General features: G+C 38.6%; 50 protein-coding genes and 1 pseudogene (2 of these 51 only partly in view). 40 read left to right on the plus strand and 11 right to left on the minus strand.

The annotated features are described in order from the left end of the window. The 5 genes from CJZ72_RS07255 to CJZ72_RS15245 all read left to right on the plus strand — a co-directional run. Position 1: a 1-nt sliver of an NAD(P)H-dependent oxidoreductase gene (locus CJZ72_RS07255; RefSeq protein WP_081134929.1), read on the plus strand. The gene continues 668 nt to the left of window position 1, outside the view; only 1 of the gene's 669 nt is visible here; the start codon falls outside the window, past its left edge; the stop codon is cut by the window's left edge — 1 of its three bases falls inside, at position 1. Positions 2 to 4: 3 nt separating this feature from the next. Further along, entirely contained in the window at positions 5 to 175 is a 171-nt protein-coding gene (locus tag CJZ72_RS14490; RefSeq protein ID WP_179135151.1) for a hypothetical protein, read from the plus strand. A 113-nt stretch (positions 176 to 288) separates the two neighbouring features. Further along, on the plus strand, positions 289 to 1191 hold the full coding sequence (locus CJZ72_RS07260) for a LysM peptidoglycan-binding domain-containing protein (protein ID WP_081134931.1): 903 nt from the start codon (positions 289 to 291) through the stop codon (positions 1189 to 1191). 340 nt (positions 1192 to 1531) lie between these two features. Beyond that, positions 1532 to 1723, plus strand: a complete 192-nt coding sequence (locus CJZ72_RS14715) for a hypothetical protein (protein WP_232509706.1) — start codon at positions 1532 to 1534, stop codon at positions 1721 to 1723. Between the two features lie 277 nt (positions 1724 to 2000). Then, entirely contained in the window at positions 2001 to 2087 is an 87-nt protein-coding gene (locus CJZ72_RS15245; RefSeq protein ID WP_227260122.1) for a putative holin-like toxin, read from the plus strand. A 542-nt stretch (positions 2088 to 2629) separates the two neighbouring features. Here the strand turns inward: CJZ72_RS15245 and CJZ72_RS07270 are convergent. Beyond that, the gene (locus tag CJZ72_RS07270; protein WP_081134933.1) at positions 2630 to 4006 is read right to left on the minus strand and encodes an amino acid permease; all 1377 of its coding nucleotides are present in this window, start codon (positions 4004 to 4006) and stop codon (positions 2630 to 2632) included. 249 nt (positions 4007 to 4255) lie between these two features. Here CJZ72_RS07270 and CJZ72_RS07275 point away from each other — a divergent pair, with 249 nt between their 5' ends. The 7 genes from CJZ72_RS07275 to CJZ72_RS07305 all read left to right on the plus strand — a co-directional run bounded on the left by CJZ72_RS07275 (position 4256) and on the right by CJZ72_RS07305 (position 11997). Continuing rightward, complete coding sequence (locus CJZ72_RS07275) at positions 4256 to 5002, plus strand: metal ABC transporter ATP-binding protein (RefSeq protein WP_081134935.1); 747 nt, start codon at positions 4256 to 4258, stop codon at positions 5000 to 5002. Further along, positions 4999 to 5838, plus strand: coding sequence for a metal ABC transporter permease (locus CJZ72_RS07280; protein ID WP_081134938.1), 840 nt, complete (start codon positions 4999 to 5001; stop codon positions 5836 to 5838). Before CJZ72_RS07275 ends, CJZ72_RS07280 begins: the two co-directional genes overlap by 4 nt. A gap of 46 nt (positions 5839 to 5884) precedes the next feature. Next, positions 5885 to 6835: a metal ABC transporter substrate-binding protein gene (locus CJZ72_RS07285; protein ID WP_081134940.1), complete on the plus strand. Its 951-nt coding sequence runs from the start codon at positions 5885 to 5887 to the stop codon at positions 6833 to 6835. A gap of 393 nt (positions 6836 to 7228) precedes the next feature. Beyond that, positions 7229 to 7975 (plus strand): hypothetical protein, encoded by a 747-nt coding sequence (locus tag CJZ72_RS07290; protein ID WP_081134943.1) that lies wholly within the window; start codon positions 7229 to 7231, stop codon positions 7973 to 7975. Positions 7976 to 8000: 25 nt separating this feature from the next. Further along, complete coding sequence (gene queG, locus CJZ72_RS07295) at positions 8001 to 9176, plus strand: tRNA epoxyqueuosine(34) reductase QueG (RefSeq protein ID WP_081134945.1); 1176 nt, start codon at positions 8001 to 8003, stop codon at positions 9174 to 9176. A gap of 378 nt (positions 9177 to 9554) precedes the next feature. Then, on the plus strand, positions 9555 to 10172 hold the full coding sequence (apf, locus tag CJZ72_RS07300) for an aggregation-promoting factor (protein ID WP_005879382.1): 618 nt from the start codon (positions 9555 to 9557) through the stop codon (positions 10170 to 10172). 187 nt (positions 10173 to 10359) lie between these two features. Continuing rightward, positions 10360 to 11997 (plus strand): phosphoenolpyruvate carboxykinase (ATP), encoded by a 1638-nt coding sequence (locus CJZ72_RS07305; protein WP_081135646.1) that lies wholly within the window; start codon positions 10360 to 10362, stop codon positions 11995 to 11997. Between the two features lie 95 nt (positions 11998 to 12092). On the opposite strand, the gene CJZ72_RS07310 is transcribed toward CJZ72_RS07305, so the two are convergent. Then, positions 12093 to 13202 carry an NAD(P)/FAD-dependent oxidoreductase gene (locus tag CJZ72_RS07310; RefSeq protein ID WP_081135644.1) on the minus strand — a complete coding sequence of 370 codons (1110 nt, stop codon included), beginning with the start codon at positions 13200 to 13202 and terminating at the stop codon, positions 12093 to 12095. Positions 13203 to 13381: 179 nt separating this feature from the next. Next, positions 13382 to 14755, minus strand: a complete 1374-nt coding sequence (locus tag CJZ72_RS07315; protein WP_081135642.1) for an MFS transporter — start codon at positions 14753 to 14755, stop codon at positions 13382 to 13384. A gap of 217 nt (positions 14756 to 14972) precedes the next feature. On the opposite strand from CJZ72_RS07315, the gene CJZ72_RS07320 reads away from it, so the two are divergent. The 5 genes from CJZ72_RS07320 (at position 14973) to CJZ72_RS07340 (ending at position 18387) form a co-directional block, all read left to right on the plus strand. After that, on the plus strand, positions 14973 to 15605 hold the full coding sequence (locus CJZ72_RS07320; protein WP_095443724.1) for a GyrI-like domain-containing protein: 633 nt from the start codon (positions 14973 to 14975) through the stop codon (positions 15603 to 15605). 84 nt (positions 15606 to 15689) lie between these two features. Further along, complete coding sequence (gene argR, locus CJZ72_RS07325; protein ID WP_081135640.1) at positions 15690 to 16145, plus strand: arginine repressor; 456 nt, start codon at positions 15690 to 15692, stop codon at positions 16143 to 16145. Positions 16146 to 16161: 16 nt separating this feature from the next. Further along, positions 16162 to 17679, plus strand: coding sequence for a phosphohexomutase domain-containing protein (locus CJZ72_RS07330; protein WP_081135637.1), 1518 nt, complete (start codon positions 16162 to 16164; stop codon positions 17677 to 17679). Positions 17680 to 17701: 22 nt separating this feature from the next. Beyond that, the gene (locus tag CJZ72_RS07335) at positions 17702 to 17908 is read left to right on the plus strand and encodes a hypothetical protein (RefSeq protein WP_005879368.1); all 207 of its coding nucleotides are present in this window, start codon (positions 17702 to 17704) and stop codon (positions 17906 to 17908) included. Positions 17909 to 17985: 77 nt separating this feature from the next. Beyond that, positions 17986 to 18387: an organic hydroperoxide resistance protein gene (locus CJZ72_RS07340; protein WP_005879366.1), complete on the plus strand. Its 402-nt coding sequence runs from the start codon at positions 17986 to 17988 to the stop codon at positions 18385 to 18387. Positions 18388 to 18450: 63 nt separating this feature from the next. Here CJZ72_RS07340 and CJZ72_RS07345 read toward each other — a convergent pair. Beyond that, a pseudogene (locus CJZ72_RS07345) lies at positions 18451 to 19281 on the minus strand (manganese catalase family protein). 620 nt (positions 19282 to 19901) lie between these two features. Between CJZ72_RS07345 and CJZ72_RS07350 the strand changes: the two are divergent. The 8 genes from CJZ72_RS07350 to CJZ72_RS07385 all read left to right on the plus strand — a co-directional run bounded on the left by CJZ72_RS07350 (position 19902) and on the right by CJZ72_RS07385 (position 32594). Next, positions 19902 to 24416: a VWA domain-containing protein gene (locus CJZ72_RS07350; RefSeq protein WP_095443725.1), complete on the plus strand. Its 4515-nt coding sequence runs from the start codon at positions 19902 to 19904 to the stop codon at positions 24414 to 24416. A gap of 2 nt (positions 24417 to 24418) precedes the next feature. Next, positions 24419 to 25729 (plus strand): pilin N-terminal domain-containing protein, encoded by a 1311-nt coding sequence (locus CJZ72_RS07355; RefSeq protein ID WP_081135632.1) that lies wholly within the window; start codon positions 24419 to 24421, stop codon positions 25727 to 25729. Further along, positions 25722 to 27413, plus strand: coding sequence for a SpaH/EbpB family LPXTG-anchored major pilin (locus CJZ72_RS07360; protein WP_081135629.1), 1692 nt, complete (start codon positions 25722 to 25724; stop codon positions 27411 to 27413). Before CJZ72_RS07355 ends, CJZ72_RS07360 begins: the two co-directional genes overlap by 8 nt. An 86-nt stretch (positions 27414 to 27499) precedes the next feature. Then, positions 27500 to 28378, plus strand: a complete 879-nt coding sequence (locus CJZ72_RS07365; protein ID WP_095443726.1) for a class C sortase — start codon at positions 27500 to 27502, stop codon at positions 28376 to 28378. Positions 28379 to 28510: 132 nt separating this feature from the next. Beyond that, entirely contained in the window at positions 28511 to 29185 is a 675-nt protein-coding gene (sapR, locus tag CJZ72_RS07370) for a two-component system response regulator SapR (protein WP_005879354.1), read from the plus strand. Positions 29186 to 29203: 18 nt separating this feature from the next. Continuing rightward, positions 29204 to 30229: a two-component system sensor histidine kinase SapS gene (gene sapS / locus CJZ72_RS07375; protein WP_005879352.1), complete on the plus strand. Its 1026-nt coding sequence runs from the start codon at positions 29204 to 29206 to the stop codon at positions 30227 to 30229. An 88-nt stretch (positions 30230 to 30317) separates the two neighbouring features. Then, positions 30318 to 31184 (plus strand): GRP family sugar transporter, encoded by an 867-nt coding sequence (locus CJZ72_RS07380; RefSeq protein WP_005879350.1) that lies wholly within the window; start codon positions 30318 to 30320, stop codon positions 31182 to 31184. A gap of 36 nt (positions 31185 to 31220) precedes the next feature. Next, positions 31221 to 32594: an APC family permease gene (locus CJZ72_RS07385; RefSeq protein ID WP_005879347.1), complete on the plus strand. Its 1374-nt coding sequence runs from the start codon at positions 31221 to 31223 to the stop codon at positions 32592 to 32594. 200 nt (positions 32595 to 32794) lie between these two features. Here CJZ72_RS07385 and CJZ72_RS07390 read toward each other — a convergent pair whose 3' ends face one another. Next, positions 32795 to 33994: a toxic anion resistance protein gene (locus tag CJZ72_RS07390; RefSeq protein WP_081135826.1), complete on the minus strand. Its 1200-nt coding sequence runs from the start codon at positions 33992 to 33994 to the stop codon at positions 32795 to 32797. 367 nt (positions 33995 to 34361) lie between these two features. Then, the gene (locus tag CJZ72_RS07395) at positions 34362 to 35024 is read right to left on the minus strand and encodes a 5-bromo-4-chloroindolyl phosphate hydrolysis family protein (RefSeq protein ID WP_081135829.1); all 663 of its coding nucleotides are present in this window, start codon (positions 35022 to 35024) and stop codon (positions 34362 to 34364) included. A 227-nt stretch (positions 35025 to 35251) separates the two neighbouring features. Here CJZ72_RS07395 and CJZ72_RS07400 point away from each other — a divergent pair, with 227 nt between their 5' ends. The 5 genes from CJZ72_RS07400 (at position 35252) to CJZ72_RS07420 (ending at position 37942) form a co-directional block, all read left to right on the plus strand. Further along, positions 35252 to 35824 (plus strand): NUDIX hydrolase, encoded by a 573-nt coding sequence (locus CJZ72_RS07400; RefSeq protein ID WP_081135832.1) that lies wholly within the window; start codon positions 35252 to 35254, stop codon positions 35822 to 35824. Continuing rightward, on the plus strand, positions 35824 to 36108 hold the full coding sequence (gene macP / locus CJZ72_RS07405) for a cell wall synthase accessory phosphoprotein MacP (RefSeq protein WP_081135834.1): 285 nt from the start codon (positions 35824 to 35826) through the stop codon (positions 36106 to 36108). Before CJZ72_RS07400 ends, macP begins: the two co-directional genes overlap by 1 nt. A gap of 15 nt (positions 36109 to 36123) precedes the next feature. Further along, on the plus strand, positions 36124 to 36816 hold the full coding sequence (locus tag CJZ72_RS07410) for a 5'-methylthioadenosine/adenosylhomocysteine nucleosidase (RefSeq protein WP_081135837.1): 693 nt from the start codon (positions 36124 to 36126) through the stop codon (positions 36814 to 36816). 12 nt (positions 36817 to 36828) lie between these two features. After that, the gene (locus tag CJZ72_RS07415) at positions 36829 to 37380 is read left to right on the plus strand and encodes a cysteine hydrolase family protein (protein WP_081135839.1); all 552 of its coding nucleotides are present in this window, start codon (positions 36829 to 36831) and stop codon (positions 37378 to 37380) included. Between the two features lie 325 nt (positions 37381 to 37705). Continuing rightward, complete coding sequence (locus CJZ72_RS07420) at positions 37706 to 37942, plus strand: hypothetical protein (RefSeq protein ID WP_095443727.1); 237 nt, start codon at positions 37706 to 37708, stop codon at positions 37940 to 37942. 21 nt (positions 37943 to 37963) lie between these two features. Here CJZ72_RS07420 and CJZ72_RS07425 read toward each other — a convergent pair whose 3' ends face one another. Next, on the minus strand, positions 37964 to 39184 hold the full coding sequence (locus tag CJZ72_RS07425; RefSeq protein WP_095443576.1) for an IS110 family RNA-guided transposase: 1221 nt from the start codon (positions 39182 to 39184) through the stop codon (positions 37964 to 37966). Positions 39185 to 39600: 416 nt separating this feature from the next. Between CJZ72_RS07425 and CJZ72_RS07430 the strand changes: the two genes are divergently transcribed. Then, a complete protein-coding gene (locus tag CJZ72_RS07430; protein WP_081134596.1) occupies positions 39601 to 42843 on the plus strand; it encodes a right-handed parallel beta-helix repeat-containing protein in 3243 nt (1080 codons plus the stop codon). A gap of 110 nt (positions 42844 to 42953) precedes the next feature. Here the strand turns inward: CJZ72_RS07430 and CJZ72_RS07435 are convergent, their stop codons facing one another. Then, complete coding sequence (locus CJZ72_RS07435; RefSeq protein ID WP_081134594.1) at positions 42954 to 44861, minus strand: M13 family metallopeptidase; 1908 nt, start codon at positions 44859 to 44861, stop codon at positions 42954 to 42956. Positions 44862 to 45048: 187 nt separating this feature from the next. Here CJZ72_RS07435 and CJZ72_RS07440 point away from each other — a divergent pair, with 187 nt between their 5' ends. From CJZ72_RS07440 to CJZ72_RS07450, 3 genes are all read left to right on the plus strand, one after another. Beyond that, positions 45049 to 45900, plus strand: coding sequence for a dihydrolipoamide dehydrogenase (locus CJZ72_RS07440; protein WP_081134592.1), 852 nt, complete (start codon positions 45049 to 45051; stop codon positions 45898 to 45900). Positions 45901 to 45978: 78 nt separating this feature from the next. After that, the gene (locus CJZ72_RS07445) at positions 45979 to 46953 is read left to right on the plus strand and encodes a ribose-phosphate diphosphokinase (protein WP_081134590.1); all 975 of its coding nucleotides are present in this window, start codon (positions 45979 to 45981) and stop codon (positions 46951 to 46953) included. Positions 46954 to 47094: 141 nt separating this feature from the next. Continuing rightward, on the plus strand, positions 47095 to 48228 hold the full coding sequence (locus tag CJZ72_RS07450) for a cysteine desulfurase family protein (protein WP_095443728.1): 1134 nt from the start codon (positions 47095 to 47097) through the stop codon (positions 48226 to 48228). Between the two features lie 353 nt (positions 48229 to 48581). Here CJZ72_RS07450 and CJZ72_RS14495 read toward each other — a convergent pair whose 3' ends face one another. Beyond that, positions 48582 to 48743, minus strand: coding sequence for a hypothetical protein (locus CJZ72_RS14495; RefSeq protein ID WP_095443729.1), 162 nt, complete (start codon positions 48741 to 48743; stop codon positions 48582 to 48584). A 15-nt stretch (positions 48744 to 48758) separates the two neighbouring features. Next, entirely contained in the window at positions 48759 to 49781 is a 1023-nt protein-coding gene (locus CJZ72_RS07460) for a lactonase family protein (RefSeq protein ID WP_081134586.1), read from the minus strand. 138 nt (positions 49782 to 49919) lie between these two features. On the opposite strand from CJZ72_RS07460, the gene CJZ72_RS07465 reads away from it, so the two are divergent. Both CJZ72_RS07465 and CJZ72_RS07470 read left to right on the plus strand, forming a co-directional pair. Next, positions 49920 to 50273, plus strand: coding sequence for a PTS glucitol/sorbitol transporter subunit IIA (locus CJZ72_RS07465; RefSeq protein ID WP_005879320.1), 354 nt, complete (start codon positions 49920 to 49922; stop codon positions 50271 to 50273). Positions 50274 to 50281: 8 nt separating this feature from the next. Beyond that, positions 50282 to 51439: an AI-2E family transporter gene (locus tag CJZ72_RS07470; RefSeq protein WP_081134584.1), complete on the plus strand. Its 1158-nt coding sequence runs from the start codon at positions 50282 to 50284 to the stop codon at positions 51437 to 51439. A gap of 124 nt (positions 51440 to 51563) precedes the next feature. On the opposite strand, the gene CJZ72_RS07475 is transcribed toward CJZ72_RS07470, so the two are convergent. Next, the gene (locus CJZ72_RS07475) at positions 51564 to 52184 is read right to left on the minus strand and encodes an NAD(P)H-dependent oxidoreductase (protein WP_081134582.1); all 621 of its coding nucleotides are present in this window, start codon (positions 52182 to 52184) and stop codon (positions 51564 to 51566) included. A 222-nt stretch (positions 52185 to 52406) separates the two neighbouring features. Here CJZ72_RS07475 and CJZ72_RS07480 point away from each other — a divergent pair, with 222 nt between their 5' ends. The 4 genes from CJZ72_RS07480 to CJZ72_RS07495 form a co-directional block, all read left to right on the plus strand. Continuing rightward, positions 52407 to 53051 carry a TetR/AcrR family transcriptional regulator gene (locus CJZ72_RS07480; protein ID WP_081134580.1) on the plus strand — a complete coding sequence of 215 codons (645 nt, stop codon included), beginning with the start codon at positions 52407 to 52409 and terminating at the stop codon, positions 53049 to 53051. Between the two features lie 15 nt (positions 53052 to 53066). Then, complete coding sequence (locus tag CJZ72_RS07485; protein ID WP_005879310.1) at positions 53067 to 54797, plus strand: ABC transporter ATP-binding protein; 1731 nt, start codon at positions 53067 to 53069, stop codon at positions 54795 to 54797. After that, positions 54790 to 56676: an ABC transporter ATP-binding protein gene (locus CJZ72_RS07490; protein ID WP_081134578.1), complete on the plus strand. Its 1887-nt coding sequence runs from the start codon at positions 54790 to 54792 to the stop codon at positions 56674 to 56676. The genes CJZ72_RS07485 and CJZ72_RS07490 overlap by 8 nt, the downstream gene beginning before the upstream one ends. 195 nt (positions 56677 to 56871) lie before the next feature. After that, positions 56872 to 57671: the 5' portion of a VOC family protein gene (locus CJZ72_RS07495; RefSeq protein ID WP_095444038.1), read on the plus strand. Its footprint extends 49 nt past the window's final position; only the first 800 of its 849 coding nucleotides appear in the window; its start codon is at positions 56872 to 56874; the stop codon falls past the right edge of the window.

Below are 57671 nucleotides of genomic sequence, written 5' to 3' on the forward strand. Positions count from 1 at the left end.
GATTATGACAGAAGAATGGGTGTTGAGCCAATTGGATGAATTAAGCAGAACAGCTGATTATCCAACAAAAGCATTATTGCATGAAACCAAACAATTGGTGCTTGAAATAACTGAACGGATGGAACAGTTGCAAGGAGAGATCGATGGGGAATCTTGGAACCATCAAAAATGGTGAATTTTTCATTTAAATAACACAGTTTAAAATGTTCATTACTCGGATAATTTGCTACAATGGACATATGCGAGAATTGATAACGCTATTTTATGAATAATGGGTGGTGGTACAAAATGAACGAAAAAAACGAACAAAGAGAAAATGTCCGTACGGCCCGTCGGCAACAACAAAAAAAAGAGTCCCGTATACGTATGCTGAAAGTAGGTTCTGCAATTGCAGTCGTTCTATTACTTGTGGGGGCTGTTACTGGGCTTTATCTCCACAATAAGAATGATACTAGTGCCAAAAGTACAACTATAAGTACAAGTAAAACAGCAAAGAAAAAAGAGTCAGCATCAACGGAAACATCGAAAACAAAAGAAACAATGAAGTCAACACAATCATCCGCTGAGGGGACACTTGAGGAACAGTTACAAACGATCCTTACAACTTATTCAAAAAAAATCGAAGATCAGACACCTGTTCTGATTGAAGAATACCAGACGGAGATCCAAAAGAATCAGGATGGGCTCACTGGACTATCCACTGTTGCAAACCAAAAAGCGAGTGAGTTACAAGCAATCTCTGACGAAGGAATCCGCAAACTACGTGAAAAGTATCAAACAGCGCATGCAAAAGATGGTGTGGATCTTGATACGATGATCAATCAACTTTCTGCAACGTACACTGCACAAGTTGCTAGAATATCAGATATTTATCTGCGTACGAGTGCTTCTTTGAAGGTTGAATCATCTACAAGTCAGGAAACAAGTGGAACTGAAACCAATACAACAGCACAAACAACGGAGTCAACAACAGAAAGCCAAATGTCCACTGATCAATATGCACAAGGAACTTCTTCTTCACAAAGTGCAGATCAAAGTGCTTCAGCGGCAACAACAGTTGTTCGAGAAGGCGAAGGACCAAACCAAATTGCGGAACGAACAGGGGTTCCAGTAGAAACGATTTTATCCTTGAATGGCATGACAATGGACGACTACTTTTTAAATCCGGGAGAAGTTTTGAAACTGAATTGATTAAACATACTAAAAATGAAGTCGAGACAAAAGCCGTTTAGGTTTGAGAAATTGGAGAGAAAAACGAACAATACGTTTTTTGTATTGCTCGTTTTTTTTGAAATTTCCGAAAAACCTGACTTTTAGACGCCGTTTATTTGAGAGAGGCTGGGACAAAAGTGTTTAACTCCGAGAAATAAGAAGAAATGGCGGAAGATTTATTTTTGATGTTTTCACTCCGAAGAAATATATAGACTTCGAAGCAGCGAGAACTTGGCAGCTGGAGGAAAATAATTTTTGGACGCAGGAAACATGCGTACACTTAACAGCACAAAAAAATTATTTCGGGACCAATACCTATTTGGAACAGCATTATTTGCTTTATCCAGATAAAATCAAAGAATTTTTCATTTGGGGAACAGTCTTTGAGCAGGAACAGCTCTTTATGGAATTAAGCACTATAGGCTTTGGAAGCAGTGAAGTTTTTGATGATATTCGCGGGATGAAAGCTACAGAGGAGTCAGAAACGATTTGTTTCGTTGTTGAAAAATAAAAAAAGAGGCAGTCTAAGTGTAAAATAAATTGCGGTAAGGGAGAGAAAAATAAAAAGAAGACCCTTATTCTAATTGTTAAGGTTAACGGACACTAATAAAAAGAGGATGGTCTTCATGTAAACTTACCGCAAAACTACATAATTTTTTTACTAATAAATCGAATTATAAAGTTATGGTATAATTGACAGGTAGAAAAGTGAAAAGATGGTGGCTAATCTCTTGAAGAAGGGGTGATGCCTATGGTTCATCGCTTTATCCCTAGAAAGGAGTAAGCAAGTGTCAACTTTTGAAGCAATTCAACTAATGATCGCGTTTGCGACATTGGTTTTGCTGATTATTGACCATAAAGGCCAAAAAAAATAACCATCTAATCACTTTGGCTAGAAGTTAGATGGTTAAAAATTATAAAACCTATGCCACCGTCTTTTTAACGGTTCTACATTGGGGCTATGTTCACGCATAGTCCCTTTTCTTTATATTAGCTTAAATTATTGGTTCTTACAAGTACAATGTACACGTACAAAAAAATTTATGAAAAGAAACGAATTTTTCTCTTAAATTAAGATAAAAATTTATTTCTTCAACTTTTTCTTTATCAGAGAAAATTTCTGTGATTTTAAGAGTGAGTAAATCTTGTAAAGCAAGACATTCGTCAGCAGTCAAATATCCCTTTTCAAGGGTTAGCGAGTCATACAAATACCTTTTTAAAGGTGGTCAAAAGTGGCAAAGGCAATATGGTTTGAACATGAAATGAGAAAGCCAGCGTCTTTAGGCGCTGGCCGGTGTTAAGGGGTAATAGCCCTAGTGCAAACCACCCTTTTGAAGGGGAGGTGATTTATAGAGTATATCGAGGGGATGGAAGCTGTGCTCTAAACGCGTGTAAAAACATCTGTTCAGTCCTCTTTCTAAGCTCTATTTGCTAGTCTGCGTTCTCGAATAAAATAATGGATCGCCATGTAAGCTAAGAAAACCAAGCCAATAAGTAAAGAGATTCTTGTTTCAGGATTGATAAACATAAAGACTAAAACAATGGCGAGAAATAACAAAGAAAGATAGTTCGTGTAAGGAGAAAATGGCATTTTGAACGGATGATCAGCCATTTCTTCAGGATGTGACTTTCTAAATTTGATCTCACTGATCAAAATAACGATCCAAGGAACCATACCTGGAAGGATACTCGAGCTATAAACAAAAACAAATAGATTTTCTGAATGATGTACGACCATCGGTAATAGATAATTTAGGATCAATCCAATGAAGATACCGCCAGAGATTGCGACAACTGGATAAAATGGAACACCGTGACTTGTAAGTTTCAAAAATTTCTTTGACATCTTGCCGTTGACAGCCAAAGCATAGATCATTCGGCTTGCACTGAAAATACCTGAATTACATCCAGATAATGCAGCAGTCAAAACAACGAAATTGATCAAACCAGCAGCAAAAGTAATGCCGATTTTAGAAAATGTTTGAACAAATGGTGACCCGATCTCACTTAATTGATTCCATGGATAAATACTTACAATGATAAAAATCGCACCAATATAAAAAATTAAGATTCGACCAAGTGTTGATTGCACTGCTTCTATGATCGTCTTTTTCGGTTCAGCTGCTTCTCCTGCTGTCATACCGATCAATTCGATTCCTTGATAAGAGGCAACAACGATCGACAAAGCAAAAAAGAATCCTTTTACACCACCAGTAAAGAAGCCACCATTTTTCCACAGATTTGAAACGCCTACAGCCACACCATGGTTTCCAAATCCAAATAGAATGACTCCCAGACCTGCGATGATCATCAAGATGATCGTTACTACTTTAATAATTGAAAACCAAAACTCTAATTCACCAAATGCCTTAACAGAGATTAGATTTGCAAGCATCAAAAAAAGGACAACAAGGATTCCTGGAATAACGGTTGGCAAGTTAGGCCACCAATAATTCATATATTCACCTACAGCGATGACTTCACTGATTCCAACTACGACAAACTGAAAAATGTTACTCCAAGCAGTTAGATAACCGGCAACAGGATGGATGTACTCACTAGCGTAATTTGCAAAGGACCCAGTTGAAGGATCGATATAAAGCATCTCGCCAAGCGCGCGCATGATCAAATACAAAAAGAATCCTGCAATTGCGTAAGCAATCATAACTGAAGGACCAGTCCAGCGAATGGTTGAGGAAGCACCCATAAACAATCCAACGCCAATAGTCCCACCTAGCGCAATCATCTGTATATGACGTGCGCTAAGACTTCGAGTTAATTTTTCTTCTTCCATACTAAAACTCCTTTCGATTTTTGAGTAAAACAAGCAAATACTAATAATTGCAACGCATATTTCAGATGAGAACAAGTATTAAATAAAATAAATTCGCTTATCGACTCTTGATGTGATTTTACAGAAACTTTGCGTAAAATGCGAGTGAATTTTAATTTTTTTTTTGGCTGAAAACTTGAAAATGCTTTCGTTTTAAGTTAAACTACATTTAAATTAAAAGTTAGGTAAACCTAAAAAAGGAGATTGTGCATGTCGAAATATATGATTGAAATTCAAAATCTATCAGTTGCTTATCAAGGAAAATCAGCGTTAGAAGCAATTGATTTAAATATCCAGCCAAAACAGATCACTGGGATCATTGGCCCAAATGGTGCAGGAAAATCAACTTTGATGAAAGCTATCCTTGAATTGATCCCCAAGCGATCGGGTGAAATCTTTTTTGGTGGGCAACCCATCCACAAAGTACGTAAACAAATTGCATATGTCGAACAACGCAATGAGTTGGATCTCTCTTTTCCTATTGATGTATCAGGGGTCGTATTACTAGGAACCTATCCTTCATTAAAAATAGGACAGCGCCCAGGGAAGAAAGAAAAAATGCGAGCGAAACAAGCGTTAGAAAAAGTCGGGATGAGCGATTATGAAAAAAGACAGATCAGTGAGCTTTCTGGCGGGCAACTGCAACGTGTTTTTTTAGCACGTGCACTTGCTCAAGGTGCAGAATGGATTTTTTTAGACGAACCTTTTGTCGGGATAGATGCGGTAAGTGAAAAGAAGATTTTTTCTCTTTTAAAAGAATTGAAAAAAAGTGGGAAAACAATCGTTATTGTTCATCATGATCTACATAAAGTAGAGGAGTATTTTGATGGATTGATCCTACTGAACAAAACCTTGATTGCCAGCGGTCCTGTAGCTGAAACGTTCACATCAGAAAATCTACAAGCGGCCTATGGTGAAGTGATCGGTCAATTAGTGAAGGGAGAAGAGAAGAAATGATTCAATCTTTTTATGAAGGTCTGCTGAATTATCAGTTTTTACAATACGCATTGCTTACGTCAATTTTAGTTGGATTGGCTTCAGGAGTGATTGGCGCATTTATTATATTACGTGGGATGTCATTGATGGGAGATGCCATTTCTCACGCGGTTTTACCAGGGGTTGCTATTTCGTATATGTTTGGGTTCAGTTACATTGTCGGTGCGACTGCTTTTGGAATGTTGACAGCGGGGATCATTGGGTTTGTAACGCAACGTAGTCGGTTAAAAAATGATACGGCGATCGGGATCGTATTCAGCTCTTTCTTTGCACTTGGAATCATTTTGATTTCATTTGCCCAAAGTGCAACCGATCTTTACCATATTTTATTTGGAAATGTGTTAGCGGTTAGAGAAAGTGATTTACAGATGACTGCTATCGTGAGTGGGATCGTGCTATTGTTCATTTTTATTTTTTATAAAGAACTGAAGATCACATCATTCGATCCAATGATGGCCAAAGCCTATGGGTTGAATACTACGTTGATCCATTATGTACTGATGTTTTTCTTGACTTTAGTTGCAGTTGTTAGTTTGCAGACAGTAGGAACGATCCTAGTGATCGCTATGCTGATCACTCCAGCTGCGACAGCCTATTTGTTAACGAACAATTTAGCAAAAATGATCATTCTATCGGCAACAATCGGCGTTTTAAGTGCTATTGTCGGTGTCTTTTTCAGTTATAGTTACAACTGGCCTTCTGGTGCTACGATCGTGTTGGCTTGTGCGCTGTTCTTTACACTTGCTTTCTTGTTCTCACCAACAAAAGGAATTTTATTTCGGTCAAAGCAAGCATAAGTACGATCAAAGAAAATTAAAAAAATAAAGTAAAAGAGGTGGCACAATGAAAAATAAAAAAAAGATTTACTGGTTGTTATTTGCAGGGTTCTTACTTTTAGCCGGTTGTGGGAGCCAAGCAACCGACAAAGAGCAGGAGAATCAATTAACGGTAGTGGCAACAAATTCGATCTTAGCAGATATGGCTAAAGAAATAGGAAAAGAGCATGTAATTGTTCATAGTATTGTTCCGGTGGGCACGGATCCCCATGAACATGAGGTGTTGCCGGAAGATATCAAAAAGGCAAGTGATGCAGATGTCATTTTATACAATGGGTTAAATTTAGAAACCGGGAACGGCTGGTTTATGAATTTGATGGAAACAGCGAAAAAAGAGGAAGGAAAAGACTATTTTGCAGTAAGTAAAAAAGTTACACCACTCTATTTGGCAAAAGGGGCTACTAAAACTCAGGCAGATCCTCACGCATGGTTAGATTTGTCGAATGGGATGAAGTACGTAGAAGAAATAACAAGGATTCTCTCTGAAAAAGATGAAGATAATCAGAAAGAGTATGAAAAGAACAGCAAAGTGTACATCGAACAATTGAAAAAATTAGATCAGCAAGCAAAAGACAGTCTTGGTTCGATCGAAGAAGATAAACGATTGCTTGTAACTAGTGAAGGAGCGTTCAAATATTTTTCAAAAGCGTATGATGTGCCGGCTGCCTATATTTGGGAAATCAATACAGAAAGCCAAGGGACACCTGAACAGATGAAAACGATCATTAACCAAGTGCGGGATTCAAATGTGCCTGTTCTATTTGTCGAAACGAGTGTAGATCCGAGAAGTATGGAACGTGTTGCTAAAGAAACGGGACTAACGATCTATGACAAATTGTACACGGACTCGATTGATAAAAAAGGTGAAAAAGGCGATTCATATTACAAGATGATGCAGTGGAATATCCAGACGATCCACGATGGGTTAAGTCAAGAAAAAACGGAAGAATCACATTAGGTAAGCGATTTGTTCAACAAAGAAATGTGGCGACAAAATGTTCAAAGAGGAGTAAAAGTTTGTATACCTTGTTTTTTGATGTATAGTGCAAGCCTACATTTGACTTGTTTTAAGAAGAGGCTGGGACAGAAGTGTTTAACTCCGAGAAATAAGAAGAAATGAACGAAAATTGCTTTTCAAATTTTTGTTCATTTCGGCTTATTTAAGAAGGAGTTGCTTCTGCTCCCACCGTTTATTCGTTTTTAAAGCATGAGACAAAAGTGTTTCTTACTTTTGTCCCACTCTCTTCTTTTTCACGAAAAAATGACTAAAAACTCTTTCTTTTTACAGCTTACAGATACCTTTTTTAGCGGATTTCCGTTATAGTTAGAGGTATGAAAGGAAGGTGGAGCTATGAATTTTACGCGTAAAGACAAGCATCAAATCAAAGAAGAAGTGATTAAGCTGATCGAACAGCATGAAAACTCTGAAAAGGATCAAGATCTACAATTTTTAGAATCCGAAATGGCTAAATTATTCATAGCAAATCCAAATGAAGCGGATAATGAAGAGCATTATCCTGCGAAGTGGCTTTTCGATGAATTTCAGTCATTAGATGAAACAACAGGAATCGGCTATTTCGTTTCGATCTCTTCTGGAGGTTTTGTCCCAGGCGTCTTAGTCAAACAAAATAATGAAGTGACTATCAAGGCGTGGCCTGCATTGTTTTCAGTGATGGGAACAGAAGGTGTGATTGAGAAAATACAATCGGCTTATTACAAAAGTGCATTTATCGCAAATAGTAAATTGATGAATAGCTATTATAATCGACTAGTCCAAATTGCACGTCCAGGGAAAATCCCCCAAACGTTTACGTATACACAACAAAAATGTCTGTATGAAGAAACACTTTATTCGAGAGATCTATCCACTTTTTCTCAGGAAGAACAAGTTCGCTTCCATGAATTATTGCATACTAAACCTGTTTCTCTCAATTTTTTTCAGGCATTAGATAACCAAAGAAAATGGATTTCTGCCAATTATTGGGAAATATTTGCTACGAGAAAACGCTGGATGGCTGAACGAAAAATTGCAGATCAGCAAATCCAATTTGTCCAACTAAAAAAAGACCGTTTATACTACGGATTATATAGTCGTTGACGGTCATGATAGATAGGTGGGGGAAATGACAAAAACATTAAAAGATGAAATCATAGAAGAGAGCAAGCGTCTAGGGATCGATAAAATTGGATTTACTACAGCTGAACCATTTGACCATCTAAAGGAATCACTAGAGTCACAGAAAGCAGCGGGACATACTTCTGGTTTTGAGCATCCAGTGATTGATGAACGTTTGTATATAGAAAAAACGTTTGAATCTCCGCAGTCGATCATTTCGATTGCTTTAGCTTATCCTACAAAAATTCATGAAGAAGTACCCAAAGATGAAAAACGTGGGCAATTTGCACGTGCCTCATGGGGAGTCGATTATCATGATATCTTGCGTGATCGCTTAAATAAACTGATCGATTTCATCAAAACAAGAGCAGCTGTATGGCAACAAGAGGATGCTTGGCGATTTGCACCGCAAGTCGATACAGGAGAATTGATCGATGTAGCGGTGGCGCAACGTGCTGGATTAGGATTTATTGGCAGAAATGGCTTGTTGATCACAGAAGAATACGGCTCATTTGTGTATCTTGGAGAAGTTGTTACAAATATCCAATTTGAACCTGATGAGCCCGGTGTATTTGGCTGTGGTAACTGCACACGTTGTATCACGGCATGTCCTACGAAAGCATTATTAGGTGATGGACGGATGAATGCTCAAAGGTGCTTGTCGTATCAGACACAGACGAAAGGATTAATGCCTGAAGAATATCGGAAGAAAATGCGTAATGTCATTTATGGTTGTGACATTTGCCAACTCGTCTGTCCCTATAATAGAGGAAAAGATTTCCATTTTCATGACGAGATGGAACCGAAAGTCGATGAAGTTTATCCCAAATTGAAACCAATGCTCCAATTATCAAATAAGGAGTTCAACGCACAATTTGGTCATTTAGCCGGTTCGTGGCGTGGAAAAAAACCACTGCAAAGAAATGCCCTCATTGCTTTAGCCAATTTAGGCGATACTTCTGCTTTACCTGAGATCGAGAAATGCTTGACGGATGTTAGACCTGTGATCCGTGCAACGGCAGCTTGGGCAATTGGTCGCTTAGGGAGAAAAGAACCAAAAAAATGGATAGAGACTTTAGAAGTTGTCGATCAAAAAGAAGACAACGAGGAAGTTTCAATAGAAATAGCACAGGCAATCACAATGTTACAAAAGAAAAACAAAGAAAAACGACCGAATAGTTAAGAGGTTTCTTCCACAAACCATGATTTTTGTCCAGTAATTGTTGTAACAATTGCTGGATTTTTTGCATTTTTAGTAAAATTTTTAAAAAAATGAGAGTTATTTAAAGAAAAATGGAAAAAAATAAGCTTTAAAAATGAGCTTATATTACAAAACATAAGTTTTTCTAAACAAGTTAAGAAATAGTTAAAAAGCGTTTCCTCACTTGATACATAAGGCTTTTGTAAGAATTCTGTATTTTTTTTACTTTGAGTTATGTTACAAATATTAAAAATTCGCCGATTTTGTCATTAAATGTCACACTTCTTTTACCTATGAAATATTTTTAGATGATAAAGTTAATGACGTTGATAAATACATGGGAAAATAAAGGAGATAAATATGAACTCAATTAAAAAGATCGTTTTAGGTACAACTTTTGCTGCTGGTGCAACTGCTATGTTTGTAGGAACAACAAATGCGCATGCCGATGAAGTCTATACAATCCAATCTGGTGATTCACTATCAAAGATTTCACAAAAATTTGCTGGTGACAATTCATTGATCAAAGCAATTGCTGAAAAAAATAATGTTGCAGACATTAACCGCATTTACGTTGGTGAAGAATTAACGATCCCAACTTCTAGCGATTCTTCAGCAAAAACTGAAGCAACACCAAAAGTAGAAGCTCCAGCGACAACTGAAACAGCAACGCAAGAATATACATACGTTGCACCAGTTGAAACAGTTGAAGTAGCACCTGCTGCTCCCGCTGCTGCAACAGCAACAACTCCAAGCAATACAAGTTCTTCAAAAGAATGGATTGCCAATAAAGAATCAGGCGGTTCTTATACAGCAACTAACGGCCGTTATATCGGACGTTACCAATTAGATGCATCATACTTGAATGGTGACTACTCTGCTGAAAACCAAGAACGTGTAGCTGACCAATACGTTACTTCACGTTATGGTTCATGGGATGCTGCACAAGCATTCTGGTTAGCAAACGGCTGGTACTAAGTCGAGTCTAGCAAATAATAATAAATAATTAGATGAACCAAGAAATCGTTACAGCGATTTCTTGGTTTTTTTTTGTAATAGAACACTGTTAGAACACCCAAAACAGGAAATGATTGGTAAGAAAGGAAGAAGTTACGTTATAATTAAGAAAACGCTTTAATACAAAAAGCATAAACGAGGTGATAGGATGAGTACAAAATCATTTTTACAGGCAAAAGATATAGAGCCTGAGAATCCACTGCTATCAGGTATTCGCACCATAATCGAGACGGCGTTTTATGGAAACAATGTCGAGCGGATTCCCAATTTGCAGACCGCTTATCAGTTAGCAAAAGAAAGCCCAGGAACGATTGTCACAGATCTACCAATCATGCATGCTGAAGAATTTAAGTTACCACAAGATGCAAAAATACTAGTGTTCAATGATGGTAAGGTCGTAGGGCGAACAGCATCAGCAAGACGGGTTATCGGAGAACCGATAATTGATCAAAAGAAATATGAAGGTATTTTACGTGAAGCTGTTTATCAAAGTAGAAAGAGAGCATTTTATCATGGTGAAGTAATCGTTGGGTTGGACAATGAGTTTTCAGTCAAGTCACACTTGCTGATTCCTGAAGGGTTCGAGAACAATCTCTATTCTTATCTGTTGAATTTTCAATTTGCTACGGATGAGGTTGAAAAAGTCTATCAAAACTCCACTGTTTATGATGAAGGGGACCTTTATATTTTTTGTGATCCCTATTGGACAGACAGCGAGCATCCTGATGGCTTAGTATTGTTTGATCCTCATCATAACGTGGCAGCTGTCTTAGGGTTGCGCTATTTTGGGGAGCTGAAGAAAGCTACCTTGACGCTAGCGTGGGCGATGGCAAACAGAAATGGATTTGTTGCTTGCCATGGGGGCATGAAGCAATATTCTTTAGATGATAGAACTTATACGATGGCTGTTTTTGGCTTATCTGGCTCTGGAAAATCCACGATTACATTAGCGAAACATGCAGAAGATCTACCCGTAACGATCCTTCATGATGATGCGTTTATTATTTCTCGAAAAAAAGGGTCGACAACTGCGTTGGAACCTTCCTATTTTGATAAAACACAAGATTATTCTTCCGATGATCCTACCATCGCCTATTTTCTTACTTGTCAAAATGTGGGAGTGACAACGAATGAAATGCGAGAAAAAATAATCATCACACAAGATATTCGTAATGGAAATGGTCGGACAGTGAAATCTCGTTTCGTCACTCCAAATCGCGTAGACCATTTGGCTGAACCGATAGACGCTGTTTTTTGGATCATGAAAGATGACTCTTTACCACCCGTTTTAAGAATCGATGATCCCACATTAGCTACCGCTTTTGGAGCGACATTAGCTACGAAACGTTCGAGTGCAGAAAATGTGACAAACGGTGACACCAACCAACTAATTATAGAACCTTTTGCAAATCCCTTCCGTGCCTATCCTTTAGGCGAAGACTATCAGGCATTTCGAACGCTTTTTGAATCAGGTCGTACCAAATGCTATGTATTGAATACAGGAAATTATAATGGAAAAAAAGTAACACCAGCAATCACCTTAGGGAGTATCGAGAAAATTGTTCGCGAAACTGGGAAGTTTATTCCATTTGGCATGCTACCTAGAATTTCTTACTTGTCGATTGAAGGAATGGAAGTGCCTTTTGATGATAGAGCATATAGACAACTATTGCAGGAACGTTTACGGATACGCACACAATATATTCGCTCATTAAATGCCTATCATTCGTTGCCAAAAGAAGCAGCAGAAAGTATTGAAAATTTGATTGGCCAATTAGCAAAATAGCACTTGGATTTGATTTATTCAGTAGGATAGATAAGCTATAATAAAAAAGCGAGATACCCAGAAATAGTGTCATTATTTCTGGGTATCTCGGCTTTTTATTGATTGATCTTTATATAAGTATGAATTTCCTTTTGATAATCAGCCCCTTGCCAAGAGCCAGTGTTCAGATACATAGCTAAAAGATAACCAATAAAGGGTCCTGTCGTTAATCCAGATGAGCCGAGACCGCTAGCAACAAGGAGTCCTGGATCATCTGGCAATGGACCAAAGAATGGAGCAAAGTCAGATGTATAAGCACGGGTTCCCACTTGGAGATGATGTGATTGAGCAAAAATTTTTTGTGGTTCTTCCAAAAAACTAGCAGCATTTTCACTCAATTGTCGATAAGCCTCTTCAGTAGGGGTCAAGTCCCAACCACCAGTATTTTCGTGGGTAGCGCCTAATAAAATTTTTCCATCAGTAAAGGGGATCAAATCCGCTTCTCCATCCAACATCGCGACAGGCCAATCCTGGCTCTGGGAAGAAGCTGTATCAAATACCACAAGTTGTCCTTTTTGCGGCCGAATATCTGTCTGATAACCTAAAGGAGCCAATAAGGCTTTTAATGCAGGTCCTGGTGATAAGATCACTCGGTCGAAGTTCTGTTTTCCTGACTCACTTTCGATCACCCAATCATCCTGAGCTCTCTTTAAGTGCGCTTTTTCATGGAGTTGTTTGATCCCTTTATGAGTAAGTCTTTTAGACAGTTCATTTAAAAATGTTTTTCCATCAAGTTTTCCACCACCGCTGATATACAAAGCGGGCGTTCGCTTCAATAGAGGAAGAAGTTCAGATGTTTCCTCAGGTTTCAGTAAACGAATCTTGCCGATTTCTGGTGCCTCTTTTTTTCTTTCTTCGGCCAAATCAGCTAGTTCGGCTAATTGTTCCGTTTTACGGAGTATGATGGTACCAGACTGCGCATAGATCGATTGACCAAGTGAAAAATCTTGAACTAATTTCGGGAAAAAAGCGGCGCCGTCTTTTGCTAAATGGTACCATTTCTTGTTTCTTCTTTTGGAGAGCCAAGGAGAAATGATCCCGGCGCTAGCTTTTGTTGCTTGACCTACTCCATGATCGTAAAGTACGATCTCAAACTTTGTTGTATCAAGATAATTGGCTAAAGTCATTCCAATGATCCCACCACCGATAATGGCAATTTTTTCCATAAAGAAAGCCTCCTTTTTTCAGTCTCTATTTTCCCATAAACTCGTCAATCAAGAAAGTGTTGAGACAGTTCCTCCTTATTAGAAACAGTGTGTGCTTTATATTAAGACGACTGAAGTGTTGATTAGAGAAAAAGTACTCGTCTAGGTAAGAAACTGCTGGGAAATAGTTTACAGAGAAATCATGCTTTCTTTTTTGCTAAACTATACTGGATGAACTGGATAAAGCTGATTATCAGTAAGAAAAGCAATACGCCTAAAGCAACTTTTGATCCTAAGGTAGTAGCATCTCGGTAGTTTAATGTTGTATGGTCTTGGATAAGATTGATAATAATCGCTACTAGAGAAGTTGCAACAGCTCCAGAAAATTGTTGTAAGGTGTTGAATACAGCATTCCCATCACTTTGTGCATCTGCCTGCAACGCATTCATCCCGGTAGTCATCATATTACTGTAAGATAAGCCGATACCCACCATATAGATCACATGGCAAAGAACCAAGAATAGCAGAGAAACATGTCCGATGAGAAGAACAAGTGCAGACCAACCGATAAGCGCAAGGAGCAACCCAGCTAGAATCGGTTTTTTGGGTCCATACTGATCTAGTAATTTTCCAGAAAAAGGCGATAACAAAGCTCCTACAGCTGCTCCTGGAAGCATAGCGATGCCAGCGATGAATGGACTACTTCCCTGAACGATCTGTACAAAATTAGGTAGGACAAAGGAAATACCCAACAATAAGAACTGATAAATCAAAAAACTAAACAAAAATAAACGAAAGGTTTTATTGTGAAAAATAGTCAATTGGATCAAAGGGTATGCTGCTTTTTGAGTGCGTCGATAAAAAATGAAACAGCCAATGATAGCGATAACTAACGCAAGCCAACCCACCGTTGTGCCTAACATACTCAAGAAAGTCAAACTTCCGCTAAAAAGGAGACATAAACCTAAGACGCTTGCTAGGTCTAAACGGCCACTCTTTTTAACTGGAATAGTAGGGATAGCAACTAACCCAATGACTAATGAAAGCAGTAATACGGGAATAAGAAAAAGAAAAATGTGATTCCAAGTAAAATTCGAAGTTAAAATACCACCGTAAGTCGGTCCGATTGCAGGAGCAATAGCGGTAGTCAAAGTACCGACTCCCATCATTGCGCCACGTCGATTCATCGGAGCAAAAGTTAAAATAATATGGAACATCAAAGGTAATGCGATTCCTGTCGCCGCTCCTTGCAGAAGTCGACCAAGGAGTAAAACCAAAAAAGTTGGAGAAAAGAAGTCAACGATAATTCCAGCTAAAAACAGTAGATTGGACAGTAGAAAAAGACTGCGTATACTAAAATTTTTAGTAAGATAAGTCGACAGGGGGACGATGATCGAGATCATCAATAAATAGATAGTCGTAACCCATTGGACCTGTGCTGTAGTTAATTGAAATTGGTTGATCAAAGTTGGAAAGGTTACGTTCATTGCCGTTTCAATCAACACTCCGGCAAAGGACATCATACCTGTAGCGATCACCGCAGGTACTAATAGAATATGTTTTTGTTTTGTCATCGTGTTCACCTCAAAAAAATTTCGTAAAAAAAGAGAGTGATTTCTATTTAAAAAAATAGAAATCGCCTCTCTCTCGACACGCCAGTGACGTGTTATCTGTACGATTTGTTTACATCGCATATTCTAGCATAGAATGAAAATTAGTGTCAACAACGTTAGCCAAGTCTGAGTAAAAGAGTTATGATAGTATGGAATGGATAGATAACAGGAGGACGGAATGGAAAAAATCGATTGGAAAAAAAGTGAGCCTGGTTATAGTATAAAGAAAAGACCACAGATCTTAGTATTACCTGAGCAGCATTTTTTTAGTATCAATGGGGTCGGTGACCCAAATGATGAAGATTTCCAGCGACGTGTTGCTTCTCTTTACGCATGGAGTTATGCTATTCGGATGTCACCAAAGAAAGATTGGGTTATCCCAAACTATCAACCTTACACGGTGTATCCACTAGAAGGTCTATGGGGAATACAAGAGAAGTACCTCAACGAAAAAGTAATGCAAAAAAAACATTTTGCTTATCAATTAATGATCAAACAACCTGGTTTTGTAACCAAAGAAGTGGCACAGGAGGCTCTTGTCCGAAGTGCGCATAAACTACCGTCCGAGCTGATAGACCAATTGCAGTTTGTAACGATCGAAGAGGGATTGACTGCGCAAATGGTACACGTCGGTCCATATGATGATGAACCCGCAACATTTAAAAAGTTGGCTGATTTTATTCAAAAAGAAGGCTATGAACGGACGTCTAAAGAGCATAAAGAAATCTATATGAGTGATCCACGTAGAGCAAATCCAGAAAAAATGAAGACGATTTTGCGTGTGTCGATTGCTCCAAAATCGATTTGTTGATTCATAGAAAATAAAAGTAAAAAATACTAAAAAGAACAAAAAAATCAGTTTTTTTTGTTATAATAAAGACGAGAGGTGTCCAGTATGAAAAAAATCCAACGACAATCATTGATTCGCAGAATCATTACGGAACAACCAGTCAGTACCCAAGAAGAACTTTTAGCTAAATTACAAGAAGTTGGTGTTAAAGCAACTCAAGCGACGATTTCCCGCGATATTCGAGAAATGAAGCTGGTGAAATCCCATGATGAGAATAAGCAAGTACGTTATGCATTATTTAGTCAACCATCTGAAACATTGAATGAAGAACGACTAAAATCAGCTGTCAAAAGAGAAGTGTTAAAAATTCAAATCGTACAATTCATGATTGTCGTGTTAACAGAAAAAGATGGCGCAGATGTCGTAACGAATTGGTTAGATGAAGCAGCCTACCCAGAAGTTGCTGCAACGATCGCTGGTGTAGACACATTTATTGTGATTTGCCGCTCTGAAGAAGATGCACAAGCATTTGCAGAAAAGTTAGAAAAAATGAGAGAATAAAGGAGGAAGATACGAAATGTCTTTTATGAAAGCGCTACAGAATGGTTCGGATATTCGAGGGATTGCTATTTCAACAGAGGAATTTGATGCAAATCTAACAGCGAAAGAGATGGAAAAAATCAGTTGTGGATTTGTTACTTGGCTAAAAAAAGCAAATGGACGAAAGTATCAAGATGGAAAGTTGACTGTCGGCATTGGGCGTGACAGCAGAATCAGTGGACCACTGTTAAAGGAAGCGTTGATTAAAGGACTAGTCGATCAGGGAGTCAATGTCATCGACTTTGATTTAGCCACTACTCCTGCCATGTTCATGGCAACTCAGTTCTCACAATTCCAGTGTGATGCGAGTGTCATGTTGACGGCAAGTCATTTACCTTTTTACTTCAATGGCATGAAATTTTTTACAATGCAAGGTGGAGCCGAAAAAGAAGATATCGCCTTCATATTGACAAAAGCCACTGAAAAGAATAAAAATGGATATACAGGATCGGTACGTAAAGCAGATTTAGTAACTATCTATGCCAAAGATCTAGTCCAGAAAATCAGGAACGGTATCGGAACGACAAATGAAAAACCATTAGCTGGTTGGAAAATCATTGTGGATGCTGGGAATGGGTCAGGTGGTTTTTTCGCTGAACTTGTTCTTGAAGAATTAGGTGCGGATACGACTGGTTCACAGTTCTTAGAGCCAGATGGTCATTTTCCAAATCATATCCCTAATCCTGATAATCAAGAAGCAATGGTTAGTATCAAAAAAGCGGTACTGGCAAATAAGGCGGATCTAGGTGTGATCTTTGATACAGATGTGGATCGTTCAGCAGTAGTGAGCGGGAATGGTCAAGTGATCAATCGAAATAATTTGATTGCCTTATTAAGTATGATTGTCTTGAATGAGCATCCAGGAGCGACGATAGTGACAAATTCTCCAACATCGACACATTTACAAGCATTTATCGAATCAAAAGGGGGAAAACAAGATCGCTATATCTCAGGCTATCGAAATGTTATCAACAGAGCGTTGGCATTAAATGAATCAGGTGTCGATGCACAGTTAGCCATTGAAACAAGTGGACATGCGGCGTTTAAAGAAAATTATTTTTTAGATGATGGTGCCTACGTGATCGCCAAAATATTGATGCTTCTCCCAAGATTAAAAGAGGAGCAGTTGACATTAGAAGCAATCATTCAAGGATTAAGGCAACCGGTTGAAGTGCAAGAAATTCGCTTAGGGTTGACTAGCGATCATCCACAACAAAGAGGAAAAGAAATCATTCAGCGCTTATCCGATGCATTAGAAAAATATCCGGGAATGAAATTACAGCCAGAAAATCAAGAAGGCATTCGTTATGATTTAAAAGGAGTTTATGGCGACGGTTGGTTCTTACTTCGTCCAAGTCTCCATGAACCTCTATTAGTTTTACAAATTGAAAATGATATAAAGGGAAAAAATAGCACAGCGTTACAAGTGCTCTCGCGAGAATTAGCAACATTTCCAGATGTTGAGCCACTGGTATTAGCGGAGGATGAAGGGTAAAAAGTGAGGGGAAGGGATAAAAATGGTTATGAATATGATCATCTTTTTAACAGTGTTGGTCTACGGGGTGAATTTTTTGGTTTTCATGTATCTTAAAATCAATCATATCAAGGATTATGTAGAAAAAATCGCCATTTATTTTGGAACAAATATGACATTGCTGCTTACAAGTGGCATCTTTCTATTCTTTGGAAAATTGGTGGAAGATGGTATTTTACTTTTCGAATAATAAGCAGAATCTTTGTATAAACTCCTGAATATACTTACACTAGTAATATGAAGTGAACTATCGAAAGGAGTAGTACAATGAAAAAATTATACGAAACAGCGATGATCAATCACGGTGGGCGAGAAGGGGAAGTTGAAGCACCGAATGGTTCCATGCACATGAAGATCACTCCCCCAGGCATACACGCGGACGGAACCAACCCAGAACAATTATTTGCAGCAGGATATGCTTCTTGCTTTAACGGTGCGTTACAGCATATGATCAAAGAAGCGAACCTAACTGTTGATTCTACTGTCAAGGCACGTGTATCCCTTTATACCCTTGACGAAGGCGGATATAAAATTGGTGTGGTACTAGAAGTCCATGTAGAGGATGTCAGTGAAGAAGAAGCAATGAAATTAGCAGAGCAAGCGCACGACTATTGTCCTTACTCCAAGGCGACCAAAGGAAATATCGATGTAGAAGTTACGGTCGTTTGATCATAAATGAATAAAAGAAAAGCGCCTCTAGCAATCAGAAACCGATTGCTAGAGGCGTTCTTTTTACTTTTTAGCTGGAGGGGTGCCATACATTTTCGGTGTGACACGTTTTAGCTTAGGCTTAGCTCCTTCGATCTTTGGTTCGTCCAACCATTGATATTCGCCTTCACCGTCTAATGCTTTACCACTAGCCCAAGGGCCTTTACTGCTTTCATCACCTTCGGAAAAATTATAAAAGTCGTAGGCGATATCTTTACGTTCATTTTCACGATTGAAGGTACTTGGAACAAGAATCGAACCTTCATTTTCTTCTAATTCTTTTACTGCGCTAGCCCATAGATTTTGGTGATAGCTGTCTCGTGCAAGTAGCACAGAGAGTAAATCTTTCACGCCGCGGTCATCGATCATTTCATAGATACGCGCGACTTGCAAGCGTCCTTGTGATTCCGCATTGAGATTGGCACGGAAATCAGCAAGTAAATTGCCACTTGCAATAATATAACTACCGCTCCAAGGGTTACCAACGCTGTCTGCTGGACGTGGTCCTAAGCCGGCAACGATTGCTTGTTGCGGATTCATTCCTGAAATAATCGCACCAATCGTTGGATCTTTTTTCATTGCTTCTTCTTGATCTTCCACAGGTGCGTCTTCTAATAGACGTGCGACCATCGTAGCCAACATTTCCACATGGCCAAGTTCTTCGGTAGCAATATCCATCAGCATATCTTTGTATTTTTCTTCTCCTCGGCAGCTCCATCCTTGGAAAAGGTATTGCATTGCCACACTCATTTCTCCATACTGTCCACCGATAAGTTCTTGTAAATATTTCGCGATCAACGGATTGGGACGATCTGGTTTTGCTTCAAACTACAATTCTTTTTGGTGTCTGAACATCAAAATTCCTCCTAATCTTTTTTTGATACCTCTCTATTGTGATACGAATGGAGGAAAATATCAAAGAAAACGATTGCTAAATCATTTTTGTAGTATAAAACACGTTATCTGGAAACAAAAAAGTTATTTTTCTTTTTTTATAAATAATTTTGAGGGTGAACTGAGTGGTAAAAACAAGAATAAAGTGAGGATTATGAAGCGTGTAAAGAAAGTAGATAGAACGAATATAAAAATATAGAAAAAATTTTAGAAAATTGATAGTTATCAAACTTTTTGAATTATTGTTATTTTATTTTTCTAATCGTTTATTCTTTATTCTCATTTTAGTTTTTTTACTGATTGTCTTTTTTAGTACTATTGATGAGGATCATTCTATAAAACGCCTATTATTCTTTTGTTGTTGTTAGGTTTTAATTCCTTATACAAAGGTATTTTAATATAGTTAGAGTTATTTTCATTTTTGCTCGGTTATAAATGCGAAGGTATCGGCGTTTAGGATATTATTTGAATAATAATTAGAAATGTATTAAAATTAAAAGAGAAATTTTATGTAATTATTCATTTTAATTTATGTGAAAAAACACGCATGTTTTTTAATTATGAGGAAGGGAGTAAAAAAAGTGAAAAAAATCGGCTTGAAGGTGCTACAGTTTGTTGCTATGTGTATGTTGGTGAGCCCATCCTTTCAATCGATCATTCATCTAGCTGATCGAGATGTAATTGCAGATACCGTCGCAAATACAGAAAAGAAAGTTTATCTAGATGAAGATTATGCGAAGATTGAAGGAAAATATGTTGAAAAAGAAGACACCCTAGAATGGACATTGGAATTTGAAAAGAAAAAAAGTGACAATGAAGGGAGGATCCGTATTGCCATCGATACCGCTGCAGCTGGTATTGGCACAGTAACCAATATCCGTGGGAGCGGATTAGCCTCTTATGACGAAGAGGGAGCAGAATTAAAAACCGAAACGATCAATGAACAAGAATGGTATGTTGGAAAAGTGTATTCAAAGAATCAAGAAACTGGAATGTTGATTTTTGAAACAGAAAAATTACCAGACACCAAAGAAGGAGAGTTGCCTCTTCAAGTCGTTGTAGATGAGAAAGTTAAGGTAACTGATAATGAAGCAGCTGACAATAACGAAGGAACTGATAATCAAGAAGCTGTTGAAAATAAAGAAGAAACCGCTGAAACGCAACGAGATGACACATCTGTAGAATCAGACGAACCGATCATTCCGAGTGGACAACCCTTAGCTAGAGTCCAGAGTCCATTGTTCAGTGGTATTTTAGCGCGTCTTGGTCCGACTGCGACTGACGATCCATATACCTATGTCTATCCACAAGGTTCCGCAACTAGCGAACAAAATCGGTATCCATTGTTTGCCACGAATGACTTCACTAGTGTGTTAGATAACTGGAGTCAAAGCAGCGAGGCCTACAGTGGAGATAAAGGTTCGCTTTACGATAATAATCAATTGATCGATGATTCTGATTATTCGATTGGGGGTGCAAACTGGCGGAATTATAATTACGCAACGGATAATGGTTCTACTGCCACCGAAGGAGATACAAATCTCCCTGCTCAAACAGTTCAGCTTTGGGGAACGGAACGGAATTTTGCCAATAGTTATTTAGATTATAATGGTGCGTATGTGAAAAAATGGGTGGAACCAGTTTTACCAAGTACTATAGAAGAGGGTGTTTCTCCACAAGACGCAACCACACTTTACAATGTTTATTTAGATGTGATTGGTGGAGAAGATAAAAGCATCACGCCGGTCGATGTGGTATTCGTCCTTGATAAATCAGTAAGTATGAGTGAAGGAACGACAGGTTCGGGAAGTCAAAGTAAAGATGCCGCCTTACGCGAATCAGTTCTTGAAATCAGTAGAAATTTGTTGTCTGCTCCGGAAATGGATGTCCGCATTGGGTTAGTCAATTTTTATCGCGCAAGTTCATCATCTATTGATCTTAATCTAATTAATTCAGATACTTTAGATATGACAGATAACATCAATTCAATAGCTAGTAGCACTGCACTGACAAGGACACCTTCTGGAGGAACGCCTTTGACATTAGGGTTGAGAAAAGGCTATGAGGTTCTCTACGCTAATAATGGAGGAACAGAGAGAAATCCTGAGAAGATTTTGATTGTTGTGGGGGATGGGACCCCTACCTTTAGCTATGCACCGATTCAGTCAAGAACTTCGAGGGGAGGCAATAATTGGAACAGTTGGAATGTGATGCCAGATAAACTGGCAACAGATAACGGGACCCTCTTTAAAAATTTTGAAACCTTTTCCGGAAATACTTCTAATGCTGGTTTTACGTATCCTGTAACCTATGCGACAGATTTCAACCGGCCAGCTAACACGAATCAAATTCAATATCGTTATGGAGAAGTAAAAGATGGCGATAATAAAGCAACGCATTGGGCAGGAACTGGAGGCGCAGATAATGATACGACTGGAGCGGCTACTACTCAAGAAAAATCTTCAGCGATCAATACCGTGGCGTATCATCATTGGCTAAAAAATACCTATGAATCGCCGCCAAATATTTTTACGATCGGTTTAGGAATTGAAGGAAATGTTTCTGGTAGACAGCGATTAGATGCGATTGGCCGAAATGTGTTGAAAAATATTGCTGATACGAAGCCGAATGGGACAGATCCTTATTATTATAATGCCAATAACAAAGCAGAAATTGTAGATGCTTTAGAAAATATCTCTGCAACATTCAAAAAAACGATCGAACAGGCGACGCTATATGATGAAACGGGATTCAATGTTTCACTGTTTGGGGGCGGAAATTCGGCAGAAATCCAGTATTACCATTTGGAGAACAGTGAATCAGGGACAAAATATGAAGCACCAGAAGTTTGGGATGTATCAAAACATGGAACGAAGCCACCAGATGTTGTAGCAACACCAACACAATATCAAGGACATGAGAATCATGCATATGCGTTTTCTCCGATTTCGTTAGGAGAAGGCGAAATGGTTCGGATCAAGTACCAAGTCAAATTAGATGGGGGGGCACAAGATGGTAAGTTCTATACAGTGAATAATATGGCTTATCTACAAAATCTAGAGGATTATCAAAACGATCGAGCGACAGGGCGAATGTATCTGCCAGCTCCGTCGATTCGATATGAACACAAGGATCGAAATCTGCAAATCCAAAAGACTGGGCAAGAGGGTGAAGCACTGGCGGGTGTAGATTTTGCTTTATATGATAAAGATCCTGATAAAAGTGAAGTAGAACCGATTGAAATAAGACGGACGACGAATGACGGACTGGCTATTTTTGAAACCAAGATTCCTATACTTGGAGATGAAGGCGGCGCAGAGAGTGATGTTTATTGGATAAGAGAAATCTCAGGTCCGCCACGTTATCAATTGATTGATGAGACGTATTCATTTCAAGTAAGAAAATATATTGCCGGCGAAGGGGATCCTATAGGACATTATGAATTGGTGGATGCGAGTACTTCAGGAGAACGAAAAGGTGGTCCTGAAGGCGAAGACAAAGATGCCATTAATGAAGGAGAATACCATACATTCTCGGTTGTCCAAAACTTAAACGATGAAAAAACAGATTATAAAGATCTTTACGTCAAACTAGAAATACGTAATGAGTTCAAACCTGTTCACTTGAATATTGAAAAGCTGGTCCAAGGTAGGAACATGCCAATCAATGGCGCAGAATTTGAAGTTTATGAGACAGATGGCGAAGGGAATGCACAAGGAAATGCGATTGCTAAAGGTATTTCTGGGAGCAATGTAAAAGAAGACAAAAAAGGGCTCTTGACGCTCTATCGTGTCAATGGAGAAGGAAACTACATCCTAGATGAAACTAATAATAAAATTATTCATCCATTTGGTGATCCCGATTCATTTGAACATGGCGATGAAGGCGATAAATATGCAGAATACAAGATTATAGAAACAAAAAGTCCAGAAGGCTTCGAAGATCCTACAGAAAATGATGGTTGGCTCTTGCAAATCTATGGAAACAGTGAGGGAACGATCAAATATCAGCGGTTAAATGAAGAAGGCTGGCACTACTTAACATTTACCGAGGACGACGATGGGCTGCTGTGGATCGACTATGAGGTGTATAACACCTTTAAATACCGCGAAGTTAAAGTGAAAAAAGTCGATCAAAATGGTGAACCATTAGATGGGGCAGGCTTCGATATCAAAAAGACAGACGATTCAGAATTTCCACTGTATCGAGCTTATACAGGGAATCCGCTTGATACAACTACTCAAGAACCAGGTATTGGTTCCTTCTATCTTTATAGAGTTGGTCTCGACAAATATGAGGATCTTGAATATACCGATCCTTTGAAATTAGCTGTGGGTAAGTATGAAATCTCTGAAGCAGTTGCACCAAATGGCTACCAACTCTCTGGTCAGACTGCTTCATTTGGATTGAATGAAGAAGGTCAATTTGTGATCAATGGAGTGGCGATCACTGATGAGACAGCCGATTTAGGAGAGGACTATGCGATTATTGATGGCGTATTACAAGTTACGCTGAAAAATGAACTCGCACCGCTTGATTTAACGCTATTCAAGCTAGATAGTACGAATAATCAAAATCTACCGGGAGCTGCATTCTCACTTGAACGTGAAGTGAATCCTGGGGAGTATGAGATGATCGATGATGGCTTGACACCCGATCAAGCCGACCTTTCGAAGTTTCTTTCACAAGATTTAGCTGCAGGAAATTACCGGATCAAAGAAGAAACAGCGCCAGACGGATACATGCGTTTGCCGGGATATTTTATTTTGACCATCAGTTATCGAGAAACGGCAGAAACATCAGGAGGAAAAGTTATCCCTGGAAAAGAAAAAGGCAGTTTGAAAGCCGAGATAGCCTATTATCCAGATAGTGGAACGGATGACCCGTCAGTTACGCAAGAAGTAACCTATGAGTTGACAACAGACAACCGCATCCAATTATTAGTGAATATTGGAAATGACCCAGAGAAGCAATTGCCAGCTACTGGTGGAACAGGCCCTTACCTCTATTTCATCATTGCGGCACTCCTTATAGGGGTCTCCGCACTGATTGGTGGCGTACTGTATGTTAAGAGTCATAGGAAGGGGAGGGTCTGATCATGAAAAAAGTAGGCATGCTACTTCTCCCAATACTTGTTTTCTTGCCAATCGTAACAGCACTATTTTCTGTTAAGAGTCATGCGCAAGAAAATGCGGGAAATACGGTTGAATTCATTTTGCATAAGAGAATGGTCCGCGATGTGGATTACACAGAAGAAGTCTTTCATCAAAATGATGGATTAGAGATTGCTACTGACCAAAAAGACACGTTACTCTCGCAAACTGAGCCATTGAATGGTGCAACTTTCCAGATGTACGAACTGACTGATTATTATGAGAAGCAAAAAGGCCAAATGACGAGCGAAGAATTTGTACAAAATTTTGCTGCAATGGATCGCTCAACGATCAACGAACTGATTGCGAGCGAAAATTTAGAAAAAGTAGGTCCGCCAGTTACCACGGCATTCGATCAGGTAGGAAATTTAGGGGATGGGATTGCGCGAATCACTGCACCTAAGAAAAACCAAGACCGAGATGCTGTGTATTTGATTTTTGAAGAATCGATCGACCGAGAAACTGGCTTGGATGTTGACTTGGATCAACATGCGATCCCAATTGTTGCCGTTTTGCCAATCGTGGATCCAATGGACCACACAAATGAACTATCACAGATTCATATCTATCCGAAAAACGTCGGATATCTACGTGATCCGTATTTCTTTAAATACGGGCGTCAACAAGGATCACAAGAAACGGGAGTTCCATTGCAAGGTGTGGTCTTTGCATTGTATCAACTGATTGAGGGGAAGAAATATTATTTAGATATGTCACCTTCGATTGATTTGAAGAACAAATGGATTGAGCCACAAGCTAACGATCCATTGGGGGATGTGAACGTTAGTAAATTCATTTCTGATAAAGCGGGTCTGGTCACTACAGGTGGGCGATTATTACCTGCAGGCACATACTATTTTGAAGAACTGAAAAGTGTGGACGATTATACCATTAGTAAAGAAAATCAAAAAATCGAAGTAGTGATTCCAAGGTCTTGGCAGAATGCCGATGGACAACCAAACTATGTCACAGTCAATGGACAAGAAATGGCAGAACTAGAATCCGGGAATGTGCCTAAAGTAGCTTATACCGAAGCCAAACCACGGGTATACAATGAAAAAACGGACAAAAAAACTACCGAAGACAGCAACAAGCAAGCGAATCTTACACCAGATCGACAAGAACCGAAGGAATCCACTTGGTTGAGTTATCCAAAAGCAAATGAGACAAAATCATTGATTTCATTAATCGGAATAGTCTTGATCATAGGTGCGGGTTTAAAACTAAAAAAGGAACGGGGAGAAAAAAATGAATAAGTTGAATTTGATAAAAGGGTTCAGTATATTGTTACTTGCAACTGTGGGATTTGGGAATAGCCAGGATACGAAAGCCGCAGAAGTGTCAGAAAAACCAAGTGAGATCACGATCACATTACACAAAAAGGGCTTTGAGTCCTTGCCAGCTGATCAAGCGAATAGTGGTCTGGTTTCGGATAAATTTGGAGAAGAGAATATAGCCGGCGTGGACTTTGAGCGATTCGACGTGACTGCGGTGTATTACGGCTTGTTAAAGGATGATCCAGATACGCAAGATGTTGATGATGGGATGACTGCTGCTGCAGCAATTGCATGGATGCAAAAAAAAGATTACAAAGATTGGAACACGATCCTTAATGGTGTAGACCCAATTGATAGTCATACCACAAACACTGATGGAGAAGCAGTCTTTGCCAATGTACAAGTCAGTGATGACGATGGGAAAGATAAAGTCTATCTGTTTTTAGAAACTTATTCGCCAGCCCATATTTCTAAAGTTGCTGCGCCAATGGTCGTGATGATGCCAGTGATGATGCCAAATGTGGTTGATGGCACATGGGATGGCAACTCTTGGAAAGACACATTCAATACAGATGTCCATCTCTACCCCAAAAATGAAGTACGAGAAGCAGATAAAAAAATGAATGTACCTGATGGTGATGAACTAAGAGAAGTTATCCTCGATAAAGGTGACGAAGGTACAGAAACGATTTCATATCTTGACCTAGAAAAAGGAAAACAAGTTTCATATACGATCACTGCACCGATTCCTTATTTTATTGATTCGATCAATGGTGATTCGTCTGCTGTCATTAAAAACTTTGTAATAACAGATACACCAACAGCAGGATTAAGCTACTTTGATCAAGAGATAGAGGTAAAAGTCGGAGATGAAGTATTAATCAAGGGAACAGATTACTCTGTCGTACAAAACAATAATGGGTTTTCAGTAAAGATCTTAACAGAAACAAATGGTGTGGCGAATGCAGAAACGTTAGGTAAATTAGCCGAAGGACGTGGAGGCGATTTAACGATCACCTACAATATGCTAGTGACAGCAACGATCAAAGCAGATGAATTCCATAATAACACTGCAACGATCTTGATTGGACGTAATGATGCCTATGATTACAATGAAGAAGTGATTCCAGACGAAAAAGTAGCCACTGGCGGTAGAAAATTTGAAAAATATGATGCGTCAAGTAAACAAATGTTGAGTGGTGCACAATTTGAGATCTGGAACAGTAACAAGGAGCAATTTGCGGTCTTTTACAAAGGAGCAACAGCACTAGAAACCTATGCAGCGGATGCAGACAGGATCGTTTGGGAAGACTCTGGATCAGAAGCTGTTGCAACGAAATTCACTTCTGATGACCAAGGGAAATTTGAAGTGCAAGGATTGGATTACGGTACGTACCATGCAAAAGAAGTCGTAGCACCAAGCGGCTATGCTTTACCGGCTGGGGATAAAGCATTTACAACATTCACGGTTTTCTTTGGAAGCTACGATGAAAGTGTATCTGTTTCAGGTCAAGTAAATCCTGGGGAAGAAAGTATTCCGAACATTAAAAAGGGGTATCTACCATCAACTGGGGGCAATGGTATTTTCGCCTTCTTACTGGTGGGACTGAGTCTAATGATCGGCGCCTATACATGGTATAGAAAATCAAAAGCAACAGAATAATTGACTACTATTGAAAAAAATGATAAATCCGAAGTCGCAGCAGTTAAAGTGATTAGCTGCTGCGATTTTTTAAGGAAGTGCTTGAAATGAAAAAAAAGCAGCGAGAAAAAAAAGCAACAATATGTTTAAAATTGATGATGGCAGTGACCTTTTTAATCGGTGCAGCGGTCTTTACATATCCTTTTTTGGCAAATGCAATCAGTAATTATTGGGATCAGCAACGAATTGCAAGCTACCAACAACGAATCGCAAAAGAAAAAGATGCGACACAAAAGAAAATACTAGAGGAGTACCAAGCTAAAAACCAAGAACTTGCGGAAGAATGGCGCTTTTTAGGCATGGGTAAAGTCAAAGATCCGTTTAAACAAGCGGTGAAAAATGAAAAAGAATCCCAAAAAAATCTCTACAAGGAGCATTTGATCGGAGCGATTTATATTCCTAAAATCAAGGTGAGTTTACCTTTATTTAATGAAACGAATGACCAATTATTGGAAAAAGGTGCCACTGTATTACAAGGTAGTTCATTTCCAATTGGCGGAAATGAAACGCATTCGGTTATTACCGCCCATAGTGGAATGGGTAAAAAGAAGCTGTTTACTGATTTAAATAGATTATCAAAAGAGGACGTTTTCTATTTAGACGTGATGGGGGAAAAATTAGCGTATAAAGTCGTTGAAAAAACCGTTGTGTTACCTACAAACGTGGAAAAATTATCGATCAAAAAAAATCAAGACTTGGTCACACTAGTTACCTGTACCCCTTATGCGGTCAACACCCATCGCTTACTTGTGACTGCGAAAAGAACGCAGATGGATGGATCTGCCAATGAACGAATCAAAAAAATAAAAAACTATCAATTTTGGCTAGCCGTCTTGCTTTCGGCTGGAGCATTATTATTTTTGCTACTTTTCAGCTATTTTATTTTTAGAAAAATCAAGAAATTAAAAAAATCTAAAAATGAATAGGAGAAAGTAAAATCGGTCTGAAGTCTCTTGTTTTATTCTTGAACAATCAGGAAAATAGAAAAAGAAACTTGCTTGTCGTATCACGTCTTCTTTGATATGGTAAAAATAAGCAAAAAGTAGGGGGGCTACATCATGGCGAAAATTATGGTGGTAGAGGATGAAGAAATCATTCGGCAGTTGATCATGGAAGAGTTGGAAAAATGGCAATTCGAAACATATGGTACAACAGATTTCAATCAAGTATTTACAGATTTTGAACAGGAAGAACCACAACTAGTGTTATTAGATATCAATTTACCTGTATTTGATGGCTACTATTGGTGTCAGAAAATCCGGGAAGTTTCAAAAGTACCGATCATTTTTATCTCAAGCAGAAATACAAATATGGATATGATCATGGCAATGAATATGGGGGCAGATGATTTTGTGACCAAGCCATTTCAAATCGATGTATTGATTGCTAAAATCAATGCACTACTTCGCCGTTCTTATAATTATGCTGAACTGTCTAGTGAAATGATGAGCCACAATGGGATCACACTGAATGTCGATAACGGAAGCATGGAAATCAATGGAGAAATCATCGATTTGAGTAAAAATGAATATCGCTTGCTATTTATTCTCATGAAACAACATGGAAAGATCCTAAGCCGAGAAAAACTGTTGCGAGCATTATGGGATGACGAACGATTCGTTGATGACAACACATTGACGGTGAACATCAATCGGTTGCGTAGAAAAATCGAACAAGCGGGTATCAATGGATATATCGAAACAAAAGTCGGCCAGGGGTATATCGTTCCCTGAAAGGATGAGCAGTAGAAGATGAAATTTTTAAGTTATTTAAAAGATCAATGGTCTATGATCTTAGGCTGGCTTTTTTTTGTTGGACTGACGATTTTCGTCATGTGGTTGGCACCGAACATTATGATCGACTGGGGAACTGTGGGATATCTCGCCTTGATCCAAGGAGTCTTTTTGATTTTTTATTTATTTGTCAATTATTTGAGTAAACGCCGTTGGTGGGGGAAATTAGCTAATTTACAGCAGACATCGCCATTACAAAATTACTTGAGTGGTAGCCATACGGAAGAAGAAAAATTGGTGGAAGAATACATCAATCAACTGATCCGTGAACACCAAACAGTCATGCAAGAAGCGATTACCAACCAACAAGATCAAAAGGATTATATTGATTCATGGGTCCATGAAATCAAAGTACCTTTGGCAGCCTCTGAATTATTAGTACGCTCGATCGAATTTGATATCGACGATCAAAAATATACACTTTTAGAAAATGAATTGGCAAAAATCAATGAGTATGTAGAGCAGGTACTGTACTATGCTCGATTAGATAGTTTTTCAAAGGACTATTTGATTCAAGAGTATGAATTGAAGAGCATTATCCAACCAGTGATGCGTAGCCAAGCCAATTATTTTATCCAAAAAAACTTGCGCTATGAAATCGTGGGCGAAGATCAGCGAGTATTGACTGATGCGAAATGGGTGACCTTTATTTTCAAACAAATCCTTAGTAATGCGATCAAATACACTCCTGACAACAAAGAAATCATTATTTCAATTGAAAAAGGCAAAAGTGGCGTGTCTTTAGCCATCAAAGACACGGGAATAGGGATTCCCAAAGAAGATTTAGCTCGTATCTTTGATAAAGGATTCACTGGCACAAACGGACGTCTGAGTAAAACTCATTCCACTGGGTTGGGTCTTTATTTAGCTAAATCTCTCGCTGAAAAAATCGGTATTGAACTAATCGCTGAATCGACGGAGGGAGAAGGGACGACAATGACCCTATTTTTCCCAATTTTAAATTTCTATAATGAGAAACGTTAGAAAACAGTTAGAATCGAAAAAAACTTCTTGTGTTGTGAACGTTTTCGCTGATAAGTTTCTTATCATGTGAAATAAAAGGAGATTAGTTATGGAAATTTTAATAGCATTAATCCCTATGGTAGCATGGGGTAGTATCGGTTTAGTAAGTGGAAAAATTGGTGGCGATGCCAATCAGCAAACATTAGGAATGACGATTGGCGCATTCATTTTTTCATTAGTTGTCTTTTTCATTGTTAGTCCTACGATCACACCTTGGATTTTCTTGATCGGCTTTTTATCTGGTCTTGCTTGGAGTGTTGGACAAAACGGTCAATTCCACGGGATGAAATTTATGGGCGTCTCTGTTGGATTACCACTTTCTACTGGTTTTCAATTGATTTTGAATACGATTGCGGGCGCTGTCTTCTTCCATGAATGGACACAAACGAAAGATTATGTATACGGTATTATTGCTTTAGCTCTTCTTGTAAGCGGTGCTTATTTAACCGCGCGCCAAGATGATGAAGGAAAAGTAGATACAGACAATAAAATGCTTGATTTTGGTAAAGGCTTTAGAGCATTGATCTATTCTACGATTGGTTACGGTGTGTATACGATCATTGTCAACTGGGCTAATTTGGATGCGATGTCAATCATCCTTCCTCAAAGTATCGGTATGATTTTAGGTGCAAGTTTCTTTGCTTTCCGTAAAGTAAAAGTCGATCAATTTGTTTGGAAAAACATGATCTGCGGGTTGCTGTGGGGAATTGGGAACGTGTGCATGCTTATAACAGTGAAATCTCTTGGTTTAGCTGTAGGTTTCTCACTTTCTCAAATGGGGATCATCATCTCTACTCTAGGTGGTATTTTCATTTTAGGAGAAAAGAAAACGAAAAAAGAACTTGTTTATGTTATTGTTGGTTGCCTTTTAGTCATTTTAGGTGGTATCCTTTTAGGGTATATGAAAACGGCTTAATTGCTGTTTTCCAACCTAAAATGGGGAGGAACTTCAATGGATTTGTTTCGTAAGAAGGAAATCAATCTCAATCAGACGAGTGGGATGAAGAAAGATCTTAAAACAACGGATTTGATCATGTTAGGTATCGGTGCAATCATCGGTACGGGAATATTTGTAGTGACAGGGGTTGCGGCCAATCAAAATGCGGGTCCAGCACTGTCACTTTCATTTGTCTTGGCTGCAATCGTTGTCATTTTATCAGGACTGAGTTTTGCTGAATTTGCCTCAAGAGTCCCAGTGATCGGTGGACCATATGCCTATTTATATGTGGTATTTGGTGAATTTGCTGCCTGGCTAACAGGTTGGCTATTGATTGGTGAATTTTTATTAGCTGTCTCATCCGTTGCTTCAGGATGGTCAGGCTATGTCCAAGGTTTTTTACAGAGTTTAGGGGTCGGCTTGCCACATGCATTGACTGGGGGCTACAATTCTGAGAATGGAACTTATATCGATTTGATTGCAGTGCTTGTCGTGATTTTTGTCACGTATATCGTTTCTTTAGAAGCGAAAAAAGCATTACGATTGAACAACCTGATGGTATTCGTGAAGTTCGGCATCATCGCACTATTCATCGTTGTTGGTATTTTCTTCGTTAAACCTGAAAATTGGCAGCCTTTTACACCTTTTGGCTTTTCTGGTGTCTTAGATGGAGCTGCTTTAGTCTTTTTTGCCTTTTTAGGATTTGATTCTGTGGCGATGGCAGCGGAGGAAGTGAAGAATCCGCAAAAGGATGTACCTAGAGGCATTATTGGGTCGATCTTGATTGCTACGGCACTCTATATTATCGTGACGTTGATCTTGACTGGGATCGTACCTTACACAGAATTAGGTGTAACAGACCCAGTGGCATTTGCGATGCGCTATGTTGGTCATGGAACGATCGGTGCAATCATCGCGGTGGGCGCTATCTTGACCTTACTCACCGTAACGATTTCGATGATGTATTCTTTAGCTCGCTTATTATTTGCTGTAAGTAAAGATGGACTATTACCTAAATTTATGACAGAAATCGATGAGAAGCATCGAACGCCTAGAAAAGCGACGTATGTAGCAGGGGTTGCAGCATTATTCTTTGCTGGCTTCTTCCCTTTGAACATCTTAGCTGAATTAACGAACATCATGGCGCTGACATATTTGATGCTAGTCAGCTTGGGACTTTTGAAATTAAGAAAAATGTTTGGAAAACCCAAAGCAGGTGAGTTCAAGGTACCTTTTGTCCCTATCTTGCCACTCATTTCAATTCTCACATGTTTCATTTTGATGCTGCGATTACAACCTATAACTTGGCTTGTTTTTGGCATCGTCATGGTGCTTGGTTTGATCATTTATTTTGGTTACGGGTATAAACACAGTAAGATGAATGAATAAAAGAGATGCCTTGTTAGTGCTGATTCGAAAAAAAGATGGACTTTACAAAAATCATGGTGTAACTTTATCTTGACTTGCTATCCGAAAAAGCTATTTCTCGCCAACTATACGAAAAAAGAAGGGGAACGACAAGTTTTTTGTCATTCTCCTTCTTTTTATTACTAGATTGAATTTTCTTCTTCAAAGGAAGAGGAGCGAGTTTATTGTGTCAGATCCAATAATTTTTGCTTCAAGTCATCTTCCATGTTGCCTAATTCAACTTCTGCATGACGACGTTTTTCTTTTCCTTCTTGTTGAATACGTAGGGTTTCTTGGATTGTTTCAATCAAATCATTTTGAGTGGTTTGCAATGTTTCGATATCAACGATCCCACGTTCATTTTCTTTTGCAGTTTCAATAGCAGAAATTTTAAGCATTTCTGAGTTTTTCTTCAATAAGTCGTTTGTTGTTTCAGATACTTGTCTTTGTGCAGTCACCGCATCTTTTTGTCGAAGAAGCGTTAAGGCAATGACCACTTGGTTTTTCCATAGAGGAATCGCTGTAGCGATCGATGCTTGGATTTTTTCTGCCAATGCTTGGTTCGTGTTCTGGATCAAACGAATCTGTGGTGCTTGTTGGATCGTGATCTGTCTTGCTAAACGTAGGTCGTGTGTACGTTTGTCTAAACGATCTAGAAACTGCGTATAGTCATTTGCAATCTGTACATCCATTTGATCTCCTGTTTCTTCCGCTTTTTTCATTGCTTCAGGAATAATCGTTGTTTGAAGTTCTTCCATCTTTAATTCACCGGCAGCGATATAAATATTGAGTGCATCGAAATAATCTTTATTTTTTTGGTAAAGTTGCTCTAACATCAAGTTGTCTTTTAATAAGCCATCTTTTTCTTTATCTAATTTAATAGAGATCTTGTCGATTTGTGCACCGATTTTTTGATATTTTGCAGTGACTTCATAAATGGATTGTTTGACTTTTCCGAAGACACGCTGAAAAATATTTCCTTCGCCTGCACGCAGTTCATCTGGATTTGCTTCTTGAAGGCGGTACATCAATTCCGTTAAAGAATCACCAACCGGACCAATATCTTGTGCTTGGACATGGTTCAGCATCGATTGCGAGAATTCACTCAATTTTGTTTGGGCGGCAGAACCATAACTAATGACTGACTGCGCATCATTTGCATCGATTTTTGCTGCTAATTCTTTGGCTTGTTCTTGTCTTTCAGCAGGTAATTTATCAATTAGCCGTGTCTCTGTTTGCTGTTCTTGAAGCGCATTGATTTCGTTCTGTTGCGTTTGGGTCAATTTATCTGTCGGAGTAGAAAACGGATTGTTCAATAAGTCTTCTAACGTATCATTGACAGGGGTAATATCTTTCGGTTCGCTTGGATGATTGTTTACCATTAAAACTCCTCCTTGTGGTTCATTGAAACTACTTTCTTTCATCATATAAATAAAGTGATAGGAATGCAATCACGTGATAGTGGATCAAACATCCTATTTTGGTCTTAAGTGACATATTTTTGCGCATAACGGGCGAATCGGATATAGAATAAATAAGAGAAGAGGCTGGGACAGAAGTGTTTAACTCCGAGAAATAAGAAGAAATTCACGAAAATTGCTTTTCAAATTTTTGTGAATTTCGGCTTATTTAAGAAGGAGTTGCTTCTGCTCCCACCGTTTATTCGTTTTTAGAGAATGAGACAAAAGTGTTTCTTACTTTTGTCCCACGCTCTTTCTGATTTAGGGGCTAAAGAGTAACGTACTGCCTCTATTGATTCGATTCTCGTTCTAGTTCATTATCTCGTTTTAAGCTTTGTTTGGCAATTGATAGCTCTACATCTAGATCATCTAGATCATCGGATACGAATTTTTGATAATCTTGCGCGATCAGGCTAGCTAATTGATCGATGATCACTGCACTTTCTTCTAGTTTTGCATAAGTCTGTTTATTTTTGATCTCATGATCATTGATCTCGATATATTTATTGGTCAAATCAATTAGATTTGGCAAGTGTGTATAAAGAAACTGACTTGCTTCATGCAAACGATGGGGCTCTTTCACTAATTCTTTAAAGAGTGCCTTGGCTGCTTTGACCGTATCATGTCGAAGATCGATTGATTTAAGTTTTGCTGTTTGCTGCATATTTTGTTGTAGTTGGCTGATCTCTGTCTTTGTCTGATTCATTGTTTGTCTGAAAAAAGTGATTTCGCTTGGGGTCATCCCGCTTTCTTCGTAATGTGCTTCTAATTCTTTTGAAAGATCAGGTATTTCTGCCGGTCTTTTTTTCTTTTTGCTAGAACCGAATAGTCCCCAAATGATAAAAACTGTTCCTACTACCAGCAGTAGCGTGATCAAAGAATAACCACTCACACGGATATAAAAAAAAGCTATTAGTAAAGCTACTATCCATCGCCAATTTCGTTTTAACATATTAAGCCCTCCATCTTTTCTTACATTCATGAGTAACTGAATTCCTCTTATCATCTACATCCTTATTTTAGCACAATAGCTGTCATAAATAGTATCGGACTAAAGAAGGATTTTAAAGATTTAGAGAATTTCTAAGCTTTGCTATGGTAAACTAAATAGGACGATTCAAGAAAAATTGAAAAAATAAACGAAAGCAGTTATCATTACAAAAGAAAGCAGGGAAAGCGATGCTTGAATTTGAACAGTTTGAAGAAAAGACGATCAATCGTAAAGAAATCTATCATGGTGCTATCATCGACGTGGCATTGGATGATGTTAGATTACCAGACGGAAAAACGGCAAAGCGTGAATTGGTTTTTCACCCTGGCGGAGTGGGGATCATCGCTTTTGATACAGCTGACCGATTGCTCTTAGTAAAGCAATTCCGTAAACCATTAGAAAAAGTGATATTAGAAATTCCAGCAGGCAAAATAGATCCAGGTGAAGGACAGGAACCGGAGCGAACAGCTGCCAGAGAGCTCGAAGAAGAGACGGGCTATCGCCCTGGAAAACTGACGCATTTAACGTCTATGTATCTGTCACCGGGGTTTGCAAATGAACTGCTGCATATTTATCATGCAACTGATTTAGAGAAAATAGCACAGCCACTTGCGCAAGATGAAGATGAAGTTTTGGAATTATATGCTCTTACATTAGAAGAAGCAAAGCAAGCAATGGCGGATCAAGTGATCTGTGATGCAAAAACGATTTATGCTGTTCAATATTGGGAATTATTGATGAAGGGAAGAGGGATCGGTTGATGGCCAAAGGACCGCTGATTACGAGAAGTGAACTACGTAGACGACAGCAGACGCAAGCCCAAGAATCACTAAAGAGGCAAAGGAAAGAAGAGGCCGCGTACCAACAAGAAGAAAAGAAGATCGCTAGTTTTTATCGTAAAGAAAACAAAAAAAATAAACCAATAACAAAAACGCGTGTCAGTGAACGTGAAAAAACAAAAAAATGGAATTCATTTTTGATGAAATCCTTGATTATTGTTATTGTACTATTGTGTGCTGTATTTTTAGCAGTGGCATTTATTTAGAAAGAAGGAAATGAAATGAAAATCGGTATTATTGGCGCTATGGAAGAAGAAGTAAAAATCTTAAGAAAAAATTTAAGTGAACCATTATCTTGGGAACGAGCAGGAGCATTATTTATTTCAGGCTCACTCGGACGACATGAGGTAATCGTTGTTCGTTCAGGAATTGGTAAAGTATTGGCATCAGTGACAACAAGTTTATTGATCCAACAATATGGTGTAAATATGGTGATCAATACTGGTTCTGCTGGCGGAATCGGTGAAGGCTTAAGTGTTGGTGATATTGTTATATCTGATAAAGTAGCTTATTTTGATGCGGATGCAACTGGATTTGGCTACGAACCGGGACAATTACCAGGCATGCCGCTATATTATGAAGCAAGTACTTATTTGCGAACAGAGATGGCTAAAGCAGCCAAATCAGCGAATCTTAATGTTAAAGAAGGGTTGATCGTTACAGGGGATACTTTTGTCGACTCGCCAGATAAAGTAAAAGAAATTTTGACTAATTTCCCAGAGGCACTTGCTTGTGAAATGGAAGGGGCAGCGGTTGGACAAACAGCTCGCCAGTTCAATATCCCATTTTTAATCGTTCGAGCAATGAGTGATACAGCAGATCATTCAGCGACACAAAGCTTTGACGAATTTATCGAAGATGCCGGGAAACGTTCAGCTGAGATGGTTATTGAATTTGTCAAACATCTTGTATAAGGAGAGGCTAATATGAAAGCTTTGATTTCGATAGATTACACGTATGATTTTGTTGCAGATGATGGAAAGCTGACGACCGCTAAAGATGGCCAAGCCATTGAAAACCAGCTGGTTACCCACACGAAAGACTTTATCGATAAGGGAGAGTTTGTCGTATTCGCAATCGATGGACATGATAGTGCAGATCATTTTCATCCGGAAAACCAGTTGTTTCCACCACATAACCTGATAGGCACTAGTGGTCGGGATCTGTTCGGTAAATTGAAGGATCTATATGATGAAAATAAGCAACGAGAAAATGTCTATTGGATAGATAAGCGACATTATTCTGCTTTTAGCGGAACAGATTTGGATATCCGTTTACGGGAAAGAAAAATCACTGACCTTTATTTGACTGGTGTCTGTACAGATATTTGTGTCTTGCATACAGCGGTGGATGCTTATAATTTAGGCTATCAATTATTCATTTATGAAGATGCTGTTGCAAGCTTTGATCCAATCGGACATGCGTGGGCATTGAAACATTTTGAGACTACTTTAGGGGCGAAAATCATCCGAAAATAGGTTCTTCCACGCTGCATTCAATTGTCAGAGGAATGAAAATAGCTAACGGATTTCATGAAATGGAAGAAATTAGGATCGAAGTGTGAAACTTGAATTATTTTTTGAACTTCTGATTTTCGTTGGTGTTCAAATCTATAGGAAGAGATCGAAACAAAAGTCGTTTAGGTTTGATAAATTGAAGAGGGAAGAGGAGGCTGGGACAGAAGTGTTTAACTCCGAGAAATAAGAAGAAATGAACGAAAATTGCTTTTCAAATTTTTGTGAATTTCGGCTTATTTAAGAAGGAGTTGCTTCTGCTCCCACCGTTTATTCGGAGTTAGAGTCTGTGGAAAAACTGATTTTTAGTTTTGTCCCACGCTCCTCTTTTTTGAAATTTCCGAAAAACCTGACTTTTGGACGCCGTTTATCCGGAATTAAAATCTGTAGTAAATCTGTTTTTTTAGATTTGTCCCACATTCTTCCTACGTTTAGTCAAGTACTTTTTTCTATTGGTTTTTATCAAGAAAAAAGTATACGAAATAAGCCTAATAAATTAGAAATTTTTTTATTAGGTATGCTATAATTCTAGGTAAGGATATATTCCTTATTGGTCGTTAGAGGCCGTGTATGAGTAATCATACGGACTTGAATGTCGTACCATCGAATGGAGACATTTCAAGAGCTTGTTGATGCAGGCGACGAGCGCAACCTTATGCTTTTTGGGCGAAGGTTGCGTTTTTAGTTTATAGTAATAGTCCACAAGATGATTGGGCCCCGCCGCTTGTTGTCGAATCATGTTCATCATAATAAAATACAAATTTTTTCGGGCCTTCGGATTCCCATGTTTATTCATGTGTTCTTTGGCTGTATATTTTCCAGATTGATATCTTCTGGTATCAACACCGACGAAAGCATTCAATTGCTTATGAGAAGAAAAACGCCGAATATCCCCTAATTCACCAATAATGAGTCCTGCAGAAAGTTCACCAATTCCAGGGATACTTTGATAGAAATCAAATTCTATTGTTTGTTTCGCAATGTCAACTAGCTGTTTGGCGAGTTGTTCTTTTGTTACAAGCAATTGTTTCAATTGTTGGGCATAATACACGACTTTTTGAACAGAAATACTTTGTCCAGATTCAGCTGGATAAGAATTTTGCGCAAGTGAAAGTAAGGTTTGTGCTTTAGCCAAGGCTTTTTGATCGGAGATTTTTTTATCCGTATTTTTCTTTAACACATTTTTTACCTTAGTTTGGCTTAAGTGTGCCAAGTAATCAGGGTGGGGGAAAAGTTCGACAAGATTCAAGGCGAGTTTTGATAACCTGTTCGTGAAAAGTGTTTCCAATTCTGGGAAAGTCAATTGTAAAGCGGTATGCAGGTTCATTCTCGTGCGTTTAATGTCCCTTTCAATTTGTTGATAAAAGCGTGCAAAATCGCGTGTTTGTTTATAGACTTCTGTTTGAGATTGTTTTTGTTTCCGCAAAAATTGACCGTGTGTTTGTGCCAGTCGATGGGCATCTCGTTTATCCGTTTTGACTGAACGTAAGTCAATATTCAGTTGTCTTTTCGCTTCTAAAGGGTTTAATAAACAATAGGCGAAATGATTCTTTTGACAAAAAGTTTCAATGACTCTTGAATAAACCCCCGTTGCTTCAAAAACGATTTGTGGTCGTTCTGGAAGAGCATAAATTTCTTGAAGAAGTGCATTGAAATGTGTTTTATCGTGAAGAATTTCTTGTTCAAAAAGACAAGTATTTTCATGATAAATAACGACATAACTTTTTCCCATTGAGACATCTAAAGCAAGTACATACATAATTTTCATCTCCTAAGAAGTGTTGAAAGATTCTTCACTGCTTCATTTCGTTCCTAATTTCCTTTACACGGGCTCGAAGCCCCAACATACTTAAACCAGGTTTTAAAATGACAGTGAAGAAGACCATTTTTTGTTTGGGACTCGTAGTCCAAGAAAGTGTGGTCGGTCTTTCTTTCACAACCAACTATACGCTTAAAAGAGCGTTAGAGGGTAATTTCATCCGTCGATGAATTTACCCTCTAATCTTAGTATGTTTCTTTTGTTATGTTTTTCTAGGGTGCACAGTCTTTATAAAGCTTATTTTGTGATGTTTAAATCTTTCGGAAATATAACTGTTGTTACTAATCTATTTTTTGTTGACATAAACTGAAAAGTACGTAATACTCCTATAGTAAGCGCTTACTAATTTTCTGGGAGGTTATTTTTTGAAGAATAAATGGCAAACAACAGTTATACTAGCTTCAACTTTTCTTTTGGTAACGACACCTATGATAACCAGTGCCACACAAGCTTTAACAGAAGATCCTATTCTTATTGAAAATAATGCACACGTGAACAATGAAGGGTATAGCGATGAGGGGGAACAAATGGAAGAAGCGAATCAACAAGCAGTAGATGACCAAAATACACAGAAGGTTGAAATAGAACCAGATCTTGAAACAGAACCAAATCTTGAACAGGAGTCGGTTGCTGAGGAACGTTGGCAAGGAGTCGTCTTCGGTGAAAGTACTAGTGCAAGCAAATATCAGATTGAGTCAACGAATAATAGCGTGCGGTTATCTTCCACGAATAACGGGGGAAAATTCCAATCTAGCGGGTCAGATGGTATCACGTTTTATTATCATCCAGTAAGTAAAGAAACGAATTTTTCATTGAAGGCCACGATTGAGATCGAGTCTTGGACATACACGAATGCCCAAGAAGGTTTTGCGGTCATGGTCAGAGATAGCGTCCCAAAATCAAATCTATTCGGGCAATCATTTTATTCTAATTCGTTTTCTTTATTGGGAAGTCGAATCGAGTATCTTTGGAATTCAGATACAAAAGAAGTAGTTAGTGGAAATGGCAGTAAATACACCATGCGATTAGGCTTGGGAAGCAGGACGATCACAGGGATATCTCCTGATAGTCCAGAATCAGCTCCAGCCCCTGGCAGTGTCAAAGTAGAAACAGCACCAATGGAAACTTCGGCTGGGCTACAGGAAAAAGAAGCTGGCTCGTATAATATTTTTGGTAATGGCAACGGTAATCTATTTCCAGCAACCGATAATCTAACGAAAATCTCTGTAGAAATGAAAAAAACGAATACAGGGTTTGAAGCCTATTACTATGACAGCAGCACAGGCAAAGAACTGGCAAACGAGATCATGTACGATTGGGAAGAATTGTATGGTTCTTCTGAAGAGGAAATCTATGTCGGTTTTGCAGCAGCACGAAATATGACGATCAAAGTGGATGAGATCGATCTAACTTTTTCAGATCCAGCCACCGATCCTCCAGCAAAAGAACGACCAAACAAAATCATCGAGCCAATCTATAGTGTCACGTCAAGCAACTATTCAGGAGATGCGAACCACGTGCTATCCTTTAAAACGAATGCGGACGGACAGCTGACGATCGTGAATCGACAAACCAATGAAATCATTGGTGAGGCGAAAGATGTTGCCATTCAAGCAAATAAAGAACAACAATTTGAAACAAAATTAATGACCGGAGAAAATCATTTTACTTTTCGTTTTACACCAGACAAAAACTTTCCGCCGGAAGATTATACAGTGCTGGCGAATTATGATACTCAAGAAATCAAGCATACCGTGGTCCATCAACAGCACAGCTACTCTACGCTCTATGTCACACCAACGGGGACAGCAACTGGGAGTGGGAGTAAACAAAATCCCCTTTCATTAACGGAAGCACTCAAATATGCTAGTGGAGGCCAAATCATTGTCCTAAGTTCAGGGACATATGCTTTACCTAACGGACTCAGTATCCCAAAAGGTATCAATGGCACAAAGGAATTACCAATCTATTTGATTGCGGAAAAGAATAAGGAGAATCAGCGCCCTATTTTTGATTTTTGTGGCACGGGTAATGGGTTGACTGTTTGGGGCAACCATTGGATACTAAGAGGATTTGACATTACAAATAGTGCGGCGATGCAAAAAGGGATGCAAATCTCTGGTAATTACAATGTAGTTGAGGATATCCATGCATACCGCAATGGAAATACAGGAATTCAAATCAGCGGCAGCTCAAACGACCCGTTTGAAGCATGGCCAGCACATAACTTGATCAAAAATTGTACTTCTTTCGAAAATGCTGACCCAGGATTTGAAGATGCAGATGGGTTTGCGGCAAAATTGACAGTTGGAGAAGGCAATCTATTTGATGGCTGTATTGCCTACCATAATGCTGATGACGGTTGGGATCTATTTGCGAAAAATGAAACAGGCTCAATCGGGAAAGTAGTGATCAAAAATTCGGTTGCTTATCGAAATGGCTGGATTCCTGGGGTCAACGGAGAAGGGAATGGGAACGGCTTTAAAATGGGAGGTTCCTCACTCTCTGGAAAGCACGAATTGATCAATAGTCTTTCTTTTGAAAACTTGGCGAAAGGAATCGATTCCAATAGCGGAACGGACATCATCGTCAAAAGCAGCACAAGCTTTAATAATGGTTCATACAATGTTGCGCTCTATACTTCGTCAGCCAGTGAGACGGCTTTCGAAACATCAGGAATTCTATCATTTCGAACAACAGGGTTAGATATAAGGGAACAGATCCAACTATTGAAGCAAGAAAAAGAGGATGTTTTCCATGAATTGAACTATTTATGGAATGAACAGACAAAGCGCTCTGAAAATCATTTAGGCAGTCAAATTTTAGAGGAGTGGTTCGACCATCTAGACACTTCAGATGAAACGAAAGAACCGGTTTCTCGATATGAGAATGGGAGCATCAACGTCTTTGGATTGATGCAGATAAAGCCAGAATTTCGACGAACAGACGGAAAGAAAAACAACGGTGTTCCTCTTTCTGTGGGAGCTATTTTGGACGAAACAAGTTCACCATTCTCGGATTATCCAGTAGTTGAACTGGAAAAGGAGCGCGAACCAAATCAGACACAGCCGACAGAAGAGAACAATCCCATTATCATAAAAGAAGCCAATGGGATACGAGAAGAAGCGGAGAAACATATTACAGAACAGAAGCCATTTACAGTGTGGGTAGCTGATTTTGCTCCAGCGGATCCGTTAGAAGCAGTTAAAGGCGACATGCGTTACTTTCCTGTTGAATGGCGTATCGATGAAGCTGGTATGTCCGGAGCTTTTTCGGATTCACTCGCTACAATATCTGCGCCTAGGCAGGGGGCATATGTTCTTTCTGTGTGGTACCGTACAGAAATATTTGATGGAATGACATGGATCAAGCACGCTGATAGAGTAAGTCAAGAGAAAAAAATCAATAGCTTAGCAGGAAAAACAACAGAATCAACTACCGATGAATCAGATAAAGGGAAAGAGACAGGGCAATCTAAAGAAAATGAAACAGACAAAAATAAATTGCCAACTACTGGTGAAAAAACGAATTACTTCATCACAGCATTGGGTGTAACGCTCATTTGTGCAGTCGTGCTTTACATGACAAGGGAAAAAAAGAAGGCATGATACGAATAACTTTGAAAAAATAAAATTTGTTAAAAAAGAGAACGAGGGCAAAAGTACAGAATACTTTTGTCCCTCGTTCTCTTTTTGGTCAAGGCATGTTGTTCACCATTTTACCAAATATGCACGCGTTTTTCTGGTTTTTGGTACATTTCATCTTGTTCAGTGATTCCAAAAGTTTCATAAAATTCATCAATGTTTTGTAGTTGGACATTGGCTCTTAGCTTAGCTGGTGCATGGACATCGATTTGTAAAAGCAACTGTTGGTATTCTTTTTTGGCTTTTGTACGCCAGATCGTTGCCCAGCTGACAAAAAATTCTTCAAATGAAAAATCTTTTTCAGATTTAGCAGCTTCTAAAGCACAACTTAAACCACCAGCATCAGCGATATTTTCAGAAACGGTCAACTTACCATTCACAGTGGCATCTGCAAGTGATAAACCGTCAAATTCGTCAATCATCGCTTGGGCTTTATTTTGGAATTGTTCCAGATCTTCTTCTGTCCACCAGTTATTCAAATTACCAAACTCATCGAACTTGGCACCGTTGTTATCAAAAGCGTGTGAAATTTCATGGGCGATCACTGCGCCGATCCCACCAAAGTTTGCGGAACTTGATTGTTCTAAACTGTAGAATGGGGCTTGTAAGATAGCCGCAGGGAAAACAATGACATTTCTAAATGGGTGATAGTAAGCATTCACAGTATCTGCACTCATTTCCCACTCTGAACGATCAACAGGTTGATTCCATTTGCTAAAACGATCTTTAGCTTCGATTTTACTAAAAGCTAAGGCATTGGAGAGTAGTGTGCCGCCGTCTTCTGCAGTGACTGTTTTATATGCATCGAAACGAGCGGGGATGCTCTCAGGATAACCAACTTGAACACCTAATTTATCTAGTTTGATTATAGCTTTTTCTTTGGTTGCTTGACTAAGCCAGCTATTTTCTTCTAGACGTTTTTTATACACACGAATCATTTCTTTGATCATATTCTCTACGTCTTTTTTAGCAATCTCACCAAAATATTTTTTCCCATAATAGTCACCAACGACTTGGTCAAATTGTCCAGAAGCCAAATAGTACGCAGCTTTCTTTGGTGCCATTGCTTCTTCGGTACCTGAAAGTGTACGAGAAAAAATGCCGCTGACTTGTCTGAATTCTTCTGATAAATAGCTGCTTAAAGAGCGAACCGTCCGCACGATCATCCAACTTTTGATCAGTGGAAAATGTTCAGTCGTTAATAGTTCAGCTAAATGGTCAAAATATCCTGGATCAGTCACGATGACTTTATCTGGTGTTGTTCCAAGTAACCCAACAGATAGTTTTTCTAAATCGATCGTAGCCGTATGACCGATAAATTCTTCAAATGATTGAGGATTGTACATTTTACTGTAGTCTGCATTTTCTTCCGCACTTTTTACATGAGGAGCAATCAGTTTATCGAATTGAATGGCTTGTTCTACGATTGCTTCAGCTTGACCTTTATCTTTTCCAGAAAGCTCCAATAATTGGACCATCATATCAAAGAACACGTTTAGTAGTTCTGCACCATTCGGATGTTCTGGTGCGTAATATGTTTTATCAGGTAAGAATAAAGAAGGTGGATAAGCAAAAAAGGCATTTGTTTGTGCATTTTTCATATCCGCATCTACATCAAGTGAAAATGGGAGGGGTAAACTATCAAGTACCCATTCTGGAAGTTGTTGGTTCAATGCATCAAATGAGTTTATTTTTTCAATACGTTCAAGCAGTGGAAGTAATGGTTTTTCTGCTAATTGATTTCTTCTATCATAATCATTTGCAATTTGGTAAAAGCGAAGAAAATGAGCCATTTTTTCAGATGGAACGAACTCGGGGTGTGCGAGTAATTCGTCAATTTCATTCATTAATAGGTCATCGATCCCAACAACCAATTCTTGGAATCCGCCAGTAACGGGTTTATCCGCTGGTATTTTGGCAGTTTTGAGCCATTCTTCATTTACTGCTTCATAAAAATCTTGTTTTAAAAGTTCTTTGTTCATTTACTCATCGCTCCTTTTTATTTAATGTTTTTATTATCGTATAAAATCACTGAATAAACAATGGAAAGGAATAGAAGTTTAGAAATAATGAGGATTTCTATGAAAAGAGAAGGCACTGTTTCCTAGTCAAACTGATTTGTTTTTGCCCCTATTTCCCTTATAATGAAAGAAACGGAGGTGATTGAGCTTGAAAAATAAAGTCGAACGATCTGCGTATCTTATAATAGATGGTGAAGCAAAGAGCGTAGCGGCGACAGAAAATTTGCTCACGGATCAGGGACAGGTGTATCTAGCCATGATCTTTCAGAATGAAAGCTATATTATTGTTGATCAGACTGGAAAGCCAGTAGAGTATTGCCCGACAGAAGATACGTACGTTGATGCTATTGGGCATTCGACCATTTTTACTGCGATGGCAGAAAAGACAAGTTGTTTTTCTGAAGAAAATGATTTGCTAGAAAAAGCACTGGAATGGAATCGAACAAAAAAAGGCAAAGCATATCTGCTCGATTGTTGGGTGGGGTTACCTGCAAAACGTTTCGCTTCTTATAAAAAATGGCGCACACCTTCGGGCTATCTTTGCGGAACTTATGCAGCAGCTGTTTTACTTGCTTATTATCAAGACTTTCGCGATGAGTTATCACTTCCTGAAGAGATTCGAAAAAAAGGATCACCGATAGATGAGCCCCTCAGCAGTGAATTGAAAAAAATAATCCAGCCTTTAGGATTACCGACCATTCCACTTCAAGTAAGTGGTGGGCTATCGAGATTTTTGAAAAAAACAGACAATCCTTTTTCTGCTAGAAATACGATCATTGGTTCTTGGCAGCGGGCCACCAAAAGAATTCGTCAAGGAAAACCAGTGATGGTTGGGATTTTGAAAATACTTGGCAGTCCTTATGGCAATCATTGGGTGACAGCATATGCGTATTATGAATCTGTCTCTGGTGAACGTTTTTATAAAGTCCACGATAATTGGGGAGATTATCAACGAATAATTCCTGCAAGTTGGGGGAATGGAACAGTCTCCCTTCCGTAATTATTTGCAGAAATTACCAGAAAATGTTGGCAAAGTATGTTAAACTATCGAAGAATAGAGAAGTTTGGGGAGGACTACATGAGTAAAAAGTATCAGGATGACACGTTGAAAATCTTTAGTTTGAATGGGAATCGTCCATTAGCAGAAAAAATTGCGAAGGTCTTTGGGACAGAACTAGGAAAAAGTGTCGTAAAACAATTTAGTGATGGTGAAATTTCGATCAATATTGAAGAAAGTATCCGTGGCGATCATGTGTACATCGTACAGTCAACCAATGCGCCTGTAAATGATCACTATCTCGAATTATTGATCATGATCGATGCGATGAAACGTGCAAGCGCCAAAACGATCAATGTCGTACTACCTTATTATGGGTATGCAAGACAAGACCGCACAGCAAAACCACACGAACCAATCACAGCGAAATTGATTGCTAATCTAATTGAAGAAGCTGGTGCAACTCGTGTGTTGACTTTGGATCTGCACACTGTCCAAGTACAAGGATTTTTCGATATCCCTGTTGATAATTTATTTACAATGCCTTTGTTTGCTCATTATTATCGTCAACTTGGTTTGACGGGGGATGATATTGTTGTTGTTTCACCAAAAAATAGTGGTGTCCAACGTGCTAGAAGCCTTTCTGAATATCTGGATAGTACACTGGCAATCGTAGACCACGCAGATGATGCTGATGTGAATAGCGGTTATGTGATCGGGAACGTACAAGGAAAAACATGCATCATGGTAGATGATATCCTTAATACTGGTGCGACATTTGCCCGTGCAGCGAATGTATTGAAAGAAAATGGTGCGAAAGATGTTTATGCTTGTGCATCTCATGGATTATTATCTGTTCCTGCGAAACAAATCTTAGATGAAGCGCCAATCAAAGATATTTGTATCACTGATTCTGTCTTCACAACTGAAGATCGTCATCCAGAAAACTTGACGATCGTTACATGCTCTGAATTGATGGGAGAAGCGGTAAAACGTATCCACGAAAATACACCAATGAGTCCATTGTTCCGTCTAGAAGAAAAAGAGTTTGATTAATCGTTAGCGATAGGACAAATAGAAATTCGCCCAACTAGCTTCTACTTAGTAAGCAGTTGAGCGAATTTATTTTTTATTTTTGGTAACTTTGATATTCTGTGCTAGAATGTGCCTAGTTATATCTGGAAGGGATGAAAAAAGTTGGAAAAAATTTATTTGGATCATGCGGCGACCACACCGATGCATCCACAAGTAATCACTGAAATGACTATGATCATGCAAGAAACATTCGGAAATCCGTCAAGTATCCATGGCTTTGGTCGCTTGGCGCACGAAAAATTAGAGACCGCTAGACAAATCATTGCGGATACTTTGCAGGTGAATGACCATGAAATCATTTTTAACAGCGGTGGAACAGAAGGAGATAATACGGCAATCCTAGAAACAGCTTTTTCAAGAAAAGCGGAAGGCAAGCACCTGATCACTACAGCCATCGAACATCCTGCAGTTTTGAATGCGATGAAGTATTTAGAAACAAAAGGATTTGAGGTTACATATTTACCTGTAGATGAAAAAGGAAATATTTCATTGGAAGACTTTGAACAAGCCTTAAGAGAAGATACGATCCTAGTTTCGATCATGTACGGGAACAATGAGATCGGGAACTTGATGCCAATCAAGGAAATAGGAGAAAGACTGCGCGAGCATCCTGCTTATTTCCATACCGATGCAGTCCAAGCTTATGGTAACCAAACGATCCATCCCAAAGATCTAGGTATTGATCTACTAAGCGTTTCAGCGCATAAAATCAATGGACCTAAAGGAGTCGGCTTTTTATATAAGAAAGATGGGGTCAATATTCCCGCAATGCTTCTAGGTGGTGAACAAGAAGAAAAACGCCGTGCTGGAACAGAAAATCTTGCTGGAATCTGGGGAATGGCAAAAGCAGCGGAACTTCTAACGGTTGAAGAACGTGAAGCGAGAAGTGAAAAATATGCGGGATTCCAACAAATGATTTTAGAGGAATTAGAAAAACAAGGGATTGATGTTCAAGTAAACGGGGACCTAGAAAATAAATTGCCTCACGTGCTGAACCTTCGTTTGCCAGGGGTCGTAAATGATTTGCTGTTAATGAAATTAGACCTTAACGGTATCGCTATTTCCACTGGTTCAGCTTGTACAGCGGGGAATATCGAACCTTCCCATGTATTAGAAGCAATGTATGGAAAAGACACACCAATCTTGAAAGAATCGATTCGGATCAGCTTTGGTTATGGCAACACGAAAGAAGACATTCAAAAATTTACTCAGCAACTAGTCGGTGCTATCAAGTAAAAAGCGTGTTCGAAAAAGTATCCAACTCTGAAAAATAAGAAGACAACCACGAGAATCTACTGTTCGATTTCTGTGGTTGTCTTCTTATTTTCACAGGGGCTATTTCTAGTGCTTGCTATTGAAAGAAATCAAATGAACAAACGGCGAATGTTGTAGAAGTTCTCAATGACAACGGGCTTGTAGTTTTTAGTATTGCTCAAGGATAAAAAACTACACGAAATGAAGGACGAACAAGGAACGTATGTGGGATATCTTGAATTCAAAACAAGGATGGCCCCAAGCAGTAAAAAGGACCATCCTCGTTCGTTTTAATTATGGTTTTGATTCAGTGTGACTCAAATCAACACGCTTTTTTAATTTTCCACATTTCTCACATAATCATCAAAATACTTGATCAAATCATTTTTTATTTTCTGATAGTCTTCTTCACTATAGACTTTGTCCTCAATTTTTCCTTGAAAGAAAGGAATCTCCAAGTCTTCTCGTAGACGATCTAAAACTTCTTCTTTATCCATTTCGTTCCTCCATGATCAGTCAAAATAAACGCAGACACATTCTGGCGCATAAATATCTTTTTGGCGTACTGACAGTAAACCAGTAGCTGCATCACGAGAATAAAGAGTAAGATTATCCGTGTTTTGGTTTGCACATACTAGATAGTTATTCTCTGGATCCAGTGCAAAATCTCTTGGAAAATCCCCTTCAGTTGAAATGATTTGAATGTTTTCTAAGGTGTACTCATCAGGCGAAACAGCAAACACCGCAATTGAATTATGCCCACGATTTGAAGCATAGACATAATTGCCATCTTTAGAGATACGGATCGCAGCGCCACCGTTTTCTCCTTGGAAATCTTCGGGTAAAGTACTGATTTTTTGTTTTTCAGTAAAGCTTCCGTGTGCTGCATCATATTGTAGTACGCGGACCGTACTATCTAATTCGCCAAATAAATAAGCAATCTTTTGATTTGTGGGATGAAAAACAAGATGACGTGGGCCAGTTCCGGGTTCTGCAACGAATTCAGCCACAGCAGTCAATTTTCCTTCTTTTGACACATCGTACGTATAGACACGATCTGTTCCCAGATCACAAACAACTAATCGATTATCAGGCGTCAAGTCTGTGTAGTGGACATGAGCATGGTCTTGATTTTTGTGCGGACCAGTTTCTTCTTGATGAAACACTGCATCTGTAGCTTCTAATCCACCATTCTCAAGAATACGGTAAACATTTACTTCACCTTTGTGGTAATTTGCGCCGTAAACAAGCTGTCTTGTTTCATCAACGGCTACATAGCACAAAGGAGCTCCTGATTCTGTTACCGCATTCAAAAACTGAAATTCACGATCGTATGCACCAGCTCCGCCTAGTCCATCGATACTTGTGACAGTGTAAAGATTACCAGCTTTGCTTTTCGACAAATAAGTAGGGCTATTTTCTTTCGTTGCTAATTCTAGACCTGTCAATTCACCCTTTTCGTTATCCAGATTGATTGTATAAATTCCTTCACTGACACGTCTTGTATATGTCCCTAAAATGATTTTTTCCATCATTTTATCCCTCCTGAAATTTTATGAAATAGGTTTCTTTTTTTATTTTAGCACATAACTATTCATGGCGGTTAAACAAAGAGAATATGTTATACTTGTTTTGTACGCAAAGAAATTTTTTGTAGTGAGGGAGAGAATGTTATGATTCATGCAACGATAAAAGAAATTGGCGCCAAAGCAGTGAGCGATCAAGAACCGATCTTGATTCTATTCGATCAAACAGCGACATCTGCCTTGCGGAATTATTCAATTATTCAAGAAATCAGTTCAAAAGAAGCCTTTCAATTGAAGAAAGGTGGAATGATCTCTTTTGATCAGCAAGAATATACAATCGATTATGTGGGAACGATGGCGAATGAAAATTTGACTTCTGTTGGACACGTTACGTTGATTTTTGAGAGTCATACGGAAGACAGTGGTATTGCAAATGGTATCTATTTATCACCACATCAACTTCCTGAACTCCATGTAGGTACAGAGATTAAATACAGGTAGGTGGAAAAATGGAAGAAAAAAATAAAAAATCAAGACCTATTTCTTGGTTCTGGCGTTGGTTCTTGAATAATCAGGTCGTGACGTCATTACTAGTGGTGCTTTTAGTCTTACTTATCGTTTTTCTATTTACGAAAGTATCCTATTTATTTGAACCAATCTGGCAGTTTTTAGCGATCGTTGGCTTGCCGATTATTTTAGCGGGTATTTTGTACTATTTGATGAATCCAGTGGTTGATTATTTAGAGAAACAACGAATACCGCGAATCTACAGTATCATTGGATTATTTGTTCTCGTTGTGGCTTTGATCGTTTGGGGATCAGTGGTTATCATTCCTAAAATCCAAGAGCAAACAGTCAGTTTTGTCGGTAATTTTCCTAAATATGTAGATACGATCGATAATAAATTGACGGAGATTTTAAGGGACCCGCTATTTAATCAGTTTAGAGATCAATTGGAATCTGCGGGAGAAAAGTTCGTAAGTTCAGCTGGAGATATGTTACAAGATATCTCTAAAAGTACCGTTCAAAGTTTGGGTAGTTTTGTCGGGGCTGTAGCGACGGTCTTGGTTGCTGTGTTGACGATGCCATTTATTCTCTTCTATCTATTGAAGGATGGGAAACAACTTGCACCGTATTTTGTTAAATTCTTGCCAACTCGTATGCGGAAACCAACATTAAAAGTTTTAGGGGAAATGAATGACCAAGTGTCTTCTTATATCCGTGGGCAATTAACTGTTGCGTTTGCTGTAGCAATCATGTTTATGATCGGTTTTGCGATTATTGGTTTGGATTATGCAGTTACTCTAGGGATAGTCGCAGGATTTTTAAACCTTATTCCTTATCTAGGATCATTCTTAGCAATGATTCCAGCAGTGTTTTTAGCAATCGTTGCAGGGCCAGTGATGTTAGTGAAAGTGCTGATCGTCTTTGCTTTGGAGCAAACAATCGAAGGGCGTTTGATTTCTCCGCTTGTTCTAGGAAATCAGCTAGCAATTCATCCTGTCACCATCTTACTGGTGTTGCTGACTTCTGGTAAATTATTTGGGATCATCGGTGTGATTTTAGGGATTCCGGTATATGCTGCTGCGAAAGTGATCATTTCACATGTCTTCGAATGGTACACTACTATTTCTAGTTTATATGAAGAAAAAAACAACGAGTTATAAAAAAAAGATTCAAAAATAGGCTGTAATGATCTTTAAAAGCTAGTCCGCTAACTTTTTAGAGATCGGTTCAGAAATTCCTATTTTTGAATCTTTTTTCTTTTAAAAAATTTTTTTGCTGATCGATTTAGAATGTTTTACCAAATTCTGTGGCTTTATCCAAAGCTGATTGCATCAATTCTTCAGCACGATCAGGCGCATAGTCGATACCTTCAATAAATAATTGATCGACTTGATCGATACCGACAAAGTTCAAAATCCCTTTGACATATTGTGAAGCAAAGTCTTGACCATTGTAAACTCCACCGTTTGATTGGATATGCAATGCTTTTTTACCAGAAACTAATCCTTCTGGACCATTTTCAGTGTAGCGGAACGTTTTACCAGCTACATTGACAGTATCGAACCAAGCTTTTAGTTTTGTAGGAATATTCAAATTCCATAAAGCATTGGCGATAACGATTTTATCTGAAGCAAGAAATTGATCCGTCAATTCATTGAAACGAGCAATTTTGTGTTGTTGGCTTTCGGATAAAGTAGAGAATTCAGCACCTGCACGAAGCGCTTCCCAACCTGAAAGCAATTCTTCATCGATTTCTGGGATATCATCACGGTAAAGTTCTAGGACGGTAACCTCATCGTCCGGATGACTTTCTTTGTAACTATCTAAAAAAGCAGATAATGCTTTAACTGAACGAGATTCTTGTGCAGTTAAAGGGTGACCTTTTACTACTAATACTGATGCCATAATATCTCTCCTTTTATAATTGTTGTTATGTGGCTAACAAAATAAGTTTACTTGAAGGAGAAAAGGCTATCAAGCTTTTTTATAAAGGTTCCATTTCAAATAAAAAAAACAGTTGTTTTCATGAAAAAAATCATGCAAATCACTTGCAAAACAATTACCTGGTGTTATAATGACATAGTGTCATATGACAGTGTGTCATTTTTAGAAGGAAGGAGGCTACCTATGCCTAAGCAGACTTTTTTTCATTTACCTGAAGAAAAAAAGAAACGACTATTAGAAGCAGCAAGAGTTGAGTTCTCAAGAGTCCCGTTAAAAGATGCTTCTATCGCTAATATCGTGAAGATAGCTGAAATCCCTCGCGGTAGTTTTTATCAATATTTTGAGGACAAAGAAGATCTTTATTTCTATTACTTTGAAACAGTGCGACGTGATAGTTCTAGAGACATGATCCAATTGATGAAAGAAGCCGATGGTGATTTGTTCAAGGGATTCGAATTGTATTTTACAAAGATGATCCGCGATATCTTAGTGGGAGAAAATGCTGCTTTTTATCGAAATTTGTTCATGAATATGGATTATCGTGCTTCCCGTAAAGTGGTGCCCCATGCTAGAGGGGATCAGCATCATCCCCATGAAGAGCATAAACAAGATGCGAAAGAACTGGTTGAGTTGATCGATCGCACTACACTAAAAATCAAAAATGACCATGAGATGGAATTATTGATCCAAGTAGTGATGAGTACATTTTTTACGACAATCGCTCATTCTTATAAAACATTCTCAAAATCCAAAGATTACTCTGTTGAACAAGCAATCGAAGAATTCAAATTGAAATTGTCTTGGTTGAAAAATGGAGTGTATAAATAGAAAGAAGGGTACTACATGCTAAAAGTTTTTAAACGGATATCATTGACTTCGGCGATTGCTGCTACGATATTTATGGTTATCCAAGTCTTCGCAGATCTTTACTTGCCGACACTGACCTCTAATATTATTGATAAAGGGGTAGCAAAAGGAGATGTCGATTATATCTGGCAGACTGGTTTTGTTATGATCGGCTTTTCTTTGATCAGTATTTTTGCGGCAATTGCAAATACCTATTTTGCAACACGAGAATCACAGAAATTAGGAAAACAATTACGTACAGATGTTTATAAAAAATCAGAAAGCTTGACCAAAGACGCCTTTGATAAATATGGAACAGCTTCTTTGATTACACGAACAACCAATGATGTGACCCAGATCCAAATGGTTACGCAAATGTTTCTAAGAATGATGATCAATGCACCGATTACATTGGTGGGTGCAAGTTTCTTAGCTTATCAAAAAGACCATGAATTAACGAAAATTTTCTTAGTTGTTATCCCTGTCATGATCGTTTTGATTGGTGGGATCATGTTTTTTGCTGTTCCATTGTTCAAGAGTATGCAGAAAAAGACAGACCGCTTGAACTTGGTATTTCGTGAAGGACTGACAGGCGTACGTGTTATTCGTGCCTTTGATAAAACACGATTTGAAGAAAATCGTTTTGATTTAGCGAATAAAGATTATACGAATACAGCGATTAAAGTAAATACGATCGTTGCATTGATGATGCCGATGATGACATTGATCATGAGTGGTACAAATGTAGCAATTACCTGGTTTGGTGGTCACTACATAGCAGATATGACTTTAGAAGTAGGGAACCTAATTGCATTCATGACATATGCGATGCAGATTTTGATTAGCTTCATGATGCTGTCAGCCATTTTTATCATGGTGCCTAGAGCACAAGCATCTGCTGATCGTATCAATGAAGTACTAGATGAAGAAGTAGGGATCAATGACCCTAAAGATCCTAAAAAATTGGCTCTTGCAGGAAAAAATGCCACACTTGCTTTTGAGCATGTCAATTATCGCTATCATGGGGCGGAGAAATTAGCCTTAGAAGATATTGATTTTTCTGCCAAATCTGGGGAGATCGTTGCAATCATTGGAGGTACTGGTTCAGGGAAAACGACTTTAGTCAATCTTATCCCACGCTTGTATGATATTGAATCTGGTGCCATCAAGATCAATGGAACAAGTATCAGTGAAGTGACACAATACAACTTGAGAGAATTGATGGGCTTTGTTCCGCAAAAAGCGATGCTCTTTTCTGGAACGATCAGAGAAAATATGCAATATGGTAAAGCAGATGCAACGGATGAAATGATTTGGAAAGCATTAGAAATTGCTCAAGCGAAAGAATTTGTCTCAGAATTAGAAGATGGGTTAGATAGCCACGTAGAACAAGGTGGCGGGAACTTCTCTGGTGGTCAAAGACAACGACTGGCTATTGCACGGGCTTTAGTCAAACCAGCAGATGTCTATGTCTTCGATGATTCATTTTCAGCTTTAGACTTTAAAACAGATGCAAATCTTCGTCAAGCATTGAAACAAAATATGACACAAAGCATTACGGTATTAGTTGCTCAACGTGTAAGTACTGTTATGGACGCTGATACGATCTTAGTATTAGATGAAGGAAAATTAGTCGGTAAAGGAACACATGATGAACTACTTAAAACAAATGAAACGTATCAAGAGATCGTTCATTCGCAATTGAGAGAGGAGGATCTACATGAGTAAAGAAAATACGAAACCTTCTCGTGGACCAATGGGTGGCGGACATGGACCTGGACGCAACATTGGCGTTAAAGGAGAAAAACCTAAGAATTTTTGGGGAACAGTTAGACGATTATTTGGGTATATGTCCAAACGTTTAGTTGCGATCATTGCCGTTTTTGTGTTGGCGATTGCAGCTGTAATCTTCCAAATCCAAACACCTAAAGTATTAGGGAAAGCGACAACGGAAATATTCAATGGTGTCATGGCAGGTGCTAAACAGATGCAAGCAGGCCAACAGATATCAAAATTTCCGATTGATTTTGATAAAATTGCACAAATCATTGCGACAGTTATCTTAATGTATTTGATTTCTGCGGTATTCAACTTTTTACAACAATTTATCATGACTAGAGTTTCACAACGAACAGTGTATGAACTACGACATGATCTAGAAGCAAAAATGAACCGAGTACCTATTTCTTACTATGATACACATACAAATGGGGACATCATGTCTAGAGCTATCAATGACATGGATAACATTGCAAGTACGCTTCAACAAAACTTGACGCAATTTGTAACGAGTGCCGTCACATTGATCGGGGTTATCGTCATGATGCTTTCTATCAGTTGGCAGTTAACGTTGGTAGCATTATTGATGATTCCTTTAAGTTTGATCATCGTCATGATCATTGCGCCAAAATCACAAATATTCTTTGCTGATCAACAAAAGAGTCTAGGACTTTTAAATAATCAGGTAGAAGAAACGTATAGTGGACATACGATCGTTAAAACATTTAACCATACAGCAAAAGACCAAGAAGTCTTTGAAGAAGAAAATCAAAAACTATACGCGGCAGGTTGGAAAGCTCAGTTCATTTCAGCAATCATCATGCCTTTGATGAACTTTGTTAAAAACTTGGGGTATGTATTTGTTGCTGTTCTTGGGGGTGTCAAAGTTGCGAATGGGAATATGTCCCTTGGTGATGTTCAAGCCTTCTTGCAATATACGACACAATTTTCACAACCAATCACGCAGCTAGCAAGTTTGATGAATACGATCCAATCAACAGTTGCTTCTGCAGAACGTGTTTTTGAAGTCTTAGATGAAGCAGAGATGACAGAGGAAAAATCAGGATTGCCAGTAGAAAAAGATACACCTTACAAAGTACGTTTTGAAAATGTACAATTTGGCTATTCTCCAGATAGTTTATTGATGACTGATTTCAGTTTAGATGTAAAACCGGGAGAAATGGTTGCTATCGTAGGACCTACAGGGGCAGGGAAAACCACCTTGATCAACCTGTTAGAACGATTCTATGATGTTTCGGGCGGAAGCATTCGTTACGATGGTGTTGACACGAGAGATCTTTCACGAGATGTCTTACGTGCACAGTTCTCTATGGTACTTCAAGATACTTGGTTATTCACAGGGACGATCTATGACAATATCAAGTATGGGAACGAAGATGCAACAGATGAACAAGTAATCGAAGCTGCTAAGGCAGCCCATGTCGATGACTTTGTTCGCAAATTACCAGAAGGCTATAATACAGTATTAAACGAAGATGCCAGCAACATTTCTCAAGGTCAAAGACAATTGATTACGATTGCGCGAGCATTCCTTGCTAATCCAGATGTCTTGATCCTTGATGAAGCTACCTCTAGTGTAGATACACGAACTGAGATCTTGATTCAAAAAGCGATGAATCGTTTATTAGAAAACCGAACAAGTTTTGTGGTAGCTCACCGTCTGTCAACGATTCGTGATGCAGATAACATTATCGTTATGAATCATGGTTCGATCGTTGAAACAGGTAATCATGATACTTTGATGGAAAAAGATGGTTTTTATGCTGATTTGTATAATAGTCAATTTTCAGAGGAAGAAGCTTCATAAGTTGAAAATTAACGCACGAGACATAGATTGTTTCGTGCGTTTTATTTTTTATAACTATCGTTTTTTCACTATTTTATTAAAATTATATGAAAAAGCGAGAATTCTCACATTTTTTTTTATAAAAATCTATTTATCGCTTGAAAGAAATGGGAACCATCGTTAAAATAAAGCTTGACGTAGAGGGGAGCAAGAATGATGAAAGATTTTAAATTGGGGTCTGCTACCTATTTGAAAAGCGTGGCAATCCGGGTGAAAGACCGAGATAAAATGATTGATTTTTATAAGAATACAATTGGCTTTGATTTGAAACGGGAAGAAAACGAACTAGCTATTCTAGGAACGGAAGAGCGTGACAGTGAAATGCTATTGCTTGAAGAAAGCCCCAGAGCAGATGATCACTTCGGGGAGATCAAAAAGCTCAACCGCTTCTCATTGATTATTCCAAGTGTAGAAGAAATGGCAGATATTCTATGCCGTATCCGCAAGACGAATTACGTAATTGAAAAAGCATTAGAAGACCAAGGCCGTATGGGTATCTTATTAAAAGATCCAGAAGGTAATGAATTAGAGATCTATCACGAAGATGGAACAGTAGAGAAGTCTGCAGATCCAGAAAATTTGGATCAAGAATCGTTGTTGCGAAAATCTGAAGAAAAGTATGAAAAATTATCAGCAGGCTCTTATTTTGAAAAAATCCACTTAAACGTAATCGATAGTGCCAAAGAACGTAAGTTTCTTGAAAGCTTACTTGGTTTAAAAGTCCATAATGAAAAAAACGAATGGTATGTTTTAAATGAAGGGGACTTCCATGTTGGTCTGACTGAAGCAACGAGTGAAGCAATCCAACTTCCGACCCACGAAGTGATTGGCTTAGACTTTTTGAAGTTTGTGATCAGCCAAGAGAATATGGAAGAACTTGTCCAACATTTAAAAGAATATTCAGTTGATTTCTTCTTAGATAAAAAGCACACAGTATTGACCATCTATGATGCAAT

Origin of the sequence: Enterococcus durans (genome assembly GCF_002277935.1) — a bacterium.
Taxonomy (GTDB): domain Bacteria; phylum Bacillota; class Bacilli; order Lactobacillales; family Enterococcaceae; genus Enterococcus_B; species Enterococcus_B durans.

What these genes read in the sequence shown, in the direction of transcription:
- CJZ72_RS14490 (WP_179135151.1), top strand. Translation starts at nt 5, where the DNA reads ATGACAGAAGAATGGGTGTTGAGCCAATTGGATGAATTAAGCAGAACA.
- CJZ72_RS07260 (WP_081134931.1), top strand. Translation starts at nt 289, where the DNA reads ATGAACGAAAAAAACGAACAAAGAGAAAATGTCCGTACGGCCCGTCGG.
- CJZ72_RS07270 (WP_081134933.1), bottom strand. Translation starts at nt 4,006, where the DNA reads ATGGAAGAAGAAAAATTAACTCGAAGTCTTAGCGCACGTCATATACAG.
- CJZ72_RS07275 (WP_081134935.1), top strand. Translation starts at nt 4,256, where the DNA reads ATGTCGAAATATATGATTGAAATTCAAAATCTATCAGTTGCTTATCAA.
- CJZ72_RS07280 (WP_081134938.1), top strand. Translation starts at nt 4,999, where the DNA reads ATGATTCAATCTTTTTATGAAGGTCTGCTGAATTATCAGTTTTTACAA.
- CJZ72_RS07285 (WP_081134940.1), top strand. Translation starts at nt 5,885, where the DNA reads ATGAAAAATAAAAAAAAGATTTACTGGTTGTTATTTGCAGGGTTCTTA.
- CJZ72_RS07290 (WP_081134943.1), top strand. Translation starts at nt 7,229, where the DNA reads ATGAATTTTACGCGTAAAGACAAGCATCAAATCAAAGAAGAAGTGATT.
- queG (WP_081134945.1), top strand. Translation starts at nt 8,001, where the DNA reads ATGACAAAAACATTAAAAGATGAAATCATAGAAGAGAGCAAGCGTCTA.
- apf (WP_005879382.1), top strand. Translation starts at nt 9,555, where the DNA reads ATGAACTCAATTAAAAAGATCGTTTTAGGTACAACTTTTGCTGCTGGT.
- CJZ72_RS07305 (WP_081135646.1), top strand. Translation starts at nt 10,360, where the DNA reads ATGAGTACAAAATCATTTTTACAGGCAAAAGATATAGAGCCTGAGAAT.
- CJZ72_RS07310 (WP_081135644.1), bottom strand. Translation starts at nt 13,202, where the DNA reads ATGGAAAAAATTGCCATTATCGGTGGTGGGATCATTGGAATGACTTTA.
- CJZ72_RS07315 (WP_081135642.1), bottom strand. Translation starts at nt 14,755, where the DNA reads ATGACAAAACAAAAACATATTCTATTAGTACCTGCGGTGATCGCTACA.
- CJZ72_RS07320 (WP_095443724.1), top strand. Translation starts at nt 14,973, where the DNA reads ATGGAAAAAATCGATTGGAAAAAAAGTGAGCCTGGTTATAGTATAAAG.
- argR (WP_081135640.1), top strand. Translation starts at nt 15,690, where the DNA reads ATGAAAAAAATCCAACGACAATCATTGATTCGCAGAATCATTACGGAA.
- CJZ72_RS07330 (WP_081135637.1), top strand. Translation starts at nt 16,162, where the DNA reads ATGTCTTTTATGAAAGCGCTACAGAATGGTTCGGATATTCGAGGGATT.
- CJZ72_RS07335 (WP_005879368.1), top strand. Translation starts at nt 17,702, where the DNA reads ATGGTTATGAATATGATCATCTTTTTAACAGTGTTGGTCTACGGGGTG.
- CJZ72_RS07340 (WP_005879366.1), top strand. Translation starts at nt 17,986, where the DNA reads ATGAAAAAATTATACGAAACAGCGATGATCAATCACGGTGGGCGAGAA.
- CJZ72_RS07355 (WP_081135632.1), top strand. Translation starts at nt 24,419, where the DNA reads ATGAAAAAAGTAGGCATGCTACTTCTCCCAATACTTGTTTTCTTGCCA.
- CJZ72_RS07360 (WP_081135629.1), top strand. Translation starts at nt 25,722, where the DNA reads ATGAATAAGTTGAATTTGATAAAAGGGTTCAGTATATTGTTACTTGCA.
- CJZ72_RS07365 (WP_095443726.1), top strand. Translation starts at nt 27,500, where the DNA reads ATGAAAAAAAAGCAGCGAGAAAAAAAAGCAACAATATGTTTAAAATTG.
- sapR (WP_005879354.1), top strand. Translation starts at nt 28,511, where the DNA reads ATGGCGAAAATTATGGTGGTAGAGGATGAAGAAATCATTCGGCAGTTG.
- sapS (WP_005879352.1), top strand. Translation starts at nt 29,204, where the DNA reads ATGAAATTTTTAAGTTATTTAAAAGATCAATGGTCTATGATCTTAGGC.
- CJZ72_RS07380 (WP_005879350.1), top strand. Translation starts at nt 30,318, where the DNA reads ATGGAAATTTTAATAGCATTAATCCCTATGGTAGCATGGGGTAGTATC.
- CJZ72_RS07385 (WP_005879347.1), top strand. Translation starts at nt 31,221, where the DNA reads ATGGATTTGTTTCGTAAGAAGGAAATCAATCTCAATCAGACGAGTGGG.
- CJZ72_RS07390 (WP_081135826.1), bottom strand. Translation starts at nt 33,994, where the DNA reads ATGGTAAACAATCATCCAAGCGAACCGAAAGATATTACCCCTGTCAAT.
- CJZ72_RS07395 (WP_081135829.1), bottom strand. Translation starts at nt 35,024, where the DNA reads ATGTTAAAACGAAATTGGCGATGGATAGTAGCTTTACTAATAGCTTTT.
- CJZ72_RS07400 (WP_081135832.1), top strand. Translation starts at nt 35,252, where the DNA reads ATGCTTGAATTTGAACAGTTTGAAGAAAAGACGATCAATCGTAAAGAA.
- macP (WP_081135834.1), top strand. Translation starts at nt 35,824, where the DNA reads ATGGCCAAAGGACCGCTGATTACGAGAAGTGAACTACGTAGACGACAG.
- CJZ72_RS07410 (WP_081135837.1), top strand. Translation starts at nt 36,124, where the DNA reads ATGAAAATCGGTATTATTGGCGCTATGGAAGAAGAAGTAAAAATCTTA.
- CJZ72_RS07415 (WP_081135839.1), top strand. Translation starts at nt 36,829, where the DNA reads ATGAAAGCTTTGATTTCGATAGATTACACGTATGATTTTGTTGCAGAT.
- CJZ72_RS07425 (WP_095443576.1), bottom strand. Translation starts at nt 39,184, where the DNA reads ATGAAAATTATGTATGTACTTGCTTTAGATGTCTCAATGGGAAAAAGT.
- CJZ72_RS07435 (WP_081134594.1), bottom strand. Translation starts at nt 44,861, where the DNA reads ATGAACAAAGAACTTTTAAAACAAGATTTTTATGAAGCAGTAAATGAA.
- CJZ72_RS07445 (WP_081134590.1), top strand. Translation starts at nt 45,979, where the DNA reads ATGAGTAAAAAGTATCAGGATGACACGTTGAAAATCTTTAGTTTGAAT.
- CJZ72_RS14495 (WP_095443729.1), bottom strand. Translation starts at nt 48,743, where the DNA reads ATGGATAAAGAAGAAGTTTTAGATCGTCTACGAGAAGACTTGGAGATT.
- CJZ72_RS07460 (WP_081134586.1), bottom strand. Translation starts at nt 49,781, where the DNA reads ATGATGGAAAAAATCATTTTAGGGACATATACAAGACGTGTCAGTGAA.
- CJZ72_RS07465 (WP_005879320.1), top strand. Translation starts at nt 49,920, where the DNA reads ATGATTCATGCAACGATAAAAGAAATTGGCGCCAAAGCAGTGAGCGAT.
- CJZ72_RS07470 (WP_081134584.1), top strand. Translation starts at nt 50,282, where the DNA reads ATGGAAGAAAAAAATAAAAAATCAAGACCTATTTCTTGGTTCTGGCGT.
- CJZ72_RS07475 (WP_081134582.1), bottom strand. Translation starts at nt 52,184, where the DNA reads ATGGCATCAGTATTAGTAGTAAAAGGTCACCCTTTAACTGCACAAGAA.
- CJZ72_RS07480 (WP_081134580.1), top strand. Translation starts at nt 52,407, where the DNA reads ATGCCTAAGCAGACTTTTTTTCATTTACCTGAAGAAAAAAAGAAACGA.
- CJZ72_RS07485 (WP_005879310.1), top strand. Translation starts at nt 53,067, where the DNA reads ATGCTAAAAGTTTTTAAACGGATATCATTGACTTCGGCGATTGCTGCT.
- CJZ72_RS07490 (WP_081134578.1), top strand. Translation starts at nt 54,790, where the DNA reads ATGAGTAAAGAAAATACGAAACCTTCTCGTGGACCAATGGGTGGCGGA.